This is a genomic window from Pleomorphovibrio marinus (assembly GCF_003347495.1).
Taxonomy (GTDB): Bacteria; Bacteroidota; Bacteroidia; order Cytophagales; family Cyclobacteriaceae; genus Pleomorphovibrio; species Pleomorphovibrio marinus.
On the sequence record NZ_QCXY01000017.1, the window covers coordinates 1 to 47,677 of the forward strand.

Consider the following 47,677-nt stretch of genomic DNA (forward strand, 5'->3'; position numbering starts at 1 on the left):
CGATTTTTGTCCTCGTAAAACCCAAGCCCTAATTCCGTTTCCCCCGTTTGGGATCACAAAGGTGCAAACTTTTTCCCAGTTGGCAAGAAGAGAAACCTAACTTTTTTTGTAACCCCTGAATTTCAAGGGAATAATTTTCAACTTCTCCACTAATTACCCATTTACACTTATTGAACTCACCATATAACTGTTTATTGGAATATTAAGAAGTTTTCCTAAAAACCAAACAATTCAACAGCATTGGACAAGAAGGGTAATGCTTTTTCAATATTAATAACCATGTGTCCATGGTTACAAGCCTAAGAGACTTTTCTGTATAGGCGAAATAGTAAACCAAATTAGTCTGGCAAATGGTTCCCAGATATAAAAGATTTTTCTTTGTTCCTAAGTTTCTTTTCACCACGGAGTGTTTGGTTTAATCGCCAATGTCCTTCGGGGAAAAGTAAACGCGGAGGATTACCGGTATTACAATCCTGAGTTTTGTATTCTATTAATCACGTACGCTGGTGCCAAAACGAACCCCAAATTGCTCAACAACTACCATGGAAGGTAAATACAAAAGCGGTACGATGTTACCCTGCTGATCCATGTCCTGATAAAGGACAGCCTTTGAAATATTCGCTACCCTTATTGGGATATTGGGATGCCCTATTCTATTGAGCTTTAAATTACTTTCTTAGAAAGTGAAAAATGTGACCTCGTCAGGATTCAAACCTGAAACCTCCTGAGCCGTAATCAGGTGCTCTATTCAGTTGAGCTACGAGGCCAAAATCCTATGGGATTGCAAATGTAGGGATAAAACCAATATTTACAAAGACCTTCCTGCCGTCACTATCGCAATTTATTCCTGCTTTAAATTTCTATTAAGAATAATTAAGAGATTTAGCTCATGGAATCAGGTAAGATTTCCTAATTTAGCACCTTGAAAATTCAATCGCCATTTCTTTTATGAACAAGCTTACTCTTATAATACTATTGTGTGCCTTAAGTTGGAGTGCTATTGCACAGGAAAAGGAAAGAACTCCTATTGGAGGTAGACCCAATATAAAAGGAGATCTTTTTTTAGACTTTGGGTTCAACTTTTTGAATAACCGACCCGAGGATTTGAATACACGCTTTTTTGCCTCCAGGGTTTTTAACGTTTACTACCAAACCAGTATAGATTTAGGGGAAGCAACCGGAGTTACCTTTAATCCCGGAATAGGATTGGGATTGGAAAAGTTGGCCTTCCAAGATAACCAGACCTTGGTCCACAACCCTGAAATAGGTCCAAATTCCAGTCAAATAGTTCCTATTACCGATGTGTTTGGAGACAATATACTTGTGGAAAGCAACACAATGGCATTGAACTACGTCGATATACCGATAGAGTTCAGGTACCATTTGAACAGGGAAAACTATAACCGGGGATTTAGGGTGGCTGTAGGTGCCAAAGTGGGGTTTCTTTACAGCGCGCACACCAAGATAGAAGTTACCGACTCAGAAGGGCTTAACCAGAAGGTGAAAAACAGGCAAGATTACGGTTTAAGTCCCATACGATACGGCATTTATACTCGGCTAGGATTTCCAGGGTTTAACGTTTGGTCCTATTACGGTTTAAATGGGGTTTTCAGGGAAGGCCAAGGGCCATTCGGCACAGAAACAACACAATTTAATTTCGGGGTTTCCGTGGCCCTTTTTTAAATAAGTAAAATATAGTAGTAGCCAAGGAAACAAAAAGTGAATCCGAAAAAGAACCCTCCGTATATTTCAGAAGGTTTATGCGCCTCTAAAGAGAGCCGGGCAGTTGCCAACGCCCCGCAAGCCATGATAGTTGCGATCATAGGATAGATTAAGGAGTTAAAGTCAAACTTTATGGAAAGCACCACTATGATGGCAAGCATACCGGCTAGCCCAGTAAGGTGGGCGCTGATTTTCCAAAAAACCGTGATAACTGTAAGCACAATAACACATAGGGCAATAATTGCCATGGTTCCCACCAGCAGGAAATCCACGTTAAGCTTATGGTGAAAAAAAAGTGCTGTCATCAGATAAAAAGAGGATATGATGGTAAAGGGCATTATCCTTTCCTTTTTATCAGGCATGCGAAAACTTTTGATGGATGAGGTCCACTTCATCCCTATAATACTGATCATTGGCACCAAAAAGGTCGTGAGCATGACAAGGAGTAACAAGCTCCACTTAGCACTCTTTGGTACACTGGTGGCCTCAGGGGTTAAATAAAACAATATGGCGGTAATAAAGGTAGGCACTATCAATGGCTGCAAAACCACTGATAATGCCTCTGCTAGTTTTTTATTCACTACAATTCTTTTCTTAATCTTGCCACAGGAATCTGCAGCTGTTCCCTATATTTAGCCACAGTTCTTCTGGCGATGTTATATCCTTTTTGATTAAGCAGCTTCACTAACTTATCATCGGAAAGGGGTTTCTTCTTGTCTTCATTCTCCACCAGTTTACCAAGTACACTTTTTACCTCACGATTGGAAACGTCTTCTCCCCCATCTGTGGATATTCCTTCTGAAAAGAAGTATTTGAGAGGGAATATTCCAAATTCCGTCTGAATGGATTTGCTATTGGCGACCCTGGATACGGTAGAAATGTCCATGTCAATTTTCTCGGCAATGTCTTTTAGGATCATGGGTCTCAATTTAGTTTCATCCCCATCTAGGAAAAACTCATATTGAAAATCCAGGATTGCCTGCATGGTTTTAAGCAAAGTTTGCTGGCGCTGCTTTATGGCATCAATAAACCACTTGGCCGCATCCAGTTTTTGTTTCACAAAGGAAACCGTTTCCTTAAGTTTTTTATCCTTTTTGTCGCTTTTGTCATAGGCACTAAACATCTCGGAATAGGACCTGCTTACCCTTAATTCAGGGGCGTTTTTAGAGTTTAGGGAAATCTCAAATTTACCATTGATATTCTGAAGGATAAAATCCGGCAGTATATATTGTGTCCTTATCATCCCATCCGAAACCCCTCCTGGTTTGGGATTGAGCCGTGTGATCAAATGCACCACCTCCTTCAGCACATCTTCGTCTATATGGCATTTCTTTTGGATTTTGTCATAATGCTTTTTGATAAACTCCTCAAAGCAATGCTGAATGACAAAAATTGCTTGTTGGACCATTGGCTCGTGGTGGTCCTCCTTCCTTTCTAATTGAATAATGAGACATTCCTGAAGGTTTCTGGCGGCTATGCCAGGAGGGTCAAAAGATTGTATTTTCACCAGTATCTCCTCCAGTTCATCAAGGTCGGTTTCCATATTCTGGCTAAATGCCAAGTCATTGACTATAGCTTCGAGATCCCTGCGGATGTAACCATCACTTTCGATACTTCCGATAAGTTGTTTGCCAATGATTTTCTGCCTATCATCCAGTTTAAGGAAATTGAGCTGGGAGACCAATTGCTCATGCAGGGACACTCCGCTTGATATGGGGATTTCCCTATCCTCCTCATCAGTGGAATAGTTGCCGTCCCCTTGCATCTTATAGCCTCCATATTCATCATTTAGGTATTCCTCTATGTTGATGTCCTTATCTTCCTTTGTCTCACCGGTATCCATACTGTCCTGATATTCGTCCGTATTGGTATCCGGTTCTTCCTCCCTACCCTCCTCTAGAGCAGGATTGATCTCCAACTCCTCCTCAATCCTGGTTTCCAGTTCCGCAGTTGGCACCTGCAGCAACTTAATAAACTGGATTTGCTGAGGGGAAAGCTTCTGAGACAGTATCTGGTTTAAATTCAGTTTTTGCATATAATCTTACAGGGCATAAAATGTTAGGTAGTGAATATTAATTGTTGGCAAAGCCCATCTTTAGCCAAATGGATTTTCAAATTTAGGAAATAAGATCAAAATTTTGATAAAAAGCTTATTATATCGTTTTTTTGCATTCTGTTTTTACCAGGGTTAGCCTAAGCAGGACAGGATTTCTCATTCGTGCGTAAATTTTCGGAAATGGCATTCAACAAAAGGATAAAAATTAAGGACTTAATTGAGCAAGGGGCAGCACAAACATCTGCCACCTTAATGGGCTGGGTACGTACTAAAAGAAGCAACAAACATGTAAGCTTCATCGCCTTAAATGATGGGTCATGCATTCAGAATTACCAAATTGTAGCTGACCCAAACACAATCCCTGAAGAAACGCTTAGAAAAATCAACACCGGTGCTTGCATAAGAGCCTTGGGAAAGGTAGTGGCTTCACAAGGAAGTGGGCAGGCCACAGAACTATTGGCAGAAGAAATACAGGTTCTCGGGGAGTCCGATGCTGAGAAATACCCCATACAGCCAAAAAAACATTCCATGGAGTTCCTACGGGAAAATGCTCACCTAAGAATGCGTACAAATACCTTCGCGGCAATCTTCCGGGTTCGGCATAACCTGGCATTTGCTGTTCATGAATATTTTCACAAGAAGGGCTTTTTTTTAATCCACACTCCCATCATCACTGCTTCGGATGCTGAAGGAGCCGGTGAGACCTTCAGGGTCACTATGCTGGACTTAAAAAACCCACCCAAAACGGATAGTGGTCAAATAGATTTTGGCCAGGATTTCTTTGAAAGGGAAACCAATTTGACGGTCTCCGGCCAACTGGAAGGAGAACTGGCGGCATTAGCCCTATCTGAAATCTATACATTTGGCCCCACGTTCCGGGCAGAAAATTCCAATACCACCAGGCACCTGGCCGAATTTTGGATGATAGAGCCTGAGATGGCCTTCTACGATGCAGAGGACAATCAAAACCTCGCTGAGGAGTTTCTTCAATACATCATTTCATTTGCCTTAGAGCATTCCAAGGAAGACTTGGAGTTTTTGGACAAGAGAGCAGCAGAGGAGGAAAAAGCCAAAAAAGCAGAACTCAGGAGTGAAATGGGGCTGCTAGAAAGGCTCCAATTTGTCACAGAAAACAAGTTCGTAAGAGTTTCCTATACCGAAGCCCTGGATATATTAAGAGATTCCAAGCCAAATAAAAAGAAAAAATTTACCTTCCCCATCACCGATTGGGGGACTGATCTTCAATCCGAGCATGAAAGGTATTTGGTGGAAAAACATTTTAAGAAGCCGGTGATCCTTTTTGATTATCCCAAAGCCATCAAATCTTTTTATATGCGGCAAAATGAAGATGGAAAAACCGTGGCGGCCATGGACATCCTTTTCCCCGGCATAGGAGAAATTGTAGGTGGTTCGCAAAGGGAAGAAAGATTGGACCTCCTCGTGGACAGGATGAAGGAACTTGGCATCAGTAGGGAGGAAATGTGGTGGTACCTGGACACCAGAAAGTTTGGCACCACCCCACATGCAGGTTTTGGGCTGGGTTTTGAGCGGTTGGTGCAATTTGTGACAGGAATGGGCAATATCAGGGATGTTATCCCTTTTCCACGTACACCCGGTAACGCAGAGTTCTAACAATAATGGCCACAAAATTAAATTTGTGGCCTTCTTTTTGTCCTACACACAAAAAATTTCTAAATTGTTAGTATATGGACAAGTTTTTGAAATTTCTGAAAACAGAAGCAATAGGTGGGCACATTATCAGGGTATCACTCGCATGCCTTCTCCTCTTTGGCGGTTTTACCAAAATGAAACTGATTGGCGAGATGGACTTCAATATTTTCTGGGCGGTATTTGTGGCAGCAATTGAGACCATTGCCGCAATTGGGTTGTTGATCCACTATAAAAACCCTATCTACGGGATGATCGGAGGGGTTTTAGCCTTAATATCCATTTTTCTCAGGTTGCTTTTTTCACTAACTTGGGTTAAGGATAATGTATTACATTCGGACTCCTTCTGGAGTGCCCTGAATACTTTTCTCGGGATATACAACAATGGGCTTTTCCATATCACCCTTTTATTGGGGGCAGGAGTCTACTGCTTGGGTAACTCCTATAAAAACTATATCAGGGACAGAATTACCCAACCATGGCCGCATTAACCCAAACCTAGATCTAGATAGGTCTGAGGTATGGCTTCTATTACATCAGAGGCCAACATACCTCGCAATTTTTCCTTTGCCGCAATGTTACCAGCAAGACCATGGTGAAAAATACCCGTTATGGCTGCATTTTCTGGAGAATAGCCTTGACCCAAAAATGAGGTAATCACCCCTGTCAATACATCCCCTGTTCCACCAGTCCCAAGGTATGGAGTTCCTGAACTGTTGAAATATTGATCTCCATTAGGAAGATTAGTACATGTATGTGCACCTTTAAGCACCAAGACACATTGGTGCTTTATGGCAAAGTCACGGGCCAAAGCCAATCGCTGGATTTGATTTTCACAAACACCCGCCAATCTTTCGAATTCCTTTAAGTGTGGGGTCAATATGTGTCCTTCTAAAAACCCGTACCAATCCTTGTGGGTGGCAAGTATATTCAAGGCATCGGCATCCAAGACCATTGGCACTTTAGCACTTTCCAACAGCTCCTTGAGTAATATGGCCGACGATTCTGCTTGCCCCATACCAGGCCCTACTCCCACAGCATCAAAGGCTGAAATATCCAACGGGGGAGCCAACTCCTTTTCCCCTTTTCCTGGAATCACCATTGCCTCGGGAACTCCAGATTGGATGATTTCAACTCCGCAGCTAGGGCAAAAGGTTGACACCAAACCAGACCCAGTTCTCAAAGCGGCCTTGGTGGACAGCAATATAGCTCCAATTTTACCATAACTCCCACCCACCAACAGCACCTTTCCAAAATCGCCCTTATGACTGAAGGCATGGAATTTCCTGTGTAGAGCTCCTACCTTCGGAGAGCCTACCCAAAATCTATTGGATTCCTGTTCATCAAAGAACCCCATATCTATCCCTATATCCTTTACCACTAATGTGCCTGTGTATTTGGCATGCTCAGGAAGTAAAAGTGAGAATTTTGGAAACTGAAAAGAAACGGTATAGTCTGCTTCAAAAGCTGCCCCTTCCAAAAGTTCATCCGCAGGTAGTCCTGAAGGCATATCCACACTTACCCTATGGGCCCTAACCTGGTTCATATGATTTATCAAATCCAAATATTCTCCCTCAAGGGGCCGGTTGATGCCTACTCCAAAGACTGCATCCACAATGATTTCTTCTTCTGGAATAGGGGGATTCGCTGCATCAAAAGGAAAAAAGCCCACTGATTCTGGTAAAAGGTTTTTATTTATGGAGAAATCCTCTGAAGCCTTATTCAAGTCCCCACAAAAAATCACCTTCACCTTATACCCACTTTCGTGCAAAAGCCTGGCTATGGCTAAACCATCACCCCCGTTGTTTCCAGTGCCAACGTAAATGCCCACCGCTTTTTCCCTTTCAAAAGTGCTGCAAAACCATTGATAAAACGCTTTTGCTGCCCTTTCCATCAACTGGGTTGAGGTGATTTGGGCATGCGAAATATAGGCTTGGTCAATTTTCTTAACTTGCTTTCCAGAGATTATTCTTTGCATACGAATAAGTGTTTGGTAACAGTCCACAAAAAGCATCCCAAAAGCCGTTTTGGGAAACTGAATACCCAAACCTAATTCCGCATTAACAAAGGTTTAATTAGCCATTTTCGATTTATGGATAAAATTTAGCAAAAAAATTAAGCAGAAACCTGGACATACCTACCCTCAGGCAAAAATTTTAGCATATACTTCAACATCCTTAGAAATGGCAGACACAATTTGCTGCGGGGGAATAGTGGGTTCTTTATGGCCATGTTCCGCTCCCCCAAGGTCATATTCCACGTGTAGGATTTTTGGTAGTGCTTGATCCTCCCATCGGGGATGTTCTTTCAACAAGCTGAACTTTACATTTCCCTCTCCTAAAGGAACATTTATGGGTTGATCCCCTTTACCTTGAGGATTACCCCACACGAAATCCTTAAGGTCAAAACTCCTAATCTTGTCCTTTACTAAGTGAAAGACATTTTCAAAGGACTTATACCCCTCTACAGTAGCATGCCTGAGGTCAAACTGTATACCAATATGGTCAGGGTTAATTCCTTTTAGCATTTGATGAACTTCCCATACCGAACCCCCAATCCTAGCACCTGCATGGTTTTGATAATGCCCTGTCACATCATATTTTTCATGAAGTTCGGCAGCCTTTTTTAATTGCCCATTGTATTTCTCAAGGTCCGCAAGAATGTCCTTCGTCTGAAAATTCAAATACCCCATTCTGTAGTGGCGGATTCCCTCACCTGAAATTGTCTTAAGAAACTCTTCCATTTCACCCATTCGGTTTACGTTCATATTTGTGGTGAGTATGGGAGTATTTAATTTTAATTTATCACTTTCCCTTTTCAGTGCCGGAAGTTTGGAAGAGATGTCTTGTATATCAAAAAAACCATTTTCCCTTACCGGCAAATCTATTCCTGAAAACCCCATTTCTTGGACAGCCTTAGGAACATCTTCCAATGGCAACCATTGTAAAACTTTGGTAAACAGGTAAAAGGGCTGTGGGCCTTGCTGCTTCGAAGGAGCCAAAGTGGCTCCCAAAGATAAAATAGGATTGGACACTAAGGCCCCAGAGAATAAGGCTACGTGTTTGCAAGCATCTCTTCGGTTCATTTCAGGTTCGTTTGTTTAAACAGCAATATACCAAATTTCCCTAAGCCCGCTTACTGGATAGAATGGATATTACTCCGTTTTCGTAAAATCATAGACGATTTCTAAGGCTGGATCCAGGGACATGCCACCTGGATTTAATCCAGGCTCACCCTCTGGGATAGGAATCCCCAAATCTTCGAAATAAGCTTCCCACACTGAAAAAGTATTACCGGTGGCGGGATCCTTAAAAGTCATTGGGCTTACCTCAAAAACAGGATGACCCAAATTGGCCTTCATGAAGGCCACATGTATGAGTTCTGTGCAATAGTAGGCATCATTAAAGAAATCAAATTTATGATCATAGGGTTTGCCAATTAGGGACTTCCCTACTTGAATGGCATCAGGTATCAGTGATCGATATTTGTGCTTTAAACGACCCACTACTACATTGGACTTACCCTCCTCATTGAGGTCTCTCTCCAGAAAAGTTTCAAGAGGAGTAAGTTTCACCCCCTCTGAAACCGCTTCCAAGACCATCCATTTTCCCTCTTTCTTTACTAATAATCCGTTATGTGAAAAGTCCCTGCCTTGGTAACCGTCCGTAACCTTTCTTATCGCCTCACAAAAATCCCCACAATCTCCATCCTGAAAAAGAATATCCCCTTCCTTCCAATCGAATCCGGAGGAAACAGGCCTGCAAGAAAAACAAGCGACCAACACCCAATAACAAACTATTGCAGAGCAGCTAATTTTCATGTCAAACCAAAAAGAAAAACAATAGGGAAACTGCAAGAACCAAAATCATCCTTTTTGCCTTTTCATTATGCTCCTTGGCCACTTTCCTTCGCCTTACCAAAAGGACAGCCATACTAAGGGAAAGTAATTGAGCACCTATACCCACACCTGTTAGCAAATTGATCCTTGAAGATATGCCTGGATCATAGTAAAGAGCCATCAAGGGAATCACAGCACATATAATACCCAGGATTCCCAAGTAAAAAGTTCTGGAAAGTATTTTCTCGTCGGAAATATCTACCCACTTCATACGTTTTTCTTTTTCATTTTTTCAAAATATGCAGTAAGTTCTTCCAAGGTTTTGGTATTCAGAGTCATCTCTTTGGTCAAGCCTCCCTTTCTGCCTACCAGTACACCATATTTCATATCTGCAAACCCGCCAGTTTCATGGGCATCCGGGTTGATGGATAGCATTACTCCTTTATCCATGGCATAATGTACCCACCTCCAATCCAAGTCCAGCCTCCATGGGTTAGCGTTAATTTCTATAACCACTTCGTATTTGGCACAGGCATCTATTATAGCCTTATGGTCAATAGGGTAACCTTCTCTCCTTAGCAATAAGCGTCCTGTGGGATGACCAAGAATTGTAGTATAGGGATTTTGAATGGCTTTCAGCAGCCTGGCAGTAGCCTTTTTCACATCCATTCCCAGGCCAGAATGAACAGAGGCCACCACATAGTCAAAGGTTTGGAGCACCTGGTTGGGATAATCCAGGCTACCGTCCATCAGGATATCGCTTTCGATGCCCCTAAAGATTTTAAATGGGGCCATTTCTGAATTCAGCTCCTCTATTTCCTTTAATTGCTTCTTTACCCTTTCTTCGTTCAGTCCATTTGCATAAAATGCCGACTGGCTATGATCCGCCATTCCCAAATAGGAAAAGCCCTGCTCCCTACAATATTCAGCCATTTCCCTAAGGGTATGCCTTCCATCGCTATAGGTAGAATGATTGTGCAGGGGCCCTTTTAAATCCTCCACCTCCAAAAGCTTTGGCAAATTACCTTCCTTCGCCATTTCCCATTCAAAATGGCCTTCCCTAAGTTCTGCAGGAATAAAGCGGCTGCCTACCGTGGCATACGCCTCCTCTTCCGATGCGAATTTTTCAGACCGTACCACATCCAACCAGGTACGGGTTTCATCCACAAGGGTTAAGAGATGGCCTTTAGAGGCAGTTCTAAGTAAACATTGTTGGTGAAAACCCTCTTCTCCCACCAACCAGATTACGACAGGTATAGCTCCATTAAGGAACCCACCCCAGCGGAAAGGACTGGAATTTTTTAGTTCTTTTTCTAATATGGACAACCCATCTATTTTTTTATGACCTTGTTCTGCATTGTCAGTGGCCACTACTATTTCAAGAAATTCTATGATCTCCAATGTCCGGCCAAAATCCCCTACTACACTGACTTTAGCATCTCCGAAGTTTTCCTTTAGTTGGGTAAGAAGTTGGTTCGTAGGCTCGTCTACCTCTGCATAAAGGTACTTGCCCAAATTGGCATCCATGAACTCCAATGCTGTAATGATACTCTCCTGGGTTTTTTCTCCAAACCCCTTGAGTTCTGCTACTTTTCCTGCCTGACAGGCTTCCATCAACTCATGGGTGGAGGTGATCCCAAGTTCCTTCCACAAAATTTTGATTTTTTTTGGGCCCAGCCCTTTGATCTGAAGTACCTCCAGTATTCCCTCCGGAGTGTTTTCCAACAGCTCTTCCAAAAGGGAATGTGAACCTGTGGAAAGCAGCTCCTGGATTACAGTTGCGATACTTTTACCTATTCCATTTATTTCCTGAAGAGCAGAAAAGCCCAATTCGGATAATTGGGGAGACTCCCTTTCTATGGTGTTCACTGCACTTTGGTAACTTCTTATTTTAAAGACATTCTCTTCATGGAGTTCCATGAGTTGAATGGTCAATTTAAGGGTTTTGGTGATTTGCTTGTTATCCAAAATAATTGGGGGTTGTAATGAATAAAACACAAATGTCCATAATATTTGTTTCAAAATAAAATGATATAAGCTATCTTATGGATGGCAAACAGGGGATCTAGAGGGAAACAACACTCCCTAGGTGCAGGTGCCGATATTTACTGGAATACCACACCCTAAATCCCTGAATATTGCGTTGTTAAGAAACCTGATAACCACTAAATGAACTATTGGCTAATTAAAACTGAACCGAAATCCTATTCATTGGAGGACTTGAGGGTAAAAAAACGGGATATCTGGGATGGAGTACGGAATTTCCAGGCCCGAAATTATCTGGATAAAATGAATTTAGGGGATAGAATTTTTGTTTATCATAGTGGAAAACAAAAATCAATTGTGGGAATGGCTACCGTTTCAAAAACAGCCTTTCCTGACCCAAGTGCAGATGGAAGTGACGGATGGCTTGCCACCGAAATTGCATATTACTGTCACTTCCCCAACACACTCAGCCTGAAATCCATAAAATCCTTACCTGCACTTGAAAACCTACTTCTTATCAAGCAGCCAAGGCTCTCGGTAATGCCTGTCGAAAGGCATCATGCCGATTGGTTGTTAAACTACCTAAAAGATGAAAAAACTGAGTTGCTTTAGCTTATTCTGGTTTTTAGCCACATTCGGTATAGCCCTAAGCCAGGTGCAATTTACCCAGAGGATGGAGGTGGAGACTCAATGGTTTGATGATGACTTTATCGTGCTACCTACAGAAAATGGATTGGTAGCTTTCCGAGTCGTAAACCACAAAGAACAAAACCGTAAAAATGTTTTTCAGTATGTGGTCACAGACTTTCAGCTCAACCAGGGAGACCTCATGGAGTTTGGGTTGAAGGAAAACTATGAGCTTCTTGGTTTTGACCTGGATAAGGAATACCTCTATGTTCTTTTTCAAAAAGGGCCGGTATATAACAGCGAGAGGCACATTCTGGAGATTAATCTGGAAACTAGGGAGATTGATCAGACTACGCTAAGCAGTGTATTAAACTTGGAACTCCAAGACTTTCTTGTCTTTAACAAGAAAGCAGTTTTTATGGGCACCTTCGAGTATAGGCCTGTCATCCAGATTTTAGACATGAAAAGTAAAGGAGTAGCGACTGTCCCGGGCGTATTTGAAAAAGATGCAAAGGTCTTGCAAATGAGAAAAGACCCCGAGCTCAATGTTTTTGATGTTTTGATGAGCAGACGGGACATGTACAAGAAAAAAATAGTCACCATATTAACTTATGATGTGACAGGCAACAAGCTTAGGGAGGTAAAAATTGACGATTTGGATGACCCCTCTATGGAGATCGTGGAGGGACTTTTAACTTCTTCCTATGATTATAAACAGGCTTTGATAGGGCCTTTCGGGCTGAGGAAAAAAGAGGCCTACCAAGGTATTTATTTTACTAAAATAAATGAATTCGGGGAGTACAAAAACAATTTTTATACTGTCTCTGATTTCGAGAATTTTTACAATTATCTGCCGGAAAAGACACGTGAGAGAAGGCTAAAAACCCTGGAAAAAGACATGGAAAAGGGCAAAAACACGCCTATAAGAAATGTGGTGGTGACAAGGGAGGTTACAGATCTTGGAGGTGCATTTTTGGTTTATAATGACCATTTTATCTCCTCATCCTCCAGATATATCCCCAGAGATGGCATGTATGCAAGCAACTTCTATAGGATGAACCCCATGATGATGGGTGGATTTGGTCACATTTACAATCCCATGTGGATGGATCCAAGATTCAGAAACACTCAAATGACGCATCATTACAAGTTTCTATCCGCCCAGTTTATGTTGTTGGATATGGAAGGTAAGATTATTTGGGACAACTCCCTTTCTCTCAATAATATGAGCAAACAAGACCCGAATAAGTTTGGGGAGGTGAGTTTTGATGGCAGCAACCTATTCTACGCCTATCTAGATGGCCCACAAATCATGCTCAGCCAATTTAAAAACGGTGAATTGGTGATTGAAAACGAGCCATTTGAAATCGAGCTGGTCAATGAAAACGAAAGGATCAAGGATACTAAGGAATCCAGTTTACACCTTATGTGGTGGCACGATGAATATTATTTGCTCACAGGAAAGCAAAAAATCAGGTATCAAAACGAGGAGGGTAGAGAAAGAGTGAAAGACGTTAATTTTTTTACTAAAATAAAGGTGGAGGACCTTATATGATCACAGTATTGGCAGGCATGTGAGTAAATGTTTTTATATATTTGTGCTCAAGTTTTCGCCATGCAGAAAAGACTAGTTTTAGACCAAACCCAGATCGGCATCACCATAAGTAGGTTTTGTTATCAACTTATAGAAAATCACGATGACTTTGAGAATACGGTCCTTCTTGGGCTGCAGCCCAGGGGTTCCTTGGTATTAGATAGGCTGATTGACAGGTTAAAGGAAATCACCTCAAAAACAGTACTTCATGGTTATTTAGATGCCACTTTTCACAGAGATGATTTCAGAAGAAGGGATCTTCCACTCAGGGCCAATGAGACTAAGATCGATTTTTTGATTGAGAACAAAAAGGTGGTGTTAGTGGATGATGTTCTTTACAAGGGCAGATCGGTAAGGGCGGCAATGGATGCAATGATCGCTTTTGGCAGGCCCCAAAAGGTAGAGCTTATGGTATTAATAGACCGCAAGTACACGAGGGATTTCCCCATTAAACCGGATTATTTCGGTAGGCAAGTAAATACCCTGGAGAGCCAGTATGTGAGTGTGGAGTGGAAATCTCAGGATTATTTGGAAGACTCCATTTGGATAACAGAAAAGTCATTGAAAAATTAATATGCAAGCATTTAGCGTAAGGCACTTACTGGGTATAAAAGACATCAATCCTAAAGATATAGAGACAATCTTTGAAACAGCAGATAATTTCAAAGATGTACTTAACAGACCCATAAAAAAGGTCCCTTCGCTCAGGGATATCACGATTGCAAATATCTTTTTTGAAAACTCCACCCGCACACGATTATCTTTTGAACTAGCCGAAAAAAGGCTTTCCGCAGATACCATCAACTTCTCCTCCAGCAATAGCTCTGTTAAAAAAGGAGAAACCCTGGTGGACACTGTCAATAACATACTGGCCATGAAAGTGGATATGGTGGTGATGCGGCACAGCAGTCCGGGAGCACCCCATTTCCTATCCCGGCACATCAACGCGAATATTATCAATGCAGGCGACGGGACTCACGAACACCCCACTCAAGCACTATTGGACGCCTACAGCATCCGCGAAAAACTGGGGGAGGTGGCAGGAAAAAAAGTGGCCATTATCGGCGATATCCTCCACTCAAGAGTAGCCCTTTCCAATATTTTTTGCTTACAAAAGCTTGGGGCAGAAGTAATGGTTTGTGGCCCCATCACCCTCTTGCCCAAACATATCTCCAGTTTGGGGGTTAAAGTGGAACTGGATGTAAAAAAGGCCTTGCAATGGTGTGATGTTGCCAACGTGCTGCGGATTCAACTAGAAAGGCAACAAATCAAATATTTTCCCTCCCTCCGAGAATATTCACTTTATTACGGAATCAACAAACAACTATTGGATCAGCTGGGTAAAAGCATCGTGATCATGCACCCGGGGCCAATAAATCGAGGGGTAGAATTGAATTCCGACGTTGCGGATTCCGAACATTCCATCATCTTACACCAGGTAGAAAATGGCGTAGCCATTAGGATGGCGGTGCTGTATTTGCTGGCAGGAACAAAATAAAAAAACCCGGCTTTACCGGGCTTTTTTTTCATTAGAAGAGAAGGCGGAAGAATAGGTGAAAACCATGGTCAAAAGACCTAACAGAAGCAAAACCAAATTCCCCCAAAAATACCCTTTTCCATAGGAAGCCAACTGATCATAGTCCCCCAAAAGAGGATATAGTTTATAGAGAGCTACGATCGAAAGAACAAGGGCTATATAAAAGGTGATTTTCTTTGCCAACACCTCCCCTATTATCTTTTTACAATGGTAGTGGTAGGAGAATAGATGCCAAAAGTGATGGCATTTATCAAACCGTCAATAAAGGTATGCTGAATAGTCACTTCATAATCTGTGGCATTTCCAGCCATCTCATTAACATCAGAAATGGCAATAGGTGCCAACCCGTAGATCAAATAATGATTCATTTTCTTGGTCTCAAGACCCGTTTGAGGGCCATCCCCTACCGTCCAGGTATAAGTATAACAAGAACTGGTTCCTGCCAAGATTAAAAGTGCTAATGCGAGATTCAATATCGTTTTTCTCATGATCTTTTAAAAGGTTAAGATTAATCTTGATTTTCCCCAAAGTTAATCAAATATCCCCAACAAAAACACCCTAAACAGGCACCTTTTCCTGAAGGTAGGTCGTTTTTAAATTTTAAGGGCATTTGAATGATTATTCCTGACATATGAATTAGCATCTTCTTAACCAAACCCAATAAAAAATAGGCTTAGTTTAGGCCTAAATGTTTAAATTGCAAGAAATATTTGCGCACGAAAGCTGAAACATTAATGATTTACGACTCCATCATTGAAACGATAGGAAATACTCCACTGATTAGACTTAACAGGCTAAATCGAGGGATTAAAGGCGATGTCTTGGTAAAGGTTGAATATTTCAACCCCGGTAACTCCGTAAAAGACAGGATGGCAATAAAAATGCTGGAGGATGCGGAGAAAGAGGGTGCCATTAAGCCTGGGGGCACCATCATAGAAGGGACAAGTGGAAATACCGGAATGGGTCTGGCCTTGGCAGCAATTTCTAAAGGCTATAAGTGCATCTTTACGATGGCTGACAAACAATCCAAGGAAAAAATTGACATCCTAAAAGCTGTGGGAGCTGAGGTCATCGTATGCCCCACAAATGTGGCCCCTGATGACCCGAGGTCTTATTATTCAGTAGCCAAAAAGTTGAACCAAGACATTCCCAATTCCTTTTACCCCAATCAATACGACAACCTATCAAACTGGAAAGCCCATTATGAAACCACCGGTCCCGAGATTTGGAGAGATACCGGAGGCAAAATCACACACTTCGCTGCGGGGGTAGGTACTGGTGGTACTATGACAGGAACCTCTAGGTTTCTGAAAGAAAAAAATAACAAAGTGGTTGCTGTAGGAATAGACACCTATGGATCTGTATTCAAGAAATACAAAGAAACAGGAATCTTTGATGAGGATGAAATTTACCCCTACCTAACGGAGGGTATAGGTGAGGACATACTCCCTAAAAACGTGGATTTCGACATGATTGACCACTTTGAAAAAGTAACGGACAAGGATGCCGCTGTGATGACAAGAAGGCTGTCGAGAGAAGAGGGACTTTTTGTAGGCTGGTCTTGTGGGTCTGCTGTGCATGGTGCACTTGAGTATGCCAAGGTGAATTTAAAAGAGGGGGATCTAATGGTTATTTTGCTTCCCGATCATGGCACCCGCTATTTAGGCAAGGTATATAATGACGATTGGATGCGCAACCATGGTTTTTTAGAGGACAAGAGTTTCGGTACAGCCCGGGACATAATTTCCTCCCGACAAGGCCTTTATGAATTAGTGGTAGTGAAAAAAGACTCCAAAGTAAACGAGGCAATTGCCTTGATGAATGGCAAAAGTGTATCCCAAATTCCTGTAGTGGAAAATGGTCAAGTTATCGGCAGCGTTACGGACAACAAATTACTCCACAAAATCATAGAAAACCCCAATTTAAAGGATTCCGAGGTAGCTGATGTTATGGAAGACAGCATGAAATTCGTAGCAATGGATAGTACACTGGATGTTTTATCCAGCATGGTTGACAAGGAAAAGGCGGTACTGGTGAGGGACGAAAACCACCAGATCCACATTATTACCAAACACGACATCTTGGCTGCAATGACCCGATAACTCCTTGCTCCTACACTCCTTCACTACATTTATTTTATGAACAAAGAAAAGCTAAACCTGCTCATTGAACAGAAGCAGGACTTTAAAATAGGGGAAACACTGAAAATATCATGGGAAATGTTTAAACAATACCCAGGTTTCTCTATGGGATATGCTCTATTTATACTATCTGTACAATTTTTATTTGTATTATATATCCCTGATTTTCTTTTGGTTTTCACTCTTTTTCTGGCTGGCCCCCTGCTTGCAGGTTTTTTCTTGGCTGCCAACAAAATTTCTCAGGAAGAAACCCTGGAATATCCTGATTTTTTTAAAGGGTTTCAATATTACATTCCCTTGGTCCTGGTTTGGTTGGTTAGCCAAGTATTGGTCGCTATAGGGTTGTTTGCATTGGTACTGCCTGGAATCTATCTAATGGTTTCTTACATGTTTGCCATGCTTGCGGCTATATTTTTTGGTCTGGATTTTTGGAGTTCCCTTGAGTTTAGTAGAAAGTTGGTTCATCGTAATTGGTTGAAGTTCTTTATGTTTGGATTGTCACTGGCTTTGCTTAACTTAGCAGGGGCATTGGTATTTTTGGTGGGGTTGGCTATCACTCTTCCCCTTACCTATTATGCCATTTATATCGTTTTTGAAAAAATTTCAAAAGGGGTGGTTCTTAAGGAATAAGCATTTCAAGGTCTAATACATATCGATTAATGAGATTCAATACCAGAATAAAAGTTATCATAGGGTTTATTTTGGCCGTTTTACTGATAATTGGGGTGAGTTCGGTCACATACATCAACGTTAACAATCTGCTTGGGTCAGTGGAATCCCTTTCGGTTCCCAACGAGAAACTTAGAGAACTGAATTATCTTTTGGCAGATGTTTATCAATTGGACAAGGCCAGATATGTCAATACGGAATACGCTGATGCCAATACAGACGATCAGGTGGATTATATTTCTAAAATTCATCACAGAATTGCCTCACTCAAGACCAAAGCCAAGGATCCAGGCGAAAAAGCGAAAATTGAGAGCATAGGCTACGATGTAACCCAGCTCATGGAAGTTTATAATGGCCTTGAAGAAGTTAAGCAAACCTTGATGAAGAGAAATTTTAGCAAGGAGGCCTTGAATAACATAGAACGAAAAATTCGCAGAAAAGAAGAACTGGGGAAACTCCAAAATCTAGGTAAAATGAGAGCGGGTGCCAATCAGCCTCATAACCTAAAGCAAAAACTCTCTCCGAATGATTCCATCAACAAAAGTCAAGGCAACAAACCACTTTTACAGGGGGGTGACAAACAACAAATGGCCGAATTGATGAACCTCATGAGAATCAATATCAACCGAAAAGACGAAAGTAGCCCTGAAAAAACATCCTCATCCGACTCCATACTTTACGCCATCAGAAACATCGTGCTGGAAATTAACACTGAAGAAAGGTACCTGAGGTCTAAACTGGCTGCCATGGAGTTTGACCTCACTAGTAAAAACAAGGAGCTTATTATTAATATACAGCAAATCATTACAGCACTTCAAGATGAGGCCGTTGAAGAATCCGAAAATGAAAACGATGCTGCTTACGCACTGGCCAGCCGGTTTTCCACCTTATTGGGAATATTGACCCTTATTGGCATTTTTGGGGCATTCGGTTTTATTTATACCATCGTTAGGGAAATCAACCAAACCGAAAGCTACCAATCCAAACTTAGGGAGGCAAAAAAGCGATCTGACAACCTAGCAAAAGCTAAACAAGATTTCTTAGCCAACATGAGTCACGAAATTAGAAACCCCCTTCATGTCATTCAAGGTTACAGCGATGCTTTGCGGAAAACCTCACTTGACCCTAAACAAAAGGAGTTCGTTTCTATGATTGGCTTCTCTTCAGAAACCCTTATTGGAATCGTAAATGACATTTTGGATTTCTCTAAACTAGAGGCTGGAAAGATAAAAATAGAACGTGCCCCTTTCGATCCCTACAAACTCTTCCTGAAAATAAAGCGGCTTTTTGACCAAAAAGCATTCGAAAAGGGCTTAAATATTAACCTGAAATTGAACCTTACTAAAAACAAGTGGCTTATTGGAGACCAACTCAGAATCAAACAAATTCTGAACAACCTGCTTTCCAATGCCATCAAGTTCACAGAAAAAGGTGCGGTGAACATTTCCATTGAAAACAATAAAGACTTTCTTACCATCCAGGTGGAAGACTCTGGTATGGGGATGAACGAAGAAACGAAGAAAAAACTTTTTTCGGCATTTCAACAAGGGGACGACAGCATCACAAGAAAATTCGGGGGCACAGGGCTAGGTTTGGCAATTGTAAAAAAATTGGTAGACTTGCAAGGGGGGGAAATCGAGTTTAAAAGTGAACAGGAAAAAGGTAGTGTATTTACTGTAAAACTCCCAACTGAAATCACTGATCCCGGCCTTGTTTGTTCAGATATTTCAGAAAGCCAATTTTCTCTAAAAGGCCTGCATGTTTTACTTGTCGACGACGACCCTATAGGGTTGAAGTTTATCCACTTTCTTTTGACCAACTTAGGGGCCAAGGTTACACCTTTATTAGGAGGAATAGAGCTAAGGGAAAAATTAACAGATCAGGATGAATTTGACTTGGCCCTATTGGATATTCAAATGCCAGAAGTAAGTGGTTTCGATGCAATAAAGCTCATTAGAAAAAATTCAAAGCTTAATAATATACCTGCTATCGCCTTGACGGCAAATGTATTTGCCAAGGACAAGGAAAAGCTGGAAGAAGCAGGCTTTGATGGACTGGTTTTAAAACCCTTTAAAGAAAAAGACCTGCTGATGGAAATTGTTAAATTAATAAAGTTGACATCCGTAGAGTCCTCATTTAGCCTCATGGAGCCCCTAATTGGAAAAGAAAGTCCTTTTTATGATCTTTCCGAATTAAATCGCTTTTGCATGGGAGATGAAACCATCCTTCATGAGATCATAAGTGACTTTTACTCCCATACCTGTTTAGACCTGTTGAAAATCAACAAGGCAATGGATGAACAAGACTATGATACGGTAAAGTCCATCGCCCACCAGCTAAGTTCCAGACTTGCCCAGCTAAAGATATCAGCTAGTAATATAGCAAGATCCATAGAGGAGGAAATAAAACAGAACCGAATTGAAAGTGTCCATGATAAAGTTTGGCAGCTCACTGAAATGGTGCACAAGGTATTAGACAAAATGGCCAAGGATTACGAGGGATTACTTGCACAGTAATGATGGAATTTATGCTTACAAAAAAAACCTACTTTGGAGCCAACTGCTAAATTAATGATTCCGTAAATTGGCTATCAGCTCACTCTTTTTCATCTTGGATCTTCCTTCAATGCCTATCTCTTTGGCTTTTTGGTAGAGTTTTTCCTTGGACCAATCTTCATAAGGTGAGGCTTTTCCACCTTTTCGACCAGCTTCCTTACTGTCCGCATTGGCTATTCTGGCAGACTTTTCTTTGCTATATCCCTGATCTCTCAAGGCTTCGTATTGGGACTCGTTTTTTATGCTTGCCCTTGTGTTTTTCTTCATCTGTATATGTTTTTTTAGCTGTCATAGCCTGCCCCTGCCAGCCCCGATCTCGATTCGGGGAACTTATTTCAAGGGAATCTCGCAAGTTCAATAATCATCCCTTTACGAGTCGTCTTCGTCATACTCGATTTCATCACAGGTATTAATAAATTGCTACGACTTCCTTCTGTATTCGTCACTTTCACTACTCCATTCTCTTTCGGATTGGTTACCCCTGAACAATTCGTCTTTGGCCTTTTGGCTAGGGTTTGCTTTTTTCTTTTTTTTGTCCGATTCAGTGGAGGCTTTACCATCTCTGGCATCTTCTTGTGCTCTTTTGAAAGCGTTATCATCGAGCTTCTCGTTTTCTTCCTCTGGGATGTTGTTCTTTGCCTTTACCATAATCAATATTTTTACTTAACTAAAACATAAATCGTTCCAAAACCACTATGAATTGGCAACCTTTAATCCCAAATGATTTGGTATTCCTTGACTGATAGAATATATTCACCCAAAAAACGATCAACCTTATTTTTTGCAGTATAAAATGGAAGAAATTCCGAGTAGCAAAGAAAATCAAAAAAGGCGAAAACAGATTAATCCAAATATGATCAGGAACTCACGAAGAAAATTCATAAAAAGCTCCATTTTGGCTATGGGTACCGTGGCTATTGTCCCAAGACATGTATTGGGCATGGGCTACTTAGCACCTAGTGACCACCTAACAAAAGGTATTATTGGTGTGGGAGGAATGGGAAGAGGCCACTTCAAATACGCCGGAACCAAAACCGTAGCCATATGCGATGTAGATACCCGACATATCCAAAAATCCCTTGAGGTACTTGGCAGTGGCGTTAAATCCTTTGATGACTACAGGGAACTGATACAACTTCCTGACGTGGACATTGTCCATATTGCAACTCCTCCTCACTGGCATGGCATCATGGCGGTGGATGCCGCCCGACAGGGAAAGGACATATGGTGCGAAAAACCCATGACAAGGACTATAGGCGAAGGGAAAAAAGTGGTAGAGGCGGTTAAGACACATGGTAATATTTTCCGCTTAAACACATGGTTCCGCTTTGATGCCAATTTTTATGGAATGAACACGGAGGTGAAAAATATAAAAAAACTGGTACAGTCAGGAATGCTAGGGTGGCCTCTCAAGGTCACTGTAGGTAAACTCACTGGGTTTGATTGGAAATTTTACTGGGTGGGGCGAACTAATCTTGCTAAAATGCAAGTACCAAAAGAACTGAACTATGAGCGTTGGTTGGGCCCGGCTCCGCATAAACCCTATCATGAGCACAGAGTGCATGGCACCTTCAGAGGGTATTGGGATTATGACGGAGGTGGATTAGGGGACATGGGGCAACACTACATGGATCCCATTCAGTATTTTCTCGGAAAGGATGATACTAGCCCCATAAAAGTAGAGATAGATGCACCCCAGCAACACCATGATGCTGTAGGTACCTGGAGAAAGATCACCTATACTTATGAAGATGGCTGTCAAATTATCCTAGATGGAGAAGGGACTCAAGAGGCACCCTATATTTCTGGCCCCGATGGCAACCTTTACAGGGGGTTCGTATCCGATATCCCGGATTTTGAAAGAAAACTTGCCCAATTCCCGGATCCTACCCCACAGGTAACCGACTTTGTGGAGGCAGTTAAATCGAGGAGAAAATTTGCACTTAATGAGTCAAATGGCCATCGTTCCTGCACTATGGTAAACATGGGGCTAATTGCCTTGCGGCTGGGTAGAGATCTGAATTTCAATCCTAAAACACAGGAATTCATAGATGATGATGCTGCCAACAGGCTGATCAATCAGCCCATGAGAGCTCCCTATACGCTGTAAGAATACCAAAAAAAACATCTAATGAGAAGGATAACCATACTAAACATAACATTTTTATTTTGTCTTGGCTTTCATTTGGGATTTGCTCAAAGTAACAACGACAGCAGAACCCAAGCCACCAAAATTGCTGACCTGCTCAACAGATTTCCGGCTCAAGACAAAAATAGCCAGGAAACCAATATGGCTCAAATGGCCGCATTGGGCAGGGAAGGAATTACGGAAATGGCCCTAATGCTTACCGAAGGAGGGGACAATGAGAAGCTGGAATATGCCCTATCTGGATTTGCATTCCATGCAAGCGATCCAGACAATTCTGATTTGGCTAGAATGACCGTTCAGGCTTTCGGTAAAGCCTTGGACAACTTAGATTATGTAGAGGGCAAGGCGTTTCTCATCCGGCAACTTCAGTGGCTTGGCAAAGAGGATGCTACTCCCTTTCTGGAATCCTTCCTTCACCATGATGAGCTTGCTGGTACTGCTGCCAGGGTATTGGACAACATAGGATCCAAATCTGCAGAACAGGCCTTGATACTGGCACTCAATAGCTCAGAAAACCCTGACCATATCAAACATTTTATTGAGGCTCTCGGTGACATGAAAAGCATGGATGCTCTGGAGGATATAGAGCCATACTTAAACCACTCGGATTCCCAGAAGCGGAAAGTAGCTCTCTATGCATTAAGTCAAATTGCCTCTCCTTCCAGTGCCAAGGAATTGGGCAAAGCCGCCAAAAACGCGGATTTCACCTATGAGGCCACAAATGCCACTTCCAGTTACTTAACTTACATAGCCAACCTTGCAGAAAAAGGCGAAAAGAAGAAAGCCGGAAAATTAGCCAAAAAACTTCACAAACAAGCCTCCGCTACGCACCAAAGCCATACCAGGGCTGGAGCTCTCCGATTACTAAACAAACTTAACCCGAAGCTTGCAAAAAAATTAATCCATCAGGCTGCGCTTTCCACTGACTCCAAGTACAGAGGTGCTGCCCTTCGCTTGGCCTTGGAAAACGACCCAGAGAAAGATTGGAAAGAATGGGAGCAAACACTCCAAAAAGCAGAACTCGAAGCAAAAGTTTCCATCATAGAGATGACGGGGCAATTACAGGGGCAGCAGGTAATTTCAACCTTAAAGCCCTTGCTTTACCATGAAAACCCAACCATAGTACTGGCCACCATAGAAAGCATCGTAAAAGTGGGGGGAAGCAAGGTTTTGGAAGACCTGCTTAACCTAGTGAACCAAGCAGAAGAAGATGTCTTAATAGTACTGGAAAGGGGGTTAAAAACCATGCCTGGAGAGGATGTTACTACAAAAGTGGCTCAAAAGATCGATGAATTGGATAACGATAAAGGCAAAATAATGTTACTCGATGTTTTGGCCACTAGGGCTGCCTCGGACCAAGTGGAAACCGTATTGGCTTTGGCAGAAAAAGAGACAGGGGATCTTCAGAAAGCTGCAATTACTGCTCTTCCCCCAATGGTAAACCCTGAACATCGATCAGCATTGATTGCACTGCTAAAAAACAGCAATAAGCAGGAACATCTCTCCATGCTTGGTGAAGCACTTGTGAACGCAACACTCAGATTAGGAGACGAAAAAGCACAGGCATTATGGGTTGACCAGACATTACCCGATCTAGAGAAGGAGAAACAAACCTACCTCTATGATATTCTGGGACAAACAGGAGGAAAAGTAGCATTCACACAGTTGATGGCTATATATAGTAAAGGTAATAATGCACAAAAATTGGCTGCAATTGAGGCATTGAGTAAGGCAAAAGATGCTGACGCTGCATTTCTATTACTGGATTTGGCCAGAGGGGCAAGGCAACCAGAACATAGGGAAAACGCCGTTCAAGGGCTAATCCGGCAGACTCCTGAAATGGAGCTCAAGGACGAAAGCAAGGTGATATACCTAAGAAAAGCCATGGCCTTGACTTATCAAAGTGAAACAAAAAACAAAGCCTTGCTACAATTAGGCCAATACCCAATTTTCCAGGCCTTGGTGGCAGCGGGGAACTATTTAGATGACCCGGACCTGGAGCAAGCAGCAGCTAGGGCAGTAATGAATATTATTTCAGAAAGACAGGACTTGTATGGGGATACCGTAAAAAAATTGGTTTCTAAAACCAAAGATGTGATTAGTGGTCAGGACAGCCAATATTACAAAACATCTCTCCAAAAATTCCTCGACGAAATGCCAGAAGGCAGGGGCTTTTACCCACTATTTGACGGAGAAACTCTTGATGGGTGGCAAGGGGTGTTTTCAAATCCCATAGACAGGGAAAAAATGTCCTCTTCCACCTTTGCCAAAGAACAAACTAAGGCCAATGAAAAAATGATGGAAGGATGGAAAGTGCAAGATGGACTTTTGATTTTTACTGGCAAGGGAGACAACATCGGCACGGAAAGGAAATATGGAGATTTTGAATTGATGATAGATTGGAAAATCACCCCCAACGGCGATGCAGGAATATACCTAAGGGGTACTCCCCAGGTGCAAATCTGGGATACCGCCAGGACAGAGGTAGGAGCAGAAGTGGGTTCTGGTGGACTTTATAATAATGAAACCCACCCCAGCGAGCCTGTTTTAGTGGCGGATCATCCTGTGGGCGATTGGAACACTTTTCATATCAAAATGGTGGGTGAGAAGGTAACAGTATACCTAAATGGAGAACAGGTAGTGGATGAAGTCCCCCTAGAAAACTATTGGGATAGATCAAGCCCACTTTTTCCTTCTGAGCAAATTGAACTTCAAGCACACGGTACCCATGTGGCTTACAGGGATGTCTACATCAGGGAACTGGAGCAGTCACCAACCTTTGAGCTAAGTGCAGAAGAAGAGGAAGAAGGGTTTGAGGTGTTATTTGATGGGAAATCCATGGAGAATTGGATGGGAAATACCACTGACTACATCATCGAGGATGGTGTCATGGCCATCTATCCGGATAGAGGAGGCAATGGCAACCTATATACCAAGGAAGAATACAGAGATTTTCTGTTTAGATTTGAATTTAAACTTACTCCAGGAGCCAACAATGGCTTAGGCATTAGGGCCCCAAAGGAGGGAGATGCGGCGTATGCCGGAATGGAACTTCAGATTTTAGATGATACAGCGGATATTTACAAGAATCTGAAGGACTATCAGTTTCATGGCTCTCTCTACGGTGTGGCTGCTGCCCAACGGGGCCACCTTAAGCCAGTAGGAGAATGGAATTACCAAGAGGTAAGAGTAGAAGGAGACAATATACAGGTGGAATTAAACGGAAATTTGATTTTGGATGTGGACATTAGCGAAGCTAGGGAAAACGGGACTTTGGATGGTAGAGATCACCCTGGTTTATCCCGGGAAAAGGGGCACATCGGATTTTTGGGGCACGGAGATATCGTATATTTTCGTAATATCCGCATTTTGGATTTAAGCAAATGATTACTCAATTTTTGAATTTTATTAGGTAGGCCAATTGGATTCAGGCTATTAAACGTAAAAAGCAGGAGAACCTCTCCTGCTTTTTAAATTTGAAAACTAAACCAACTATTATTTAACTACCATAATAGAACAAAATTAGCAATTAAAACCTAAATTCAAAATTTAGGCTTCAAAAGGTAAATAACTGATTATTTTTTGTTATCGATTTTATAAAGTATTCCCAATGCCAATGCCTGGGAATACTGAACTCCCGGATCTTGGTCAAAATCGTAAAGGTTAATACTGGTAAGGGTCACATTGATCAAACTGGTAATCTTTGCGGTAATGGTAAGGTCAAGTCTATGGTCTATCCTTTCCCAGTTTAAGGTTTCATAGTTGGCAAACATCATATACCTGGTCTTGATGTTGAAATTTTCCGCAATATCCTTATTCCAAGTAGCGAATAACTGAAATGCCAACCATTCTGTACGAATGGTCTGTCCCTCCGGCACCCCATAATTGCTGGGCTCTCCCTCAATAATATTGGGATCCGTCACGAAGGTCAACCTGGGTGAGAACGGCCCCATCCTTAGGGAAAACTCGTCGTTTGGCCTATACTCAAACCCAAGTGAGGAGGTGAGGAAACCGGGTGACATAAATCCAGAAATCAAGGTGGTAGTTCCATCGGGATTGAATTCAAACCCATCGGTAAACTGACTTAAAAAGTTGAGGGAGAAAAATGTCCCCCATTTATTGGTAAGCCGATAGCCTGCTTTTGAATCCAAAAAGATTCTGTCATTTGATTTTCTAGTCCTTTCTCCTTCGTTTTTCACAATTCCATAGAGTAATTCCATTTCATTGTCCCAAGTGAACCGGTCTTTTCGGTACAGCGCTTTTCCGGCAATGATCCCTCCAAATGCCACCGAATTGATACCCCCGGCTTTCCAGTTGGCGCTGAAACCTGCCTGGTTAAAATTTAAGCCTGCACTAAATTCCGATAGCCAAAAAGTAGTGTCCTTTTTTGCCTCATCGGATAATACATCTACGGATTCCGCTAAATCGTCCACTTGTGAATAGACTGCTGTTGCAAATAGCAAGGAAATTGAAAATAAAATCAAAAATTTTCGCATTTTCAGTGAATTTATTGGTGGTTAATTAAGTAAGATTATTCTATATCTAAGGAAATTAGAGCTTTTCTTATAGAAAACCAGATAACTAAACTTCTTCGAGAAAGTTTTGGTTTGAAAAAATAAACTTGGAAATTAAATTTATCTTTCAATATAAAAATCACTTGGTACAAAGTATAAAACTATGGAAAAAGGTTCAGAAAACGACTTGATTGTCCGTGATTTTTTGGCTAGGCAAAGAACAAAATTGGCAAATGACCGCACTTTGCTAGCCTATATTCGAACTAGCCTCTATTTCCTGGTAAGTGGCACTGCCTTGATGAAGGTTGAGGATCTTGCCAATATAAAGGAGTTTGGTTACCTGTCATTTTTAATCAGTTTGGTTCTATTGGTCTTAGGTTTTTTTAATTTTTTCCGGATTAGGTCAAAGATTTTGAAGGGCAAGTATCACAAAATGTGACAAAATCCACAAAATTGATTTCCAAGATTTGAAATTGGTAGGTTTTTTGAAGTAGAGGAATTCAAACCAATCTTTAGTATAATGAAAATATTCGGAATAATATTGATCGTAATCGGAATCATCATGTTCATCATCACTGGGGTGAGTTATACCAGTGAAGAAACTATTGTAGATGCTGGCCCATTGGAATTAAGTGCTGAACAGGAAAAAGAGGTGAACTGGCCCCCATATGCCGGCGGTGCGGCAGTAATTGCCGGTATCGCACTAGTGGCCCTTTCCAGAAAAGGATAATCCTTATAATTCCAGGGCGATTTTAGTAGTAATATACCAAATCGCCCTTATTTTTGTCTCTCCCATTTTCTATCCCATTAGTCATAAAATTTTAAGCTTTGAGATTAGCCGCAGTAGATATAGGGTCTAATGCGATACGTTTGCAAATTACCCACGTCACCCAATATCAAGGGGAAATAAAATTTAAGAAACTGGAATACCTTAGGTTTCCCCTTAGGCTGGGCTCGGATGTGTTCAGCACGAAAAAAATCAGCCCTGGCAACCGAGAGAAATTCCTGAAGCTAATGCAAGCTTTTAAACTTCTAATAGACCTCTACGAGGTGGAAGAGCATATGGTCTGTGCGACATCCGCAATGCGAGAGTCCACTAACGGGAGAGAAATAGCCAAGGAGGTGCTTAAGCTCACTGGATTGAAAATTCAAATCATAGATGGAAACAGAGAAGCTGAATTGATCAACATGGCCCTGGGGCAATATATTGACAACAGAACCTTTTTGCATATAGACGTAGGTGGTGGAAGTACGGAATTAAACATCTATAAAAAATCGAGAAAAACTGCCAGCATGTCTTTCAAAATAGGATCGGTAAGGACCTTGGACGAAAAAGTCTCCCTCTCGCAGTGGAGGAAAATGGATACATTTATAAAGGAACACCTCAAGGGGGAAACTGCTCAAATCACATGCATAGGTACTGGAGGAAATATCAATAAGGTTTTTGAAATCAGCAAGCCCAGGAAAAACAAAAGGTATTTGGAACTAGCCACTATTTTAGAGGTGCTGGATCAATTAAATGGGCTAACTTTTGAAGAACGGATTCATTTGCTCAACCTAAACCCAGACCGCTCCGATGTAATCATCCCTGCGACAAAGATTTACCTTGCGGCGATGCAATCTGCAAACTCCCATCGAATGATAGTCCCAGATGTGGGACTAAAAGATGGAGTAATGAGCTATTTATTTCAAAAAGCCACAAGAATCAGGTAAAACCGAGCTAGGGGTTTACTCGATAAGTTTTACATCCGAGATCATTGCAGGAGTCAATTTGAAAAACTCCTTGTGAATATTGAATACTTCCTCCCCTTTATTTGGTTCTTTGTGGATATAGCTACCATCTTCCTGCATCACATAGGCATTTACATTGTCTCTCAGGTTATAGGAGAGAATATTCATTACTTGTTTTTCCAGGACTGATGTTTCTACGCGGAAGAGGGATTCCAGCCGCTTATCAAAACTTCTCACCATGGCATCTGCACTACCCACATAAGTGCGGGAATCCCCGTCGTTATGAAAATGATATATCCTTGAATGTTCCAAAAACTCACCAACTATGGAAATCACTTGAATATTTTCACTTAGTCCTGGTCTGCCAGGCCTAAGACAGCAAATACCTCTCACAATCAATTTTATTGGTACCCCTGCCTGCGAGGCCCTATACAGCGCGAATATAAACTCAGAGTCTTCCAAGGAATTAATCTTGATAAAGATCCCTGATTTCAGTCCATTTCTGGCATTTTCTGCTTCTTTTTCAATAAATTCAATAAGGCGATTCCGCATTTCTCTGGGGGAGGTCAGCAGGTTTTGATAGGTAGATGGCAGCGAATGGCCGGTAATAACATTGAAAAATTCACTGACATCATTGGCCAGCACTTCATTGGTGGTAAGAAGTCCTATATCGGTATATATCCTTGAAGTTTCCTCGTTATAATTACCCGAACCTAGGTGTACATAGCGAGTGACTTTACTTTCCTCCTTTTTGACGATTAGCAAAAGCTTAGTGTGTGTCTTTAAATTACTGATTCCATAGATCACAAAACAGCCTGCTTTTTGGAGACGCTTTGCCTCTCTAATATTGTTTTCCTCATCAAAACGGGCTTTTACCTCAAAGAGCACCGAAACGTGTTTCCCGTTTTCTACTGCCCTTAGCAAGGCATTTACAATGTTGGAGTTTTTGGAAAGCCTATAAATGGTCATCTTGATGGCCATCACATGCGGGTCATCAGCAGCCTTCTCCAAGAGATCCATAATGGGCTCCATACTGTTGTATGGATGATGCAAAAGGACATCCTTATGCTTAAGCACCTGAAAAATATCCTCAGTGGCTGCATCCGGATAGGAAAGTGGTGGAATTGGAGGAGGGGTGGGTGGAATTTTGTCCTTAAACCGCTTATTGCCTATCACTTGCCAAAGCCCGGTAAAGTCCATAAGGCTTTTTCTGGGTATCTTAAAAATACTATCGTCATTGATAATCCAACGTTCTTTGAGTAGGTTAATCATCCACTTGCTGTAACCTTCCTCAATCTCTATGCGAACCACCCTGCCTGTCTTTCTTTCATTCAATTTTCGCTTTACCTCTTCCAGGAAGTTGGTATCCATATCTTCACTTTCCTCCAAGGTGAAATCGCCGTTTCGGGTTATTCTGAAAAGATTTACCGACTCTATATTGACATTTCTGAACAAGGAAAAAACATGCTCCCGTATCACTTCCTCAATAGGGACATATATCATTACGTTTTCCCGCTCAATCTCAAAAAACCTTGGGATGTTTGAGGGAATCTGGACGAAGGAAAGTTTTCGATTATCCTTTTTGTCTCCCTGATTAATGGTAATTACCCCAAAAATCAATAGCTTATTCATCAAAATGGGAAAGGTATGGTAACCGTCAAAGACCATTGGGGTAAGCATGGGATAAACAGCCTTAAAAAAATAATCCTTAATGATTTTTTGCTCTTCATCCAGGAGGTTCTTTACATTACTGAGAATGAAACCTTCCTCTTCTGTACTTGGCAAGAGCTCCTCCATGAAGGTTTCATGTTGTCTCCTATGGAAATTCTGGGACTCTATCATCAACTTCATCTTGAAAGCATCCTCCCTTAGTCCAGAATAATCAACCCTAACCTTGTCGTAATCCAGGTAATTGTACAGTGAGCCCACCCTAATCATGAAAAATTCGTCCAGATTGGAAGCTGTGATGGCCATAAACTTCAGCTTTTCGAAAATATTCCTTTGCTCCTTCTTTACCTGGTCAAATACCCGTTCGTTGAACTTCAACCAACTAAGGTCTCTACTGATCAGGTCACTTGCCTGAATTGTTTCTTCCATCCGGTCGGTTACTATCATATGCGTTGGCTTTAGGAATCGGTAAGTTGGTACTAAATTAATCAAAAATAAAAAAAGGGGCCTAATGCCCCTCAAATATTCGAGTTATTTTTAAATCAAGTATCGATTTTTGCGTATTTGGCATTTTTCTCAATAAACTCTCTACGAGGAGCAACCTCATCTCCCATCAACATACTGAAGAGATGGTCAGCCTCCGCGGCAGAATCTATCGTCACCTGTTTCAAGGTTCTGGTTTCAGGATCCATGGTGGTGGTCCACAACTGCTCAGGGTTCATTTCACCAAGACCTTTGTAACGTTGTATGCCAACGCTATCCGTTTTTCCATCCGGAGCCAGTTCGGCTGTAACTATTTTTCTTTCTTCCTCGGTCCAGCAATACCTTTCTTCCTTTCCTCTTTTCAAAAGATAGAGAGGGGGTAGAGCAATATATACGTAACCGTTTTCTATTAAATTACGCATATACCTGAAGAAGAGAGTCAAAATCAAGGTTCTAATATGTGAACCGTCAATATCGGCATCTGTCATGATGATAATCTTGTGATAGCGCAAGTGGGTAAGATCCAATTCCTTCTCATCATTCGCCGTTCCTATCTTCACTCCTAGTGCCGTGAGTATATTCTTTATTTCTTCGTTGTCGTAAATTTTATGCTCCAACGCCTTTTCTACGTTGAGGATCTTTCCCTTCAGGGGAAGTATGGCCTGGAAATCCCTGTCCCTACCTTGCTTAGCCGATCCTCCTGCGGAATCTCCCTCCACCAGATAAAGCTCGCAAATAGAGGGGTCTGTATTCGCACAATCTGCTAACTTACCAGGAAGGCCTCCTCCTCCGAGTACGTTTTTCCGCTGTACCATCTCCCTGGCTTTTTTTGCAGCGTGCCTTGCTTGGGCGGCTAAAATCACCTTGTTTACGATGATTTTTGCTTCCTTGGGATGCTCCTCTAACCAGGATTGAAGGGTTTCTGATACTGCACTGTCGACCGCCCCTGACACTTCACTGTTCCCAAGTTTGGTCTTGGTCTGACCTTCAAACTGAGGTTCTGCCACTTTCACGGAGATTACCGCAGTTAAGCCTTCTCTAAAATCATCTCCTGCAATTTCAAGCTTAACCTTATCCAGCATGCCTGATTTATCTGCATAGGATTTAAGAGTCCTGGTCAATGCCCTTCTAAAACCAGCCACGTGGGTTCCTCCCTCATGGGTATTAATGGTGTTTACATAAGAAACCACATTCTCATTGAAGGTGGCATTATAGCTCATCGCCACTTGTACGGGCACGGCATTTCTTTCTGCTTCAATGTAAATAGGATGATCAATTATTTTTTGACGGGTCTCATCCAAGTATTCCACAAATTCAACCAAGCCTCCTTCTGAGTAAAAGTGGTCTTGACGATAATCCCCATTATCTTTTTCTCTAAGATCTTTTAAGCTTAAGCTAATTCCAGCATTTAAAAAGGCCATCTCCCTAAGGCGGGTGGCTATAGTTTCATATTTGTATTCCAATACCTGAAATATCTCTGGATCAGGCATAAAATGCACCGTAGTGCCTCTCTTTTCGGTGGTGCCGATTTCCCGAACAGGATATTGGGGAACACCTCTTTCATATTCTTGTTCATAGACTTTCCCACCCCTTTGCACTGTGGCCTTGAGATGAGTGGAAAGGGCATTCACACAGGATACACCTACACCATGTAATCCCCCGGAAACCTTATAGGTATCCTTATCAAATTTTCCACCAGCATGCAGTACCGTCATTACCACCTCGAGGGCAGACCGGTTTTCCTTTTCGTGAAAATCCGTAGGGATGCCACGTCCATTATCTTCCACCATTACGGAGTTATCCTCATTGATGGTAACTTGAATACTGTCACAATGTCCCGCAAGTGCCTCATCTATGGAATTGTCTACCACTTCCCATATCAGGTGGTGAAGGCCCTTCACTCCTATATCGCCAATGTACATGGCGGGCCTTTTCCGTACTGCTTCTAATCCTTCTAAAACCTGAATATTTTGGGCGGAATAATCGCCGCGATGCAACTCTTTGTCTTTACTCATATAATCATGTGATGTGGATAGCCTTTTCATCAAAAAAGGATAATCCTAAAAACTTAAACTATCTGCAAAAATACAGAAAAAAACTGGGATTTCACATTTAGGACCATGCTAAACTCAACTTAAAACGCACCAATATCCCTACCTAAAAAACACTACTTTAACCTTCCTCTTTAACAGGAAATATCTATTCATTATCCAGACTCTTCTCTCTTTTTACCCTACACATAACTTAAGCTTTCAATGGTGGAAAAATGGAGTTTATTTACAATTGTTTAACTATTTATAAATAGAATTAAACAAATTTAATTCTATTTAATTTAGTAGTTGAAAAATTATTTAAATCAAAATTAAACATGAAACGTAGTTTAAACGGAAAATTATGAAAACTCTGTTATTGAATGAAATTATCGGTTTGGAGAAAATCCTTGACAGTGACCCTGTAGCCATCACCTTTTTTATAGGTTACATGGCAATGTTTGCCTCGGCAGTGTTTTTCTTTACTGAAAGAGGGTCTGTAGATCTCAAATGGAAAACATCCCTCCTCATTTCAGCTTTAATCACTGGTATTGCCGCAGTACACTATTATTACATGAGAGATTTTTATCTTTCAACCGGTCAAAGCCCCACGGCATTTAGATATGTTGACTGGACCTTAACGGTTCCTTTAATGTGTGTGGAGTTCTATTTACTCACTAGGCCATTCGGTGCTAAGGGAGGAACTTTGTTTAAACTAATTCTTGCATCTTTGCTTATGTTAATAACCGGATACATCGGTGAAACCTCCGGCATCGAAAACAATGTATTCTGGGGCATTATTTCGACCATCGGTTATTTGTACATCGTCTATGAGGTGTTCTTAGGGGATGTTGCAAAATTGGCCCGTGGATCCAACAGACCAGCACTACAAAAAGCCATGTTCTTACTCAAGATTTTTATAACCCTAGGATGGTCTATTTATCCTTTAGGTTATATGGTTTTGCCCGGTAATCTTCTTTCGGGATTATTTGAAGTAAGTAGCATTGACCTCTTCTATAATCTTGCCGATGCAATCAATAAAATTGGATTTGGCTTGGTGGTTTACACCGTGGCCATTGCAGAATCCAAAAAGACTGCTGTACCAGCATAAAAAATAAATACGGGCCATGAACTTGTTTCATGGCCCATTTTACGGCATTATGACATTTGATATAATTATTTCAGGATTAGGCTGCGCGGGATTAAGCTTAGTAAACTATGTTCTTGATTCACCTTTGAACCAAAAAGCTATTCTTTTAATCGGTAACGAAGGGGAAGGGGAAAAGAACAAGACCTGGTGCTACTGGGCTGAAACCCCACTTGCCATTCACCCATCGGTAAAACCATTGGTAGCATGGAAGAACCTGAAATTTATTCACAGGGATGATAAAATCTCTACATCCTTGGATCATTTGAATTATTATAAAGTAAGCGCCGAGGATTTTTATAAGGAGATTTGGGAAAAAATAAACCAATACCCTGGAATCACCTACATCAATGACTTTGTGGAGGATATTCTCCAGGAGGATGGTTCTTTGAAAATTAAAACGAAAAATTCGGGCTGCTTTTTGGGGAAAAAGGTTTTTAACTCGATCCAGCTACCCCATATGCAAAACCATTCTCGTTTGAACCAGGTTTTCCTTGGCTGGGAAATAAAATCGGACAGGTTGAATCTGAATAAAGATGCTGTCACCCTTATGCATTTTGACTCAAAGAATGGTAAGGAGATGGGTTTTACCTATATCCTCCCCTTCAACCAAAACCATGCATTGGTAGAATACACCCTGTTTTCAAAAAACAAACTCCCTTCAATGGATATAATGGAGGCCGAAATAAAGAAATACATCCACTCACAATGGGGGATAACGGACTATTCCATTACTTACAGGGAGCAAGGAGTCATTCCCATGTCCACATTCCCCCCAAACCTAAAGGACTATCAAAACTTATATCATATAGGATCCATCGCTGGATGGACAAAACCATCTACAGGATACACTTTCCATAAAATTCAAACCCGTTGTCAATCCATTGTCAACAACCTGTTAGATGACAAAAGGATTAACAAACATGCCTGGGAAAGAGCAGGGAGATTTAAGTTTTACGACAATATTCTGCTCAACATAGCCTATAAATGGCCTGAAAAACTGCCTGAGGTATTTCTGGATTTGTTTCGAAAAAATGCTGCCAAAAATATTCTTAAATTTCTAAATGAGGAAACTAGTCTATGGGAAGAGATTAGGTTACTTGCAAAGTTACGGTTTAGAATTTTTATCAGATCGCTTATACATTATGACCGATATTGAAAAGTTGGGTAAACTCTTTGCCTATGGAGTTGGCGTACTATTCTTGATCTTCTTCCGGGAAAATCAAACCTTTGAATGGGTGATTTTTATAGGTGTTTTTCTCCTTGTTGGAATTCCCCATGGCTCTTTAGACCACCTTATCTATCAAGAAAGACAAGTCCCAGGAAATTTATTTGGTTTTTTTCTCCGTTATATCTTGGTAATTCTCTTATACCTCGTACTTTGGTTTCTTTTTCCGGTTTTTTCCCTGCTCATTTTTCTGATTATCTCTGCTTATCACTTCGGCCAAACCCATTTTCTTCAACAGGAAAACAATAGCTTAAGCCCACTGCTCTTTCTTAGCTTAGGTGGATTCTACCTTAGTTTGATTCTTTGGAGTGATTTTGAAAATACCCAGGCAATTTTGAGCGAAATTGTAAATATAACCGAATGGTTTCAGGCTGGTAAACTTATGGTGGTGAGCTTTTTTTTGGCAACATCCATATTGCTATTAATTGATTTTTCGATGAAGAAAATTTCTCTGGTCGTGGAAATGTTGGTATTAGGAACCTTGCTCTACTCCCTTCCCTTATTACTCTCCTTTGTTGTTTATTTTGGTTTTTGGCATTCCCTTCCGAGTCTGAAAACTCAGTTCGAAAGTTTGACTGCCCACATGACCAAAGGAAGAATAAAATGGTTTGTGCAAAGGGTTCTTCCACTCACTGCCATCAGTGTGCTCGGAATTTTCTTGGTTGTCTTTATAAGTTCTGATTGGCTTTCGGAGGGGGAGCGTATTTTATTGTTTTTTACTCTCATCTCACTTATTTCTGCTCCGCACATTTGGGTCATGGACAGATTTATTAAAAGCAGAAATCGAGCATGACACAGGCGACATACAGAGTATTTAACATTGGCATTTGCAAAAAGGAAATGACGTTTGGTTTCACACAGCCCTGCTCTGGGCTTTTTCAGGGGGCCACAACGAATCCGCAACGCTCTTGGAGTGAAACAATAACTTGTAAAGGGTAGTAATGGTAAATGACAAACGATTATAACCACAAAAAATAAACAAATCTCGAATTAATGTAGCATCTCGGGTCAGAAATGAAACATAGGTCTAATATGCTGCCATATAATCCACCAAAATATCAAAAACGGACCACTCTCCCGATTTTACTTCCACGGGGTTTATGTAATTATTCCTATCGAATGTATTGGCAAAATGCCCATCAGACTCGACCGTAAACAAAGAATACCTGCCTGGAGGAAGCTTTACAGCATATTCTCCGTTCTTATCTGTTTGGATTGTCTCCACCAACTCGGTATGTATAGTTCCAATTAAAAAGTCCCCCACCTCAACCTGATCCACATGGGTCAATTCATGAATCAAAATAGTACGTTGTACCCCCAATTTACTCGTGGGTGCCGCCATCCCAGTTTCTTCATCAGCAATTCTGGGCATTTGGTTACCTTCCGTCCAATAGACATTTCCTTTTATGCCCTCAGATTGCTCTTTGGGAGCTTTACAGGAGTAAGCCAAGATCAGTAAAAATGCACAAATAAAATTCTTCATATTCCATTGAAAAGCTCAAATGACTCCAGGTAGTTTGGGGTTGCACATTGCCAGCCCAACTTCTTTTGCAATTTTCCTGCCAAGGTCCTACATGCCTTTTCTTCTCCGTGAACCATAAACACGTGCTTGGGCTTACTGATAAATCCCCCACACCAATCTAGAAGCTCACTTTGATCTGCATGAGCAGATAGGCCATCGATAAAATAAATAGAAGCTTTCACTTTAATATCTATCCCGTAAATCCTGCATAGTTCTTCTCCATCCAACAACTTCCGACCCCTGGTACCTTCTGCTTGGTGTCCTACAAAAACCACACTGTCGTTTTCATTCGGTAGTCTGTTATAGAGATGGTGCAAGATTCTCCCTCCAGTGGCCATGCCACTTGCTGAGATAATGATGGCGTCACCTTTTACTTGGTTCAGGCTCATAGAAGCCTCTTGGTTCTGGTAATAATGGAGGTTCTTATGTAAAAAGGGGTTTGCCCCCTCCTCTTCCAAACTGGAACCAAGGTGGTGATAGGTACCAAATCTTTTATACAGCTTGGTTACATCAATGGCCATGGGACTATCCACGTATATAGGTATTTCTGGAATCGCACCCTGACGCTGCAACCTGTGCAAGTAAAACAAGATTAACTGGGTTCTACCTACTGCAAATGAAGGTATCACCGTTACCCCTCCCTTCATGTAGGTTTCCTTTATTGCTTTGGCTAGTTGGGTCTGAATGGCTTTGCCTTCGTTTGTCCTATCCCCATATGTACACTCCAAGAAAAGGACATCGGCAAAGGGAATATGGGTGGGAGGGTTTAGGATGGGATCCTGGTACCTCCCCAAATCACCGGAAAAAACAATTTTCTTTTCTTGGCTTTTCCCTTTTACTTTAACCTTAAATATAGCCGCTCCCAGGATATGTCCGGCATTGTAGGCTATTAACCCCACTCCATTGCAAAGTTCAATATTTTCCTCAAAACCAATGGGCCTCAACAGAGCAAACACTTTTTCCGCATCCTCTATAGTGAACAAGGCCATGGGTTTTTCGTGTTTGGAGTAGCCCTTTTTGAGGGCGTACCCCGCCTCTTCTTCTTGTAGCTTACCTGCATCCAGAAGTAGGATCTTTACCAACTCTGCAGTGGGGGCCGTGCAAAATATGGGGCCAGAAAACCCTTCCTTTACCAATTTAGGGAGATAACCTGAGTGATCAATGTGGGCATGGGTTAGTAGCACCATATCCAGGGTTTTGGGGTCTACAGGAAACTTGTCCCAATTTCTCAATCGCAGTTCCTTTAATCCCTGAAAGAGCCCGCAATCTACCAATATCTTCTTTGGGCCGATTTCCAACAAAAACCTAGAGCCAGTAACAGTGCCTGCTCCTCCTAAAAACTTCACCTTAACCTGCATAATTCTTGTTTAACCCAAATATAGGCCAAACGATTATCTATTCATAAAATAGGACCCCTTAAAGGCACTCCTGGAAAGGCTGTCAGCAGGGCTGTTCTTATGGTCACCCACACAATTAAGACAAAGCAATCCTTCTTCATTTATAGTCCAGTGATGTATGGAATTGACATCTCTGGTTTTGTAGCCTGCGGAATGAATGGTTTCCCTCAAAATTGGGAGGAGCGACCTGTCCAAAACGAACACCTTTCCCTGAGGCAAGTAGAGTGTTTGCCTTAAGCGCTGACCACGAAACTTGGCATTTCTCGGAAATTCAATTTGCTTGTCAAAAGTAAGTACGCTATCCTGTAGCACGAAATGATAATTGACCTGGGTGGCATTTTCCATGGCATCCTCCCTGTTTTTTCCCTGTGAAGAAAAGGTTTGACGCAGGTGAGCATTTTCATCCTCAGATCCCTTCAAGACCAGGCTCACCCTACCCCAATCTCTCCGATTTGTAGTTTCGCCATTACTTTTTAGAACAAGTGTTTCATTTGGAAGGTTGAGCTCCATTAAGTTTTCGTATTCTGCACTTTCCTTAAATTCACTTATCACCTTGGGTACCTGGAAGGCACATACCATGATGCTGGTCAACCACAAGGCAAAACAAATAAACCCAAACCGTGCATCAATGAGGTTTCTCTTGATCAACACACTTATTCCCAATAAGGTGAGGATAATCCCAGGAATCAAAATGGCAACAGCAATGGATATAGCCAACCATACCGGAAGGATCTCTGTCATAAATTCGACAGGAATATCCTCAAAAAAATAGGCCCACTCATTATTGGTAAGTAATTCAGAATAAACGCCCATGAACACCAATGGTGTGATCACTACCAGGATTCCTACAAAAAACACCAGCAAACCGAATACCACCCTGATAAGTGCCAGTAGAAAGACCCCTAATGGACCCAGTGCTATCCCAAGCCCATTGATGAGCCTACCCAAAAACCGGAATGGTGCCATCAATAGCTTTCGGGTTCCTGACTCTTCTGTAGCATTTTCCACTTGTAGGTTCTGTTGAATGGTGTTTTCTATGTTGCTCAGCGTTATTGCTCCTCCTTTCATTTCTATACGCTCTGTAATAGATTTAGCTAGTGGTGTGATAATCCACAATATGAGGTAAAGCACAAAACCGGAACCACCTGCAAATATCAATCCCACAAAACCTAGCCGCACCCAGATTACGTCAATATTAAAATAAGCGGATAAGCCACTTCCTACACCACCTAGCACCCTGTCGTCAGGGTTTCTGTAAAGTTTCTTGATGTTTTTATCCTCCGGTTTGTCATAGGATACAGGGAGAATAATCCACAGTAGAATATAGGCCAACACCGTCCACCATGCCAGGGAAATATGGAGATCTACCCTGTCTGAAATAAACCCCAAGGGGAGTCTACTAAAATTCAGGCCTCCGCTAAATAGCAGTAGAATGGTTACCAACCGGGTCCAAAGTGGGTCTATGGAAAGGTAATGGGCGAATCCGGCGCATACACCACCCAGGATTTTATTGTTTGGCAAACGTGTCAATTTTTTGTATCCCTTTGCAGCATGCTGATCGGGAGGGGTCACATATTTGTAGAAATCATTTTCTTCCTCTACTTCCTTAGAGTTTTCTTCCTGGTCCAGTCCGTCTTCCAAAGCCTTGAAATCTGCTATGGTCCCCATTTTTTCTATGAGGTTGTCCACATTCTCAGCGGTTATGACTTGTTTGTTATTTTTAAGATTGGAGAGGAATATTTCAGCAATGCGGTTTTCTATATCCGTGATAATTTCCTGATTACCATCATAGTGAGAAAAATGCTCGTTGATAGCATCCAAATATTTCTTGAGTCTGGTGTAACCGTCCTCTTCGATATGGAAAAGGATCCCACTTATATTGATACTTATTGTCTTTTTCATGTGTTTATAATTGATTTTTATTTGCCACATAGCCTGCCCCTGCCTGCTCCGAACTTGCTTCGGGGAACTCGTTTCGGGGGAATCTTGCAACGATAACCATCCCGGTGTGTGACGTGCTCATCATGCTCGATTTCATGGATTTGAGTGGCTAAATGGATTTAAACATTTTTAATTAAGAGGAAGTACCGTTCTTTTTTTGGCTTTTTTTGGACAATATAAGTTTTACCGATTTATCCAGGTTAGCCCAATATTCGGACAGTTCCTCTAAAAAAGACCTCCCCTCATCGGTGATGGTGTAATATTTTCTTGGGGGACCTGAATCCGATTCCACCCATTGATAGTTCACCAAGCCGGCATTTTTAAGCCTGTTGAGCAAGGGATAAAGCGTTCCTTCAACGATGATTAGCTTTGCTTCCTTAAGCTCCTCCATCATATCGCTGGCATACACCTCCCCTCTGGAGATAATGTGCAAAATGCAGCATTCCAATATCCCTTTCCGCATTTGTATAAGTGTGTTTGAGATTTTCATGTGTTTATATTTGTTTCTTAATGGTCACATAGCCTGCCCCGTCCCGTAGCTATCGGGGGGCATCCCCGTGTGTGGCTCGCGCCATGCTCGATTTTTGTGCTTCATCAAATAAATATAAGTGAAGGTGCTTAGCTGGCTTTTTTATCCTATCCTAAGACTTGCCAACAATTCAGAGAAAAACTGTTCCAAATTTATCTAAGGTACCTTGTTATACCAATTAATAGATTAACCATGATACCAAGTAATAACTAAAAGCTGCTTCAAATGCGTTTTTTTGGGCATTAAGAGGAGAAATTCAGGTCTAAAAAATTGAAAGTTTTTTATCAAAAAAAAGTGGTTAATTGCATGCTTGAAAGTGTGTTGTATTGCTAAGGGACAGGGTTTTGTTCGTTTTCGAACAACAAAAAAAAACAATGGATTTTTTCCGTTATTAGTCTGAAAATGATGCGAATTTCTTTTTAATTTGTGTCGAGATTTTGATTTAAACTAATGGTTATCAAGGGTTATTTTTATTTACTTTTACAGTTTGGTCTTTTTTTTCAGGTGTTTTCCCAAGGGATTGCTCCGAAATATTCCAACGAGTTCATGAATATTGGAGTTGGAGCCAGGGCTTTGGGCATGGGAGGTGCCCAGGTAGCCACCGCCAGAGACGTGACATCCGCCTACTGGAATCCTGCCGGTCTGATAGGCGTTGCCCATGAATATGAATTTGCGCTGATGCATGCGGAGTACTTTGCCGGTATCGCCAAATTCGATTATGGGGCCTTTACCACCAATATCCAAGAGGACAATCAAATTGCTATTTCACTTATACGATTTGGTGTGGACGATATACCGGATACCCGTTTTCTTTACGATGCCAATGGTTCACTAAACTATGACAATATTCAGTTTTTTAATGCTGCGGATTATGCGTTAATCCTATCCTACGCCAGAGATGTAAGTGATGCTTTTAAATTGGGGGTAAACACTAAAATCATTCATCGAAACGTAGGAAAGTTCGCAAATGCATGGGGATTTGGATTGGATCTGGGGGGAATCTATCTCTATGAAGATTGGAGGTTGGGCTTGATGCTAAGGGATGTAACCACCACTTTTAACGCATGGGCCCACAATGCCGATTTGGTCAGGGACATTTATGCACAAACCAACAATGAAATCCCCATCAACAGTATAGAACTCACCATGCCTAGGGCCATTTTTAGTTTAGGAAGAAACCTAGAAATTACCGATGAATTTGCAATGCAATTAGTAATGGATGTGGATTTCACATTCGACGGAAGGAGAAATACCATTCTGGCCACTGAATTGGTAAGCGTGGATCCCAGGCTGGGGTTGGAACTGGGTTATAAAAAAACAGCATCATTTCGCCTTGGGGCTGGCAATGTACAGCGATTAAGGGATTTTGATGCTTCTTATTATACCTCTTTCCAGCCAAGTTTTGGGCTCGGTTTTTTGGTAAATGAAAAAGTGCAAATTGACTATGCATTGACCGACATTGGGAGTGTATCCGAAACACCCTATTCCCATGTTTTTAGTGTAAAAGTAAGTCTCAACCCACTTAAACCAGACTTTAGGTTAAATAAAGGTTGGGATAATAGGTATTTATAAGCAGGATGAAAAGATTATTCACGGTCACCTTATTGTTTTTTAACCTATTGCAGGGTTACGGCCAAGAAAATTCCTGGGTAGAGTTTGGAAAGGACTATTATAAAATTCCTACGACAGTGGAAGGGGTATATAAATTAAGTTACACTACCTTATCCGCCTCTGGAATGAATGTTTCAGAGATTGACCCTAGAGAATTAAGGCTTTTCCACCGTGGAGAGGAGGTGTCCATGTATATAGCTGGTGAAGAGGACGGAAGTTTTGATGCAAATGACCATGTCGAGTTTATTGGCAAAAAAAATGATGCTATGTTGGACAGGGGTCTTTACGGTAACCCAGATCATTTACCAAACCCCTATTTCAACACCCACAACGACACTACTGCTTTTTTCCTAACTGTAAGTCCTGGCACCAGAGGCAAAAGAATGAATTTCAAAACCCTATCGGAAGGGGAGTATCCTATGGTTCAAACTGTGGTGAAGCAGCATATTGCCTCTTATGCCGAACAATATTCGTTGGGCCAAACCTACTTTCCAAATGTGAGACTTTCTCTTTATGATCAAGGGCAGGGATGGACAAGCCAACCTATCACCAGAGGAAACAACAGAACCTTTGAATTCAATGATCTTGGGGCAATTACAACAATTCCTAATCCCACTATTGAAATTGGTTTATTAGGCAGATCGGATTCTCCCCACAGGACTTCCGTTCAAGTGGGTGCCAATACAAATTCTCTGAGAGAAATTGGGCAGTACGACTATATTGGCTTTGAAAACTATACCATCACTTTGGAGCTCACCCCCTCGGATTTTGCTTCTGATGGGGATTTGGCTGTACGTATCGGTAGTCTGGGTAGGGATGGGGGATTGGATAATATCTCTGTTAGTTACATCAAAATTGACTATGGCACCCAAGTTCCCGATTTTAACTTTACCAAGACCCTTCTTGGGATTAATCAAGACGAACCCGCTCATTTGGCTCTTCCAGCAAATAACCAAAACTACTTGGCATATGACATTTCCAGGTTCCCTGAGGTAATAAAGCATCAGACGGAAATAGAAAATGGAACCTTGAAACTGGAAGTGGGGGGAACAAATTCAAATGCCAACCTTCTGATACAAAGAAGCAATACCACCATAGAACCTAATGTGCTTCAAAAGGTAAGGTTTAGGAACCTACTAAATCAACCTGCTGATTACCTGATTATTTCCCACCCCAGGTTGAGAACACCATCCAGCAACTATGGGGACCCAGTAACTGCATTTGCTGCCCACCGGGCCTCTCCTCTTGGAGGTGCATTTGACACCCTCACTGTTAATATCAACGAAATTTATGACCAGTTTGCTTTTGGGGAAAAAACCCCTCTTGCCATAAGGGAATTTCTCAAGCAATATTCCAATCGACATCAACCGGAATATCTACTACTTGTGGGTAGGGGCTTCGGTATATATAATACAAGAAGACTGAGTGGAGTAAACCATTTTTATAGAAACAACCCCAGTATATTTGATTTCCAAGAGCTAATACCCGCCTTTGGATACCCCTATTCAGACAATCGTTATGCAGTAGGATTGGACCCTAATGAACCCCACAGTCAAGACATTGCAGTAGGAAGAATTCCCGCGCGGACTTCCCAAGAAGTGGCCAACTACTTGGAAAAAGTGAAAGAAAAAGACGGGATGGGAGTTCAGGAGCCTTGGCAAAAAAACCTCATCCACTTAAGTGGAGGCAGATCTGCTTTTGAACTGGAGAGGTTTTACAACTTTCTGAATGGGTTCAAAGCTGTGGCAGAGGATATATACCTGGGAGGTAAGGTGTCGACGATCAGAAAAAGGAGCAATGCCACCGTAGAATTGATCAACATTGCTGATGAAATAAACGAGGGTGCCAGCATGGTCACCTTTTTTGGTCATGCAGCACCGGCCACTACTGATATAGACATAGGGTTTGCCAGTGTAAACGAGATGGGTTACCGAAATCAAGGAAAATACCCTGTGCTGCTACTTAATGGCTGTGATGCAGGTAATGCCTTTGGTGCTGCCTATACCTTCGGGGAGGATTGGATAGTGACCCCCAATAGGGGTGCATCGATATTTTTGGCCCATGCAGATATTGGTATTGATGTTTACCTTAGGAGATTTAGTGAGTCATTTTACGCCAAGGCATTTGCAGACTCATCCCTCATCCACCAGTCCATAGGAAAAGTTAAAATAGAAAGTGATCGCTTGTTTTTAGAGAGGTTTGGCCCCTCTGAAGTAAACCAAAGCCACATCAATCAAATGATCATGCTAGGGGACCCTGCAGTAAGGATGTTTCCCGCTGATAGAGCCGATTACGCTATTCGCGGTGAAGAAATCACTCTCCAAAGCTTTGACGACACACCATTAAACGCGCTCATGGACTCCATGCAGTTGAGTATGGTGATTAGAAATATAGGAAAGGTTGATTTGGATTCCATGGATCTAAATGTAAGTCGGCAACTCCCTGATGGAAGTATAATCACCTATGATACAGAGAGGATGGCCCCTATTTTCAGAAAGGACACCATCACCTTTACCATTCCCAATAGTGGCATAAATGCTTTTGGGGATAACGTTTTCACAGTTGAGCTGAATAAAAGGAAGCATATACGGGAGTTAACATATGCCAACAATCTGGCATCGGCAACCCTTTATGTCCCCATGAGTGGAACCTTAAACCTTAAACCTTATGACTTTGCCATCGTCAATGTGAGGGAAACAGAACTTATTGCTCAAATACCAGGAAGGTCTATAGAAGAAAGAAACTTGGTCCTTCAATTGGATACTGCGGCGGATTTCAGTAGCGCGTATAGAAGGGAGACCAGGGTAACTACTGCAAACTTGGCACGTTGGAAGGTAGATTTATTTCAAGGCCTTGGACCTAAAGACAGCCTAACTTTTTATTGGAGAAGTAGGTTTTTGGAACCTAGGGAGGGTGAAAACCGGGATTGGTCCACTTCTAGTTTCTCCTACATCAACAACGGCCCCGAAGGATGGACACAAAGATCCATGCCCCAACTCCAATCCACCCAATTAAACAACCTAGAAATAGACCCTCAGTCCCAATCATGGAGGTATAGGGAAACTGCCTTGAATATAGATGTCTTTACCTTTGGGCCCGATAATGAGGACTACTCGGCTGAAAATGTACAAGTAATGCTGAATGGTGTTTCTTATATTCTGGATACAGAAGGGCGGTTTTGTCCTAATGGAACCTTAGGTTTATTGGCCTTTGATCAAAGAAAACTGGAGCCCTATCTGCCAGTACCGTTGACCAATATCGATGTATTAGATCCAAAAAGCTGTGGAAGATCGCCACAAATCATACAAAACATTAGGAACCAATGGATTACTAATGAGGGTCAAACCATGTTGCTGGATTATATCAACAACGTAAAAGAGGGAGATTACGTAATCATTTTCTCCGTAGGACAGGTTACTTTTTCAGATTGGCCAGAAGAAGTCATTTTTAAGATGAAAGAGCTTGGAGCAAATGAGGCCACCCTGCGAAATTTAAGGACTGGTGAACCTTATATATTGTTTGGCCAAAAGGGTATGGAACCTGGGGATGCCATTGAAGTATTGGCTAAAACAGAGCAGGAAATTGATCCCAATGCACAGGTTATTCGCTTTGAAACCGATATAAATGGTTATTTTCCAAATGGGAGCATCATCTCACCCAGGGTAGGGCCAGCTTCCTCATGGGTAAGGTTTTTCAACCATGTGGTTCAAAATGACGTCTTTAATACCGAATATTCTGGTTTTGACCTGATGGGGGTAACTATGGACGGGGGAGAAGTGCTGCTTTACCCAAACATTAAAGAGCCTGATGTTGACCTTAGCGCCATATCTTCAGAAGAATATCCCTACATGAGGTTACGGTTTAACCTGGATGACAGCGAGGCTCCAACACCTGAACAACTAAAGAGGTGGCAGGTAAACTACTCCGGTGTACCAGAGGGGGTCTTGACCCTAAAGTCGAAAAAGGAAAATGTCCAATTATTTGAAGGCCAAGAATCAGTTGCTGACTTCGAGTTTATCAATATCGGATACTATGACTTTCCAGACTCTGTGACCGTGGAATGGACCTTTACTAATTTAGATCAAAGAAGGGTTGAGCGCTTCTCCAAAAAGATTGCTCCTGTTGAAGCCGGAGAAAGGGTCGAACTCTCCATTCCCTTTGACTCCAGGGGAAGAGCAGGTAAAAACTCTTTAAACGTTTTTGCAAACCCCAGAATTATGATGGAGCAGCGTTTTCGAAACAATGTAATAGATCTTCCGGAATATTTTCAAGTTGCCAGAGATGAACTCAACCCTATTCTTGATGTGAGTTTTGATGGCATCTATATCATGGATGGGGATATCGTCTCTCCTACTGTTCTTATTTCGGCCCTTGTGAAGGACGAGAATCGGTATTCTCTAAAAAAGGACACTGTGGGGATGGAATTGATGTTAAAAAGAGATTGTGAGGGATGTGATTTTGAAAAAATAAGTTTTAGCAACCCTAAGGTAAAGTGGTTCGAAGCCACCGAAAATTCGGACTTTAGGATTGAGCTTCAACCAGGTCCATTAGAAGACGGCATGTACACCTTAAGGGTAAATGCCAGTGATGCCTCTGGAAACAAGGCAGGGGAGAAACCCTATGAAGTGAATTTTGAAGTTATCAATGAAAGCCAAATCACCAATTTTTATCCATACCCCAACCCATTCAGCACAAGTGTGCGGTTTGTGTTCACGGTGACAGGAGCTCAGGCTCCGGATGAAATCAAAATACAGATCATGACTGTGACAGGAAAGGTAGTAAGGGAGATCTTTCAGGACGAACTTGGCCCCATACGCATCGGAAACAACATCACTGAATATGCCTGGGATGGTAAGGATGAATTCGGCGACCAGTTGGCAAACGGTGTTTATATATACCGGGTGTTGGTAAGAAAGGAAGGGCAGTTTATGGAGCATAGGGCCACGGCTGGTGACAAGGCCTTTAAAAAAGGGTATGGTAAGATGTACCTATTGCGATAAAATGGCTCTCGCAATGGTAAAGCCCTGGACATAAAAGCGCCGCAGGCATGGCGTGCCTCACGGGGCGATCGTGGTGTGAAAAAGTTCACAAAAAGAACGTAGCGGGTGCACATCAGTCGCGACATGGAAGACCTACCAACCACTTTCGTGCCCATCCGTAGCAAAGAACATTAGCCACTAATGCACTAATTTACACGAATGAGGTGGTTGTGGCCCAAGCTTGGGTCGTTTGATAGTGGGGTGCCGGAGTGTAAAAAAAAATATTCGTGCCCATCCCTGGCAAACATCCCCGTGGCGGGCTTGGCGTGAAATGGTTCTCGCCACGGGCGCAACC

Annotated in this window: 37 protein-coding genes and 1 tRNA gene; 20 read left to right on the forward strand and 18 right to left on the reverse strand. The window is 41.8% G+C overall.

The window, feature by feature from the left end:
* Positions 1-693 precede the first annotated feature (693 nt).
* A tRNA-Arg gene (locus DB520_RS25385) sits at positions 694-767 on the reverse strand.
* Between the two features lie 181 nt (positions 768-948).
* Between DB520_RS25385 and DB520_RS25390 the strand changes: the two genes are divergently transcribed.
* Positions 949-1,683, forward strand: a complete 735-nt coding sequence (locus DB520_RS25390) for a porin family protein (protein WP_114752599.1) — start codon at positions 949-951, stop codon at positions 1,681-1,683.
* Here DB520_RS25390 and DB520_RS25395 read toward each other — a convergent pair.
* Positions 1,680-2,303, reverse strand: coding sequence for a PA-phosphatase (locus tag DB520_RS25395; RefSeq protein ID WP_114752600.1), 624 nt, complete (start codon positions 2,301-2,303; stop codon positions 1,680-1,682). The two genes, DB520_RS25390 and DB520_RS25395, sit on opposite strands and share 4 nt — an antisense overlap.
* Positions 2,303-3,757, reverse strand: coding sequence for an RNA polymerase factor sigma-54 (gene rpoN / locus DB520_RS25400; protein ID WP_114752601.1), 1,455 nt, complete (start codon positions 3,755-3,757; stop codon positions 2,303-2,305). Before rpoN ends, DB520_RS25395 begins: the two co-directional genes overlap by 1 nt.
* Positions 3,758-3,958: 201 nt before the next feature.
* On the opposite strand from rpoN, the gene asnS reads away from it, so the two are divergent.
* Both asnS and DB520_RS25410 read left to right on the forward strand, forming a co-directional pair.
* A complete protein-coding gene (gene asnS / locus DB520_RS25405) occupies positions 3,959-5,410 on the forward strand; it encodes an asparagine--tRNA ligase (protein WP_114752602.1) in 1,452 nt (483 codons plus the stop codon).
* A gap of 74 nt (positions 5,411-5,484) precedes the next feature.
* Entirely contained in the window at positions 5,485-5,937 is a 453-nt protein-coding gene (locus tag DB520_RS25410) for a hypothetical protein (protein WP_114752603.1), read from the forward strand.
* Here the strand turns inward: DB520_RS25410 and DB520_RS25415 are convergent.
* The 5 genes from DB520_RS25415 to polX form a co-directional block, all read right to left on the reverse strand.
* On the reverse strand, positions 5,934-7,424 hold the full coding sequence (locus DB520_RS25415) for an NAD(P)H-hydrate dehydratase (protein ID WP_114752633.1): 1,491 nt from the start codon (positions 7,422-7,424) through the stop codon (positions 5,934-5,936). The genes DB520_RS25410 and DB520_RS25415 overlap by 4 nt on opposite strands.
* Positions 7,425-7,589: 165 nt before the next feature.
* Positions 7,590-8,531 carry a sugar phosphate isomerase/epimerase family protein gene (locus DB520_RS25420; RefSeq protein ID WP_114752604.1) on the reverse strand — a complete coding sequence of 314 codons (942 nt, stop codon included), beginning with the start codon at positions 8,529-8,531 and terminating at the stop codon, positions 7,590-7,592.
* 69 nt (positions 8,532-8,600) lie between these two features.
* Positions 8,601-9,266 (reverse strand): YiiX/YebB-like N1pC/P60 family cysteine hydrolase, encoded by a 666-nt coding sequence (locus DB520_RS25425; protein WP_114752605.1) that lies wholly within the window; start codon positions 9,264-9,266, stop codon positions 8,601-8,603.
* 1 nt (position 9,267) lies between these two features.
* Positions 9,268-9,555, reverse strand: coding sequence for a hypothetical protein (locus DB520_RS25430; RefSeq protein ID WP_114752606.1), 288 nt, complete (start codon positions 9,553-9,555; stop codon positions 9,268-9,270).
* Positions 9,552-11,252 (reverse strand): DNA polymerase/3'-5' exonuclease PolX, encoded by a 1,701-nt coding sequence (gene polX, locus DB520_RS25435; protein ID WP_114752634.1) that lies wholly within the window; start codon positions 11,250-11,252, stop codon positions 9,552-9,554. Before polX ends, DB520_RS25430 begins: the two co-directional genes overlap by 4 nt.
* 201 nt (positions 11,253-11,453) lie before the next feature.
* Here polX and DB520_RS25440 point away from each other — a divergent pair, with 201 nt between their 5' ends.
* Genes DB520_RS25440 through DB520_RS25455 form a run of 4 tightly spaced genes read left to right on the forward strand, consistent with a single transcriptional unit; the run spans position 11,454 to position 14,989 of the window.
* On the forward strand, positions 11,454-11,882 hold the full coding sequence (locus DB520_RS25440) for an EVE domain-containing protein (RefSeq protein WP_114752607.1): 429 nt from the start codon (positions 11,454-11,456) through the stop codon (positions 11,880-11,882).
* Positions 11,860-13,452, forward strand: a complete 1,593-nt coding sequence (locus DB520_RS25445; RefSeq protein WP_198675459.1) for a transcriptional regulator — start codon at positions 11,860-11,862, stop codon at positions 13,450-13,452. The genes DB520_RS25440 and DB520_RS25445 overlap by 23 nt, the downstream gene beginning before the upstream one ends.
* Before the next feature lie 60 nt (positions 13,453-13,512).
* Complete coding sequence (gene pyrR / locus DB520_RS25450; RefSeq protein WP_114752608.1) at positions 13,513-14,064, forward strand: bifunctional pyr operon transcriptional regulator/uracil phosphoribosyltransferase PyrR; 552 nt, start codon at positions 13,513-13,515, stop codon at positions 14,062-14,064.
* 1 nt (position 14,065) lies between these two features.
* Positions 14,066-14,989, forward strand: a complete 924-nt coding sequence (locus DB520_RS25455) for an aspartate carbamoyltransferase catalytic subunit (RefSeq protein ID WP_114752609.1) — start codon at positions 14,066-14,068, stop codon at positions 14,987-14,989.
* A 233-nt stretch (positions 14,990-15,222) separates the two neighbouring features.
* Here DB520_RS25455 and DB520_RS25465 read toward each other — a convergent pair whose 3' ends face one another.
* Positions 15,223-15,516 carry a Bor family protein gene (locus DB520_RS25465; RefSeq protein ID WP_114752611.1) on the reverse strand — a complete coding sequence of 98 codons (294 nt, stop codon included), beginning with the start codon at positions 15,514-15,516 and terminating at the stop codon, positions 15,223-15,225.
* Between the two features lie 246 nt (positions 15,517-15,762).
* Between DB520_RS25465 and DB520_RS25470 the strand changes: the two genes are divergently transcribed.
* Genes DB520_RS25470 through DB520_RS25480 form a run of 3 tightly spaced genes read left to right on the forward strand, consistent with a single transcriptional unit; the run spans position 15,763 to position 20,354 of the window.
* On the forward strand, positions 15,763-17,130 hold the full coding sequence (locus tag DB520_RS25470) for a cystathionine beta-synthase (protein WP_114752612.1): 1,368 nt from the start codon (positions 15,763-15,765) through the stop codon (positions 17,128-17,130).
* Positions 17,131-17,166: 36 nt separating this feature from the next.
* A complete protein-coding gene (locus tag DB520_RS25475) occupies positions 17,167-17,799 on the forward strand; it encodes a hypothetical protein (protein ID WP_114752613.1) in 633 nt (210 codons plus the stop codon).
* Between the two features lie 29 nt (positions 17,800-17,828).
* Positions 17,829-20,354, forward strand: coding sequence for an ATP-binding protein (locus DB520_RS25480; RefSeq protein WP_114752614.1), 2,526 nt, complete (start codon positions 17,829-17,831; stop codon positions 20,352-20,354).
* Positions 20,355-20,405: 51 nt separating this feature from the next.
* On the opposite strand, the gene DB520_RS25485 is transcribed toward DB520_RS25480, so the two are convergent.
* Together DB520_RS25485 and DB520_RS25490 are read right to left on the reverse strand one after the other, a co-directional pair.
* A complete protein-coding gene (locus DB520_RS25485) occupies positions 20,406-20,660 on the reverse strand; it encodes a DUF7218 family protein (protein WP_114752615.1) in 255 nt (84 codons plus the stop codon).
* A 153-nt stretch (positions 20,661-20,813) separates the two neighbouring features.
* Positions 20,814-21,041 carry a hypothetical protein gene (locus tag DB520_RS25490; RefSeq protein ID WP_114752616.1) on the reverse strand — a complete coding sequence of 76 codons (228 nt, stop codon included), beginning with the start codon at positions 21,039-21,041 and terminating at the stop codon, positions 20,814-20,816.
* A 205-nt stretch (positions 21,042-21,246) separates the two neighbouring features.
* Here DB520_RS25490 and DB520_RS25495 point away from each other — a divergent pair, with 205 nt between their 5' ends.
* Both DB520_RS25495 and DB520_RS25500 read left to right on the forward strand, forming a co-directional pair.
* Positions 21,247-22,503: a Gfo/Idh/MocA family oxidoreductase gene (locus DB520_RS25495; RefSeq protein ID WP_114752636.1), complete on the forward strand. Its 1,257-nt coding sequence runs from the start codon at positions 21,247-21,249 to the stop codon at positions 22,501-22,503.
* Positions 22,504-22,524: 21 nt separating this feature from the next.
* Positions 22,525-25,929 carry a DUF1080 domain-containing protein gene (locus DB520_RS25500; RefSeq protein WP_114752617.1) on the forward strand — a complete coding sequence of 1,135 codons (3,405 nt, stop codon included), beginning with the start codon at positions 22,525-22,527 and terminating at the stop codon, positions 25,927-25,929.
* A gap of 188 nt (positions 25,930-26,117) precedes the next feature.
* On the opposite strand, the gene DB520_RS25505 is transcribed toward DB520_RS25500, so the two are convergent.
* On the reverse strand, positions 26,118-27,038 hold the full coding sequence (locus DB520_RS25505; RefSeq protein WP_114752618.1) for a DUF3078 domain-containing protein: 921 nt from the start codon (positions 27,036-27,038) through the stop codon (positions 26,118-26,120).
* A 181-nt stretch (positions 27,039-27,219) separates the two neighbouring features.
* Here DB520_RS25505 and DB520_RS25510 point away from each other — a divergent pair, with 181 nt between their 5' ends.
* The 3 genes from DB520_RS25510 to DB520_RS25520 all read left to right on the forward strand — a co-directional run bounded on the left by DB520_RS25510 (position 27,220) and on the right by DB520_RS25520 (position 28,769).
* Complete coding sequence (locus DB520_RS25510; RefSeq protein ID WP_114752619.1) at positions 27,220-27,495, forward strand: DUF202 domain-containing protein; 276 nt, start codon at positions 27,220-27,222, stop codon at positions 27,493-27,495.
* A gap of 81 nt (positions 27,496-27,576) precedes the next feature.
* Positions 27,577-27,786, forward strand: a complete 210-nt coding sequence (locus DB520_RS25515) for a DUF3185 family protein (RefSeq protein WP_114752620.1) — start codon at positions 27,577-27,579, stop codon at positions 27,784-27,786.
* Between the two features lie 98 nt (positions 27,787-27,884).
* Positions 27,885-28,769: a Ppx/GppA phosphatase family protein gene (locus DB520_RS25520; protein WP_114752621.1), complete on the forward strand. Its 885-nt coding sequence runs from the start codon at positions 27,885-27,887 to the stop codon at positions 28,767-28,769.
* Positions 28,770-28,784: 15 nt separating this feature from the next.
* Here the strand turns inward: DB520_RS25520 and ppk1 are convergent, their stop codons facing one another.
* Positions 28,785-30,902, reverse strand: coding sequence for a polyphosphate kinase 1 (gene ppk1, locus DB520_RS25525; RefSeq protein WP_114752622.1), 2,118 nt, complete (start codon positions 30,900-30,902; stop codon positions 28,785-28,787).
* Between the two features lie 95 nt (positions 30,903-30,997).
* Positions 30,998-32,953: a DNA topoisomerase (ATP-hydrolyzing) subunit B gene (gyrB, locus tag DB520_RS25530; RefSeq protein WP_114752623.1), complete on the reverse strand. Its 1,956-nt coding sequence runs from the start codon at positions 32,951-32,953 to the stop codon at positions 30,998-31,000.
* A gap of 379 nt (positions 32,954-33,332) precedes the next feature.
* Here gyrB and DB520_RS25535 point away from each other — a divergent pair, with 379 nt between their 5' ends.
* Genes DB520_RS25535 through DB520_RS25545 form a run of 3 tightly spaced genes read left to right on the forward strand, consistent with a single transcriptional unit; the run spans position 33,333 to position 36,136 of the window.
* Positions 33,333-34,079 (forward strand): bacteriorhodopsin, encoded by a 747-nt coding sequence (locus DB520_RS25535; RefSeq protein ID WP_114752624.1) that lies wholly within the window; start codon positions 33,333-33,335, stop codon positions 34,077-34,079.
* Positions 34,080-34,095: 16 nt separating this feature from the next.
* A complete protein-coding gene (locus DB520_RS25540; RefSeq protein WP_114752625.1) occupies positions 34,096-35,274 on the forward strand; it encodes a lycopene cyclase family protein in 1,179 nt (392 codons plus the stop codon).
* Positions 35,261-36,136 carry a Brp/Blh family beta-carotene 15,15'-dioxygenase gene (locus tag DB520_RS25545; protein ID WP_157972254.1) on the forward strand — a complete coding sequence of 292 codons (876 nt, stop codon included), beginning with the start codon at positions 35,261-35,263 and terminating at the stop codon, positions 36,134-36,136. Before DB520_RS25540 ends, DB520_RS25545 begins: the two co-directional genes overlap by 14 nt.
* Before the next feature lie 234 nt (positions 36,137-36,370).
* Here the strand turns inward: DB520_RS25545 and DB520_RS25550 are convergent, their stop codons facing one another.
* The 4 genes from DB520_RS25550 to DB520_RS25565 all read right to left on the reverse strand — a co-directional run bounded on the left by DB520_RS25550 (position 36,371) and on the right by DB520_RS25565 (position 40,693).
* Positions 36,371-36,826: a carboxypeptidase-like regulatory domain-containing protein gene (locus tag DB520_RS25550; protein ID WP_114752627.1), complete on the reverse strand. Its 456-nt coding sequence runs from the start codon at positions 36,824-36,826 to the stop codon at positions 36,371-36,373.
* On the reverse strand, positions 36,823-38,223 hold the full coding sequence (locus DB520_RS25555) for an MBL fold metallo-hydrolase RNA specificity domain-containing protein (protein WP_114752628.1): 1,401 nt from the start codon (positions 38,221-38,223) through the stop codon (positions 36,823-36,825). Before DB520_RS25555 ends, DB520_RS25550 begins: the two co-directional genes overlap by 4 nt.
* 33 nt (positions 38,224-38,256) lie before the next feature.
* Positions 38,257-40,164, reverse strand: coding sequence for a PspC domain-containing protein (locus tag DB520_RS25560; protein WP_114752629.1), 1,908 nt, complete (start codon positions 40,162-40,164; stop codon positions 38,257-38,259).
* Between the two features lie 172 nt (positions 40,165-40,336).
* Positions 40,337-40,693 (reverse strand): PadR family transcriptional regulator, encoded by a 357-nt coding sequence (locus DB520_RS25565; RefSeq protein WP_114752630.1) that lies wholly within the window; start codon positions 40,691-40,693, stop codon positions 40,337-40,339.
* A gap of 489 nt (positions 40,694-41,182) precedes the next feature.
* On the opposite strand from DB520_RS25565, the gene DB520_RS25570 reads away from it, so the two are divergent.
* Together DB520_RS25570 and porU2 are read left to right on the forward strand one after the other, a co-directional pair.
* Entirely contained in the window at positions 41,183-42,304 is a 1,122-nt protein-coding gene (locus DB520_RS25570; protein WP_114752631.1) for a putative type IX sorting system protein PorV2, read from the forward strand.
* A gap of 5 nt (positions 42,305-42,309) precedes the next feature.
* The gene (porU2, locus tag DB520_RS25575) at positions 42,310-47,343 is read left to right on the forward strand and encodes a putative type IX secretion system sortase PorU2 (RefSeq protein WP_114752632.1); all 5,034 of its coding nucleotides are present in this window, start codon (positions 42,310-42,312) and stop codon (positions 47,341-47,343) included.
* The last annotated feature ends 334 nt before the right edge of the window (positions 47,344-47,677 follow it).

What these genes read in the sequence shown, in the direction of transcription:
- DB520_RS25390 (WP_114752599.1), top strand. Translation starts at nt 949, where the DNA reads ATGAACAAGCTTACTCTTATAATACTATTGTGTGCCTTAAGTTGGAGT.
- rpoN (WP_114752601.1), bottom strand. Translation starts at nt 3,757, where the DNA reads ATGCAAAAACTGAATTTAAACCAGATACTGTCTCAGAAGCTTTCCCCT.
- asnS (WP_114752602.1), top strand. Translation starts at nt 3,959, where the DNA reads ATGGCATTCAACAAAAGGATAAAAATTAAGGACTTAATTGAGCAAGGG.
- DB520_RS25410 (WP_114752603.1), top strand. Translation starts at nt 5,485, where the DNA reads ATGGACAAGTTTTTGAAATTTCTGAAAACAGAAGCAATAGGTGGGCAC.
- DB520_RS25415 (WP_114752633.1), bottom strand. Translation starts at nt 7,424, where the DNA reads ATGCAAAGAATAATCTCTGGAAAGCAAGTTAAGAAAATTGACCAAGCC.
- DB520_RS25420 (WP_114752604.1), bottom strand. Translation starts at nt 8,531, where the DNA reads ATGAACCGAAGAGATGCTTGCAAACACGTAGCCTTATTCTCTGGGGCC.
- DB520_RS25425 (WP_114752605.1), bottom strand. Translation starts at nt 9,266, where the DNA reads ATGAAAATTAGCTGCTCTGCAATAGTTTGTTATTGGGTGTTGGTCGCT.
- DB520_RS25430 (WP_114752606.1), bottom strand. Translation starts at nt 9,555, where the DNA reads ATGAAGTGGGTAGATATTTCCGACGAGAAAATACTTTCCAGAACTTTT.
- DB520_RS25440 (WP_114752607.1), top strand. Translation starts at nt 11,454, where the DNA reads ATGAACTATTGGCTAATTAAAACTGAACCGAAATCCTATTCATTGGAG.
- DB520_RS25445 (WP_198675459.1), top strand. Translation starts at nt 11,860, where the DNA reads ATGAAAAAACTGAGTTGCTTTAGCTTATTCTGGTTTTTAGCCACATTC.
- pyrR (WP_114752608.1), top strand. Translation starts at nt 13,513, where the DNA reads ATGCAGAAAAGACTAGTTTTAGACCAAACCCAGATCGGCATCACCATA.
- DB520_RS25455 (WP_114752609.1), top strand. Translation starts at nt 14,066, where the DNA reads ATGCAAGCATTTAGCGTAAGGCACTTACTGGGTATAAAAGACATCAAT.
- DB520_RS25465 (WP_114752611.1), bottom strand. Translation starts at nt 15,516, where the DNA reads ATGAGAAAAACGATATTGAATCTCGCATTAGCACTTTTAATCTTGGCA.
- DB520_RS25470 (WP_114752612.1), top strand. Translation starts at nt 15,763, where the DNA reads ATGATTTACGACTCCATCATTGAAACGATAGGAAATACTCCACTGATT.
- DB520_RS25475 (WP_114752613.1), top strand. Translation starts at nt 17,167, where the DNA reads ATGAACAAAGAAAAGCTAAACCTGCTCATTGAACAGAAGCAGGACTTT.
- DB520_RS25480 (WP_114752614.1), top strand. Translation starts at nt 17,829, where the DNA reads ATGAGATTCAATACCAGAATAAAAGTTATCATAGGGTTTATTTTGGCC.
- DB520_RS25485 (WP_114752615.1), bottom strand. Translation starts at nt 20,660, where the DNA reads ATGAAGAAAAACACAAGGGCAAGCATAAAAAACGAGTCCCAATACGAA.
- DB520_RS25490 (WP_114752616.1), bottom strand. Translation starts at nt 21,041, where the DNA reads ATGGTAAAGGCAAAGAACAACATCCCAGAGGAAGAAAACGAGAAGCTC.
- DB520_RS25495 (WP_114752636.1), top strand. Translation starts at nt 21,247, where the DNA reads ATGATCAGGAACTCACGAAGAAAATTCATAAAAAGCTCCATTTTGGCT.
- DB520_RS25500 (WP_114752617.1), top strand. Translation starts at nt 22,525, where the DNA reads ATGAGAAGGATAACCATACTAAACATAACATTTTTATTTTGTCTTGGC.
- DB520_RS25505 (WP_114752618.1), bottom strand. Translation starts at nt 27,038, where the DNA reads ATGCGAAAATTTTTGATTTTATTTTCAATTTCCTTGCTATTTGCAACA.
- DB520_RS25510 (WP_114752619.1), top strand. Translation starts at nt 27,220, where the DNA reads ATGGAAAAAGGTTCAGAAAACGACTTGATTGTCCGTGATTTTTTGGCT.
- DB520_RS25515 (WP_114752620.1), top strand. Translation starts at nt 27,577, where the DNA reads ATGAAAATATTCGGAATAATATTGATCGTAATCGGAATCATCATGTTC.
- ppk1 (WP_114752622.1), bottom strand. Translation starts at nt 30,902, where the DNA reads ATGATAGTAACCGACCGGATGGAAGAAACAATTCAGGCAAGTGACCTG.
- gyrB (WP_114752623.1), bottom strand. Translation starts at nt 32,953, where the DNA reads ATGAGTAAAGACAAAGAGTTGCATCGCGGCGATTATTCCGCCCAAAAT.
- DB520_RS25535 (WP_114752624.1), top strand. Translation starts at nt 33,333, where the DNA reads ATGAAAACTCTGTTATTGAATGAAATTATCGGTTTGGAGAAAATCCTT.
- DB520_RS25540 (WP_114752625.1), top strand. Translation starts at nt 34,096, where the DNA reads ATGAACTTGTTTCATGGCCCATTTTACGGCATTATGACATTTGATATA.
- DB520_RS25545 (WP_157972254.1), top strand. Translation starts at nt 35,261, where the DNA reads ATGACCGATATTGAAAAGTTGGGTAAACTCTTTGCCTATGGAGTTGGC.
- DB520_RS25550 (WP_114752627.1), bottom strand. Translation starts at nt 36,826, where the DNA reads ATGAAGAATTTTATTTGTGCATTTTTACTGATCTTGGCTTACTCCTGT.
- DB520_RS25555 (WP_114752628.1), bottom strand. Translation starts at nt 38,223, where the DNA reads ATGCAGGTTAAGGTGAAGTTTTTAGGAGGAGCAGGCACTGTTACTGGC.
- DB520_RS25560 (WP_114752629.1), bottom strand. Translation starts at nt 40,164, where the DNA reads ATGAAAAAGACAATAAGTATCAATATAAGTGGGATCCTTTTCCATATC.
- DB520_RS25565 (WP_114752630.1), bottom strand. Translation starts at nt 40,693, where the DNA reads ATGAAAATCTCAAACACACTTATACAAATGCGGAAAGGGATATTGGAA.
- DB520_RS25570 (WP_114752631.1), top strand. Translation starts at nt 41,183, where the DNA reads ATGGTTATCAAGGGTTATTTTTATTTACTTTTACAGTTTGGTCTTTTT.
- porU2 (WP_114752632.1), top strand. Translation starts at nt 42,310, where the DNA reads ATGAAAAGATTATTCACGGTCACCTTATTGTTTTTTAACCTATTGCAG.